At 72.5% G+C, this 54,858-nt stretch carries 55 protein-coding genes, 1 tRNA gene and 1 pseudogene; 24 read left to right on the top strand and 33 right to left on the bottom strand.

All coding sequences use genetic code 11. The annotated features are described in order from the left end of the window. Both ACIPK4_RS20165 and ACIPK4_RS20170 read left to right on the top strand, forming a co-directional pair. Positions 1-89: pseudogene (locus ACIPK4_RS20165) on the top strand (lytic transglycosylase domain-containing protein); the annotation flags it as partial. A 307-nt stretch (positions 90-396) separates the two neighbouring features. Beyond that, positions 397-897, top strand: a complete 501-nt coding sequence (locus ACIPK4_RS20170; protein ID WP_402314418.1) for a DUF4232 domain-containing protein — start codon at positions 397-399, stop codon at positions 895-897. Between the two features lie 23 nt (positions 898-920). On the opposite strand, the gene ACIPK4_RS20175 is transcribed toward ACIPK4_RS20170, so the two are convergent. The 13 genes from ACIPK4_RS20175 to ACIPK4_RS20235 form a co-directional block, all read right to left on the bottom strand. Continuing rightward, entirely contained in the window at positions 921-1,565 is a 645-nt protein-coding gene (locus ACIPK4_RS20175) for a hypothetical protein (RefSeq protein WP_402314420.1), read from the bottom strand. Between the two features lie 12 nt (positions 1,566-1,577). After that, positions 1,578-2,738, bottom strand: a complete 1,161-nt coding sequence (locus tag ACIPK4_RS20180; protein ID WP_402314423.1) for an LLM class flavin-dependent oxidoreductase — start codon at positions 2,736-2,738, stop codon at positions 1,578-1,580. An 11-nt stretch (positions 2,739-2,749) separates the two neighbouring features. After that, a complete protein-coding gene (locus ACIPK4_RS20185; RefSeq protein ID WP_402314426.1) occupies positions 2,750-3,796 on the bottom strand; it encodes an LLM class flavin-dependent oxidoreductase in 1,047 nt (348 codons plus the stop codon). Continuing rightward, a complete protein-coding gene (locus tag ACIPK4_RS20190) occupies positions 3,793-5,172 on the bottom strand; it encodes an NtaA/DmoA family FMN-dependent monooxygenase (protein ID WP_402314429.1) in 1,380 nt (459 codons plus the stop codon). Before ACIPK4_RS20190 ends, ACIPK4_RS20185 begins: the two co-directional genes overlap by 4 nt. Before the next feature lie 60 nt (positions 5,173-5,232). Further along, positions 5,233-6,450 carry an LLM class flavin-dependent oxidoreductase gene (locus ACIPK4_RS20195; RefSeq protein WP_402314432.1) on the bottom strand — a complete coding sequence of 406 codons (1,218 nt, stop codon included), beginning with the start codon at positions 6,448-6,450 and terminating at the stop codon, positions 5,233-5,235. Positions 6,451-6,579: 129 nt separating this feature from the next. Further along, positions 6,580-7,392, bottom strand: a complete 813-nt coding sequence (locus tag ACIPK4_RS20200; protein ID WP_402314435.1) for a GNAT family N-acetyltransferase — start codon at positions 7,390-7,392, stop codon at positions 6,580-6,582. A gap of 5 nt (positions 7,393-7,397) precedes the next feature. Further along, the gene (locus ACIPK4_RS20205; RefSeq protein WP_402314438.1) at positions 7,398-8,417 is read right to left on the bottom strand and encodes a transporter substrate-binding domain-containing protein; all 1,020 of its coding nucleotides are present in this window, start codon (positions 8,415-8,417) and stop codon (positions 7,398-7,400) included. Between the two features lie 62 nt (positions 8,418-8,479). After that, positions 8,480-9,283 (bottom strand): amino acid ABC transporter ATP-binding protein, encoded by an 804-nt coding sequence (locus tag ACIPK4_RS20210; RefSeq protein ID WP_402314441.1) that lies wholly within the window; start codon positions 9,281-9,283, stop codon positions 8,480-8,482. Continuing rightward, positions 9,280-10,242, bottom strand: coding sequence for an amino acid ABC transporter permease (locus ACIPK4_RS20215; protein WP_402314443.1), 963 nt, complete (start codon positions 10,240-10,242; stop codon positions 9,280-9,282). The genes ACIPK4_RS20210 and ACIPK4_RS20215 overlap by 4 nt, the downstream gene beginning before the upstream one ends. Before the next feature lie 132 nt (positions 10,243-10,374). Continuing rightward, complete coding sequence (locus ACIPK4_RS20220; RefSeq protein ID WP_402314445.1) at positions 10,375-11,484, bottom strand: aryl-sulfate sulfotransferase; 1,110 nt, start codon at positions 11,482-11,484, stop codon at positions 10,375-10,377. A gap of 30 nt (positions 11,485-11,514) precedes the next feature. Further along, a complete protein-coding gene (locus ACIPK4_RS20225; protein WP_402314447.1) occupies positions 11,515-12,516 on the bottom strand; it encodes an ABC transporter substrate-binding protein in 1,002 nt (333 codons plus the stop codon). 59 nt (positions 12,517-12,575) lie between these two features. Further along, the gene (locus ACIPK4_RS20230) at positions 12,576-13,298 is read right to left on the bottom strand and encodes an ABC transporter ATP-binding protein (RefSeq protein WP_402314449.1); all 723 of its coding nucleotides are present in this window, start codon (positions 13,296-13,298) and stop codon (positions 12,576-12,578) included. Further along, positions 13,295-14,074, bottom strand: coding sequence for an ABC transporter permease (locus ACIPK4_RS20235; RefSeq protein ID WP_402314452.1), 780 nt, complete (start codon positions 14,072-14,074; stop codon positions 13,295-13,297). The genes ACIPK4_RS20230 and ACIPK4_RS20235 overlap by 4 nt, the downstream gene beginning before the upstream one ends. A gap of 137 nt (positions 14,075-14,211) precedes the next feature. On the opposite strand from ACIPK4_RS20235, the gene ACIPK4_RS20240 reads away from it, so the two are divergent. After that, positions 14,212-14,781: a helix-turn-helix domain-containing protein gene (locus ACIPK4_RS20240; RefSeq protein WP_376196195.1), complete on the top strand. Its 570-nt coding sequence runs from the start codon at positions 14,212-14,214 to the stop codon at positions 14,779-14,781. Between the two features lie 28 nt (positions 14,782-14,809). Here the strand turns inward: ACIPK4_RS20240 and ACIPK4_RS20245 are convergent, their stop codons facing one another. Beyond that, positions 14,810-15,697, bottom strand: a complete 888-nt coding sequence (locus ACIPK4_RS20245) for a DUF4436 family protein (RefSeq protein ID WP_402314454.1) — start codon at positions 15,695-15,697, stop codon at positions 14,810-14,812. Between the two features lie 302 nt (positions 15,698-15,999). Here ACIPK4_RS20245 and ACIPK4_RS20250 point away from each other — a divergent pair, with 302 nt between their 5' ends. The 7 genes from ACIPK4_RS20250 (at position 16,000) to ACIPK4_RS20280 (ending at position 24,264) form a co-directional block, all read left to right on the top strand. Continuing rightward, positions 16,000-16,671, top strand: coding sequence for a DUF4232 domain-containing protein (locus tag ACIPK4_RS20250; RefSeq protein ID WP_402314456.1), 672 nt, complete (start codon positions 16,000-16,002; stop codon positions 16,669-16,671). Between the two features lie 142 nt (positions 16,672-16,813). Then, the gene (locus ACIPK4_RS20255; RefSeq protein WP_402314458.1) at positions 16,814-17,938 is read left to right on the top strand and encodes an FUSC family protein; all 1,125 of its coding nucleotides are present in this window, start codon (positions 16,814-16,816) and stop codon (positions 17,936-17,938) included. Positions 17,939-18,074: 136 nt separating this feature from the next. Next, positions 18,075-18,989 (top strand): cyclase family protein, encoded by a 915-nt coding sequence (locus ACIPK4_RS20260; protein WP_402315181.1) that lies wholly within the window; start codon positions 18,075-18,077, stop codon positions 18,987-18,989. A 118-nt stretch (positions 18,990-19,107) separates the two neighbouring features. Further along, on the top strand, positions 19,108-20,688 hold the full coding sequence (locus tag ACIPK4_RS20265) for a GMC oxidoreductase (protein ID WP_402314460.1): 1,581 nt from the start codon (positions 19,108-19,110) through the stop codon (positions 20,686-20,688). Between the two features lie 212 nt (positions 20,689-20,900). Then, on the top strand, positions 20,901-21,695 hold the full coding sequence (locus ACIPK4_RS20270; protein WP_054225430.1) for an SDR family oxidoreductase: 795 nt from the start codon (positions 20,901-20,903) through the stop codon (positions 21,693-21,695). Positions 21,696-21,727: 32 nt separating this feature from the next. Next, positions 21,728-23,218: a cytochrome ubiquinol oxidase subunit I gene (locus ACIPK4_RS20275; RefSeq protein WP_402314462.1), complete on the top strand. Its 1,491-nt coding sequence runs from the start codon at positions 21,728-21,730 to the stop codon at positions 23,216-23,218. Then, complete coding sequence (locus ACIPK4_RS20280; protein ID WP_402314464.1) at positions 23,215-24,264, top strand: cytochrome d ubiquinol oxidase subunit II; 1,050 nt, start codon at positions 23,215-23,217, stop codon at positions 24,262-24,264. The genes ACIPK4_RS20275 and ACIPK4_RS20280 overlap by 4 nt, the downstream gene beginning before the upstream one ends. Before the next feature lie 19 nt (positions 24,265-24,283). Here ACIPK4_RS20280 and ACIPK4_RS20285 read toward each other — a convergent pair whose 3' ends face one another. After that, a complete protein-coding gene (locus tag ACIPK4_RS20285; RefSeq protein WP_402314466.1) occupies positions 24,284-26,128 on the bottom strand; it encodes a glycoside hydrolase family 15 protein in 1,845 nt (614 codons plus the stop codon). A 176-nt stretch (positions 26,129-26,304) separates the two neighbouring features. Next, positions 26,305-26,721: a hypothetical protein gene (locus ACIPK4_RS20290; RefSeq protein WP_402314468.1), complete on the bottom strand. Its 417-nt coding sequence runs from the start codon at positions 26,719-26,721 to the stop codon at positions 26,305-26,307. 201 nt (positions 26,722-26,922) lie between these two features. Here ACIPK4_RS20290 and ACIPK4_RS20295 point away from each other — a divergent pair, with 201 nt between their 5' ends. Beyond that, positions 26,923-28,149 carry a cytochrome P450 gene (locus ACIPK4_RS20295; RefSeq protein WP_402314470.1) on the top strand — a complete coding sequence of 409 codons (1,227 nt, stop codon included), beginning with the start codon at positions 26,923-26,925 and terminating at the stop codon, positions 28,147-28,149. A 29-nt stretch (positions 28,150-28,178) separates the two neighbouring features. Here ACIPK4_RS20295 and ACIPK4_RS20300 read toward each other — a convergent pair. The 3 genes from ACIPK4_RS20300 to ACIPK4_RS20310 form a co-directional block, all read right to left on the bottom strand. Continuing rightward, positions 28,179-28,253, bottom strand: a tRNA-Trp gene (locus ACIPK4_RS20300). 43 nt (positions 28,254-28,296) lie between these two features. Continuing rightward, the gene (locus ACIPK4_RS20305) at positions 28,297-29,511 is read right to left on the bottom strand and encodes a GNAT family N-acetyltransferase (RefSeq protein ID WP_402314472.1); all 1,215 of its coding nucleotides are present in this window, start codon (positions 29,509-29,511) and stop codon (positions 28,297-28,299) included. 224 nt (positions 29,512-29,735) lie between these two features. Continuing rightward, positions 29,736-29,951, bottom strand: coding sequence for a hypothetical protein (locus ACIPK4_RS20310; RefSeq protein ID WP_402314474.1), 216 nt, complete (start codon positions 29,949-29,951; stop codon positions 29,736-29,738). 377 nt (positions 29,952-30,328) lie between these two features. On the opposite strand from ACIPK4_RS20310, the gene ACIPK4_RS20315 reads away from it, so the two are divergent. Then, entirely contained in the window at positions 30,329-31,357 is a 1,029-nt protein-coding gene (locus ACIPK4_RS20315) for a MerR family transcriptional regulator (RefSeq protein ID WP_402314476.1), read from the top strand. Positions 31,358-31,884: 527 nt separating this feature from the next. Here the strand turns inward: ACIPK4_RS20315 and ACIPK4_RS20320 are convergent. Next, positions 31,885-32,478, bottom strand: a complete 594-nt coding sequence (locus ACIPK4_RS20320; RefSeq protein WP_402314478.1) for a TetR/AcrR family transcriptional regulator — start codon at positions 32,476-32,478, stop codon at positions 31,885-31,887. A 76-nt stretch (positions 32,479-32,554) separates the two neighbouring features. Between ACIPK4_RS20320 and ACIPK4_RS20325 the strand changes: the two genes are divergently transcribed. Next, positions 32,555-33,022, top strand: a complete 468-nt coding sequence (locus ACIPK4_RS20325) for a cupin domain-containing protein (RefSeq protein ID WP_402314480.1) — start codon at positions 32,555-32,557, stop codon at positions 33,020-33,022. Positions 33,023-33,047: 25 nt separating this feature from the next. On the opposite strand, the gene ACIPK4_RS20330 is transcribed toward ACIPK4_RS20325, so the two are convergent. From ACIPK4_RS20330 to ACIPK4_RS20345, 4 genes are all read right to left on the bottom strand, one after another. Then, complete coding sequence (locus ACIPK4_RS20330) at positions 33,048-33,914, bottom strand: NmrA family NAD(P)-binding protein (RefSeq protein ID WP_402314482.1); 867 nt, start codon at positions 33,912-33,914, stop codon at positions 33,048-33,050. Continuing rightward, complete coding sequence (locus ACIPK4_RS20335) at positions 33,911-34,399, bottom strand: hypothetical protein (RefSeq protein WP_402314484.1); 489 nt, start codon at positions 34,397-34,399, stop codon at positions 33,911-33,913. The genes ACIPK4_RS20330 and ACIPK4_RS20335 overlap by 4 nt, the downstream gene beginning before the upstream one ends. Positions 34,400-34,495: 96 nt before the next feature. Beyond that, complete coding sequence (locus ACIPK4_RS20340) at positions 34,496-35,017, bottom strand: MarR family winged helix-turn-helix transcriptional regulator (protein WP_402314486.1); 522 nt, start codon at positions 35,015-35,017, stop codon at positions 34,496-34,498. Positions 35,018-35,252: 235 nt separating this feature from the next. After that, complete coding sequence (locus ACIPK4_RS20345; RefSeq protein ID WP_402314488.1) at positions 35,253-36,131, bottom strand: EamA family transporter; 879 nt, start codon at positions 36,129-36,131, stop codon at positions 35,253-35,255. Between the two features lie 52 nt (positions 36,132-36,183). Between ACIPK4_RS20345 and ACIPK4_RS20350 the strand changes: the two genes are divergently transcribed. After that, the gene (locus ACIPK4_RS20350) at positions 36,184-37,032 is read left to right on the top strand and encodes a MurR/RpiR family transcriptional regulator (RefSeq protein WP_402314490.1); all 849 of its coding nucleotides are present in this window, start codon (positions 36,184-36,186) and stop codon (positions 37,030-37,032) included. A gap of 66 nt (positions 37,033-37,098) precedes the next feature. Here the strand turns inward: ACIPK4_RS20350 and ACIPK4_RS20355 are convergent, their stop codons facing one another. Next, on the bottom strand, positions 37,099-37,716 hold the full coding sequence (locus ACIPK4_RS20355) for a TetR/AcrR family transcriptional regulator (RefSeq protein WP_402314492.1): 618 nt from the start codon (positions 37,714-37,716) through the stop codon (positions 37,099-37,101). A 132-nt stretch (positions 37,717-37,848) separates the two neighbouring features. Between ACIPK4_RS20355 and ACIPK4_RS20360 the strand changes: the two genes are divergently transcribed. Beyond that, positions 37,849-39,291 (top strand): amidase, encoded by a 1,443-nt coding sequence (locus ACIPK4_RS20360; RefSeq protein ID WP_402314494.1) that lies wholly within the window; start codon positions 37,849-37,851, stop codon positions 39,289-39,291. Between the two features lie 13 nt (positions 39,292-39,304). On the opposite strand, the gene ACIPK4_RS20365 is transcribed toward ACIPK4_RS20360, so the two are convergent. Beyond that, positions 39,305-41,755: a SpoIIE family protein phosphatase gene (locus ACIPK4_RS20365; protein ID WP_402314496.1), complete on the bottom strand. Its 2,451-nt coding sequence runs from the start codon at positions 41,753-41,755 to the stop codon at positions 39,305-39,307. 439 nt (positions 41,756-42,194) lie between these two features. Between ACIPK4_RS20365 and ACIPK4_RS20370 the strand changes: the two genes are divergently transcribed. Then, positions 42,195-42,695: a DUF5709 domain-containing protein gene (locus tag ACIPK4_RS20370; protein WP_402314498.1), complete on the top strand. Its 501-nt coding sequence runs from the start codon at positions 42,195-42,197 to the stop codon at positions 42,693-42,695. Between the two features lie 150 nt (positions 42,696-42,845). On the opposite strand, the gene ACIPK4_RS20375 is transcribed toward ACIPK4_RS20370, so the two are convergent. Continuing rightward, on the bottom strand, positions 42,846-43,370 hold the full coding sequence (locus ACIPK4_RS20375; RefSeq protein ID WP_402314500.1) for an RrF2 family transcriptional regulator: 525 nt from the start codon (positions 43,368-43,370) through the stop codon (positions 42,846-42,848). 86 nt (positions 43,371-43,456) lie between these two features. Between ACIPK4_RS20375 and ACIPK4_RS20380 the strand changes: the two genes are divergently transcribed. The 3 genes from ACIPK4_RS20380 to ACIPK4_RS20390 all read left to right on the top strand — a co-directional run bounded on the left by ACIPK4_RS20380 (position 43,457) and on the right by ACIPK4_RS20390 (position 46,121). After that, positions 43,457-44,200: an SDR family oxidoreductase gene (locus tag ACIPK4_RS20380; protein ID WP_402314502.1), complete on the top strand. Its 744-nt coding sequence runs from the start codon at positions 43,457-43,459 to the stop codon at positions 44,198-44,200. Between the two features lie 145 nt (positions 44,201-44,345). Next, positions 44,346-45,206 carry an SAM-dependent methyltransferase gene (locus tag ACIPK4_RS20385; protein WP_402314504.1) on the top strand — a complete coding sequence of 287 codons (861 nt, stop codon included), beginning with the start codon at positions 44,346-44,348 and terminating at the stop codon, positions 45,204-45,206. Between the two features lie 165 nt (positions 45,207-45,371). Beyond that, positions 45,372-46,121: a hypothetical protein gene (locus tag ACIPK4_RS20390; protein ID WP_402314506.1), complete on the top strand. Its 750-nt coding sequence runs from the start codon at positions 45,372-45,374 to the stop codon at positions 46,119-46,121. A gap of 250 nt (positions 46,122-46,371) precedes the next feature. On the opposite strand, the gene ACIPK4_RS20395 is transcribed toward ACIPK4_RS20390, so the two are convergent. Then, a complete protein-coding gene (locus tag ACIPK4_RS20395) occupies positions 46,372-46,929 on the bottom strand; it encodes a TetR/AcrR family transcriptional regulator (RefSeq protein WP_402314508.1) in 558 nt (185 codons plus the stop codon). 71 nt (positions 46,930-47,000) lie between these two features. Here ACIPK4_RS20395 and ACIPK4_RS20400 point away from each other — a divergent pair, with 71 nt between their 5' ends. Further along, positions 47,001-48,221: an FAD-dependent monooxygenase gene (locus ACIPK4_RS20400; RefSeq protein ID WP_402314510.1), complete on the top strand. Its 1,221-nt coding sequence runs from the start codon at positions 47,001-47,003 to the stop codon at positions 48,219-48,221. Here the strand turns inward: ACIPK4_RS20400 and ACIPK4_RS20405 are convergent. Beyond that, positions 48,200-48,709, bottom strand: coding sequence for a hypothetical protein (locus tag ACIPK4_RS20405; protein WP_402314511.1), 510 nt, complete (start codon positions 48,707-48,709; stop codon positions 48,200-48,202). The genes ACIPK4_RS20400 and ACIPK4_RS20405 overlap by 22 nt on opposite strands. Positions 48,710-49,086: 377 nt before the next feature. Between ACIPK4_RS20405 and ACIPK4_RS20410 the strand changes: the two genes are divergently transcribed. Beyond that, complete coding sequence (locus tag ACIPK4_RS20410; protein ID WP_402314513.1) at positions 49,087-49,545, top strand: SHOCT domain-containing protein; 459 nt, start codon at positions 49,087-49,089, stop codon at positions 49,543-49,545. Positions 49,546-49,602: 57 nt separating this feature from the next. Here ACIPK4_RS20410 and ACIPK4_RS20415 read toward each other — a convergent pair whose 3' ends face one another. After that, positions 49,603-50,052: a hypothetical protein gene (locus tag ACIPK4_RS20415; protein ID WP_402314515.1), complete on the bottom strand. Its 450-nt coding sequence runs from the start codon at positions 50,050-50,052 to the stop codon at positions 49,603-49,605. A gap of 149 nt (positions 50,053-50,201) precedes the next feature. Between ACIPK4_RS20415 and ACIPK4_RS20420 the strand changes: the two genes are divergently transcribed. From ACIPK4_RS20420 to ACIPK4_RS20430, 3 genes are all read left to right on the top strand, one after another. Continuing rightward, entirely contained in the window at positions 50,202-51,464 is a 1,263-nt protein-coding gene (locus tag ACIPK4_RS20420) for a sensor histidine kinase (protein WP_402314517.1), read from the top strand. Beyond that, positions 51,455-52,102 (top strand): response regulator, encoded by a 648-nt coding sequence (locus ACIPK4_RS20425; RefSeq protein WP_376196224.1) that lies wholly within the window; start codon positions 51,455-51,457, stop codon positions 52,100-52,102. The genes ACIPK4_RS20420 and ACIPK4_RS20425 overlap by 10 nt, the downstream gene beginning before the upstream one ends. A gap of 240 nt (positions 52,103-52,342) precedes the next feature. Further along, positions 52,343-52,798, top strand: a complete 456-nt coding sequence (locus ACIPK4_RS20430) for a TspO/MBR family protein (RefSeq protein ID WP_402314519.1) — start codon at positions 52,343-52,345, stop codon at positions 52,796-52,798. 105 nt (positions 52,799-52,903) lie between these two features. Here the strand turns inward: ACIPK4_RS20430 and ACIPK4_RS20435 are convergent, their stop codons facing one another. The 3 genes from ACIPK4_RS20435 to ACIPK4_RS20445 form a co-directional block, all read right to left on the bottom strand. Further along, a complete protein-coding gene (locus ACIPK4_RS20435) occupies positions 52,904-53,380 on the bottom strand; it encodes a CAP domain-containing protein (RefSeq protein ID WP_402314521.1) in 477 nt (158 codons plus the stop codon). Positions 53,381-53,569: 189 nt separating this feature from the next. Beyond that, positions 53,570-53,878 (bottom strand): alpha/beta hydrolase, encoded by a 309-nt coding sequence (locus ACIPK4_RS20440; RefSeq protein ID WP_402314523.1) that lies wholly within the window; start codon positions 53,876-53,878, stop codon positions 53,570-53,572. 151 nt (positions 53,879-54,029) lie between these two features. Beyond that, positions 54,030-54,641 (bottom strand): ricin-type beta-trefoil lectin domain protein, encoded by a 612-nt coding sequence (locus ACIPK4_RS20445; RefSeq protein ID WP_402314525.1) that lies wholly within the window; start codon positions 54,639-54,641, stop codon positions 54,030-54,032. Between the last annotated feature and the right edge of the window lie 217 nt (positions 54,642-54,858).

The following is a 54,858-nucleotide window of genomic DNA, read 5'->3' on the forward strand; positions in this document are numbered from 1 at the left end:
AGATCAAGTGGGGCCTGGACTACATGAACTCCCGCTACGGCAGCCCGGTCGGCGCCTGGAACTTCTGGCAGGCCAACCACTGGTACTAAGCCACCCTCCCGGTGGGAACAGTACGAACAGACGCTCGGCCGAGGTTCTCCGGCCGGGCGTTCTGCGTTGGCGCACCGCCGCCACGCTCGAAAGGCCGCGGAGAGCGCCAGTCGCTAGAATGGTCCCATCAGGCCCGCACCGTGCAGTCGCAGGAGTGCACCGCCACCGCCCCTTCAGGCATCCGTGGATGCGTGCAGCTGCGTGTCCGTGAGCGTGCGAGCCGCTCTCCCCGCAGACGGCGCGGACATCGAGCTGCATGCCGTCCGTACCGGGACAACCCCCTTCGCTGGCACAGGAGTCGGCACCATGACCAACGTCCTGACCCGGGCGGCGACCATCGCTGCCGCCATGCTCTTCGCCACCACGGGCGCCGCAGTGGGCGCCACCCAGGCATCCGCCCTGCCGAACGCGACCCCGACCTGCCACGTCGCCGACCTGAACCTGGCCATCGGCAGCCCGGAGGGCGCGGCCGGGTCCCTCTACTACCCCATCCAGTTCACCAACACCTCGACGCACACCTGCGCGTTGCGGGGATACCCCGGCGTCAGCGTCGTGGACGTGCGCCACCGCCAGATCGGGACCTCCGCGATCCGCACGGGCGAACCGGTGAACACCGTCACCCTTCAGCCCGGCGACAGCGTGAGCGCCATCCTCAGGACCAACAGCGCGGGCGTGGCGCGGGGCTGTCGGCCCACGTCGACGTACGTGAATGTCTACCCGCCGAACAGTTTCCAGGCCGTGCAGATCCCCTATCACCTGCGGGTGTGCGGGGCCTTCGAGATCAGCCCGGTGGATGTGGGCGACTGAGCACCGCGGTCAGGAACGCCCGCTCAGGGAACGTCGCGTTCGACGGTGGAGAGCACCCGCACCAGTGAAGGCGACGCTGGAGCCGACGCGAAGCCGAAGCGCACGGGCGGGAGGACGGGGGCCAGTGGGCCGAGGTCGCTCCCGCCGAAGGAGGCCCGGGCCGTGACGATCGGCCACAGGTCACCGGCCGCGTACCACTGACGGCATCCGGGGCGCGAACTGCCCCGGGTCCGTACGCCGGTCAGCACGCGGGCGGGCCCATCGGCCAAGGCCGCCCACAGCGGAAGCCGGGCGAGCGGCCGGGGAACGGCCCGCAGGGCCAGGCCGAGGGCTCGCCGACGCCCGACCCGGAAACACAGTTCGAGGGGTCCCGCCGCGACCTCCCACACGCCGTCGCGACGGTGCACGCCCACCGGAGCCTTCAGCACCTCGTCGAAGTGGTAGACCCCACCGACGTACTCCGCCACCCCGGCGGTGGGCGCCAGCAGGGTGCGCCATCCGTCGGCGCGCTCCAGCATCACGTCACTGAACGGCCCGAACGGTGACCGGGGCCAGTGGCCCACGACCACGCGCGTGCCGGAGCGCGTCCCGACGGCGGCGATCCAGCCGTCGAACGTCAGCCGTTCGGATCCCACACCCCACGCGTACCCCGTGACACGGCCGGGCATGCCGGCCGCCGGTCAGCCGCGGCGTTGCCACTCCTGAGCCAGCAGGCGGTACGAGCGCACCCGGTCCGCGTGCCGGTGGGTGATCGTCGTGATCAGCAGCTCGTCGGCGCCCGTCGCCTCCTGCAGGCGCTCCAGGTGGTCGGAGACGGTGCGGGCCGAGCCCACGAACTGCGTTTCCACCCGGTCCGCCACCAGTTCGTCGTCCTCCTCCGACCAGGGCAGGGCGCGCGCCTCGGCGGGCGTGGGATAGGGGATCGCGCCCTCCGCCGTGCGGATGCTGCGCACCCAGGGCGCGTACCCGGTGGCCAGCTCGCGGGCCGTCGCGTCGTCCTCGGCGACCACCACGTCCGCGGAGACCGTCACGTAGGGCCGGTCCAGTTCCGCGGACGGCTTGAAGGCCGCCCGGTATCCTTCGGCGGCTTCCAGCACCGTGGCCGGGCTGACGTGGTAATTCGCCGCGAAACGCAGCCCGTTGCGACCAGCGGTCTCCGCGCTCACCCCGCCGCTGCTGCCCAGGACCCACACCTGCACGTCGGCCCCCTCCCCGGGAACGGCGTGCGCCTCCACACCCTCCGGGGTGCGGTACTCGCCGCGCAGCAGCGCGAGGACGTCGTCGACCTGCTCGGAGTAGTCCTGCGGCTGTGCGCCCGGCAGGCTGAGCAGCTTCTGCTGGAGCGCCACCCGCGGGTGGCCCAGCAGGTGGGCGAAGGAGAACCGGTCCGGGATGCGCAGCCCGTTCGGGGTGTACCCGCCGACGACCGGGGTGGCCTGGACCGGCGGCGGCGCGGGCTCGTCCGCTCCCTCGCCCGTGGTCGGCCGCCGCCGTGCCGGCGGGCCCGCCGAGCGGCCCAGGCCCAGGTCCAGGCGGCCGGGGTGCAGTGCGTCGATCAGGCCGAACTCCTCCACCGTCGACAGCGCGGTGCGGTGCCCGAGCTGCACGGCGCCGGAGCCGATCCGGATCGTGCTGGTGGCGGACGCGGTCAGGGCCAGGACCACCGCCGGGGAGGTCCCGGCGACGCCCGGGTTGAGGTGGTGCTCGGCGAACCAGTAGCGGGCGTAGCCGAACTCCTCGGTACGGCGGGCCAGGTCGATGCTGTTCTTGAGGGCCTCGGCGGCGGTTGAGCCGGACGCGACCGGGACGAGGTCGAGGACCCCGAGGGGGATTCCGGACATGGCCTGGCTCCTTACAGGTCGGGGAAGGACGGGTCGGGTATCTCCCGGCGCAGCACCGGGGCGATCTCCGACTGGAAGAGTTCGAGGGAGGCGCGGTGCTCCGCCTCCGGGAGCCCGCCCGCCTCGGCCTGCAGGTGCAGGACGGTGTGGCCGAACTCCGCGTGGTAGCGCTGGACCTTCTCGATCACCTGCTGGGGGCTGCCGATCAGCGCCGAGCTGCGCTCGACGAAGTCCTCCAGGGTCGCGAAGACCGGCTCCACGCCCTGCGCGCGGTGCGCCGCCAGGTAGCGGGCGAAGGCCGGCCGGTACGCGGCCACGGCCTGCTGGGACGTGCGCGCCGCGTGGTAACCGGCCGTGCCCGCGCCGACGACGGCGTGCGCCGGGTCGTGACCGTGGTGTTCCCAGCGCTCCCGGTAGTACCGGACGAGTTCCGCGTACGGGCCGATGGGATGGGTGACGTTCGCCGAGAACAGTGGGTCCCCGTAGCGCGCCGCCAGGTCCACCGACTCCCGGCTCGTCGCGCTGCCGTGCCAGACGCGCAGCGTGCGCTGGTACGGACGCGGCAGCACCTCCGCGCCGGTGAGCGCCGGGCGGAAGCGCGGTTCGGCGGTCACCTTGTCCTCGCGCCAGATCCGCCGGAACAGCTCGTAGCTCTCGGAGTTGCGCTCCCACTGGTCCTCGGGCGTCACGTGGAACAGCTCGCGCTGCGCCGTGCCGTTCCCCTTGCCGATCATGAGCTCCAGGCGGCCGTCGGTGAGGTGGTCCAGGGTCGCGTAGTCCTCGTACGCCCGCACCGGGTCCAGCAGGCTCAGCGTGGTGACGGCCGTGAACAGCCGGATCCGGCTCGTCAGGGCGGCGATGTGGGCGAGCACCACCGGTGGGGAGGACGACAGGAAGGGCCGTTCGTGGCGCTCACCGACGCCGAACCCGTCGAAGCCGAGCTCCTCCGCGCGCAGCGCGCTCGCGACGACCTCGCGGAACCGCTGCCGGGTGGGGGGTGCGGCACCCGTCACCGGGTCCGCGTTGTCGGTGATCAGGGTGATGGCGAGGAACTTCACGAGGCCGCCGCCTGCCGGCCGGCGTTTGCCCGGGGCACGGCGAGGCCCAGGTGGTCGCGCAGGGTGGTGCCTTCGTACTCGCTGCGGAAGACCCCGCGTTCCTGGAGCAGTGGGATGACGGTGTCGGCGAAGGCGTCGAGACCGCCCGGGGTGATGTGCGGGACCAGGATGAAGCCGTCGGCCGCGTCCGCCTGCACCAGCGTGTTGATCTGCCCGGCGACGGTCGCGGCCGAACCGACGAAGGTCTGGCCGGAGGTGGTGGCGATGACCAGCTCCCGGATCGAGAGGTTCTTGGCCTCGGCGAGCGCGCGCCACTGCCGGGCGGTCTCCAGGGGGTCGCGGAACTGGCGCACGCTGGCGCGGCCGAGCGCGATGGTGTTCTCGCCGGTCCGGGGGTCGACGTCGGGCAGGGGGCCGTCGGGGTCGTAGCCGGACAGGTCCCGGTTCCACACGTGTTCGAGGTACTTGATCGCGGTCTGACCGCTGACCTGGAGGCGGCGCACCTCGTGGGCGGCCTCGCGGGCTTCGGCGTCGGTGTCGCCGAGGATGAACGTGGCCGCGGGCAGGATCTTCAACTGGTCCTCGGTGCGACCGTACTTCGCGAGGCGGCGTTTGACGTCGGCGTAGAACGCCCGGCCCTCGTCGAGGGTCCCGTAGCGGCCGAAGATCGCGTCGGCGTCGGAGGCGGCGAACTCGCGGCCCTCGTCCGAGTCGCCCGCCTGGAAGATCACCGGGCGCCCCTGCGGGCTGCGCGGCACGTTGAAGCGGCCCTCGATGTCGAACTGCGGGCCCTTGTGGGCGAAGGCCCCGGCCCGCGCGTCGCGCAGGAAGGTGCCGGACCCGGCGTCGGCGACGATCTCGCTGCCGTCCCAGGAGTCGAACAGCTCGTGCGCGGTGGCCAGGAACTCCTTCGCGCGGCTGTAGCGCTCCTCGCGCGGCAGGAAGCCTCCCCGCCGGAAGTTCTCGCCGGTGAACGCGTCCCAGGAGGTGACCACGTTCCAGGCGGCCCGGCCGTCCGACAGGTGGTCCAGGGAGGCGAACTGGCGGGCCACCTCGTACGGCTCGTTGAAGGTGGAGTTGATGGTGCCGGTCAGTCCGAGGCGGTCGGTGACGGCCGCGAGGGCCGCCAGCACGGTGAAGGTGTCGGGCCGGCCGACGACGTCCAAGTCGTAGATCTGCCCGCCCTGTTCGCGCAGCCGCAGTCCTTCGGCGAGGAACAGGAAGTCGAACTTCGCGCGCTCCGCGGTCCGGGCGAAGTGGACGAAGGAGTCGAAGTCGATGTGGCTGCCCGCCGCCGGGTCGCTCCAGACGGTGGTGTTGTTGACGCCCGGGAAGTGGGCCGCGAGGTGGATCTGTTTGAGCGGCTTGGTGGCCATGGTTCGTCCTTCCGGAGGCGGGGCGGGGCGGGGTGAGGTGCCGTGGAGTGAGGGCGGGCGTCAGGCGGCCGGGGGAGTGGCCGCGGCGTAACGGTTGGCGGGCCGGCCGAGTCCCAGCAGGCCGCGCAGGGTGTCCGCCGCGTACTCCCGCCGGAACAGGCCCCGCCGCTGGAGCTCCGGAACCAGGGCGCGGGTGATGGCGGGCAGGTCGTGGGCGATGACCGCGGGCCGCAGCAGGAAGCCCGACAGGCCGGCTTCCCGGCGCTCCCGGAGCAGCTCGGCCAACTGCCCCGGAGTGCCGGTGAACACGGCCTCGTCGCCGTCGTACGGTTCGCCCGCGAGCTCGTCGAGGCGGCCGCGGCGGTCGGCCGCCGCTCCGGGGGCCTCGTCGAGGAACACGGTCAGTTCCCCGAAGAGGTGCAGCGGCCGCTCGGCGAGCCCCGCCGAGGCGCGGAGCCCGCGGACGGCGGTGACGGCCGCCCGCGCCTGTTCGGTGTCGCGGGTGACGAGCCGGCCGATGTCGGCGGACCGGGCGATGAGCCCGTACGCCGCGCTGTCGGAGGCGCGCGCGCTCACGACCGGCTGGCCCTGGGGCGGGCGCGGTGTGATCGAGGGGCCGCGGACGCTGAAGTGGCGGCCCTCGAAGTCGATGTGGTGCAGTTTGTCGCGGTCCACGAACCGGCCACTGGCCACGTCGCGGATCTCTGCGTCGTCCTCCCAGCTGTCCCACAGCCGCCGGACCACCTCGACGTGGTCGGCGGCCTCCTCGTGCAGCTCGTCCTCCGGGAGCGGCTCGGGTCGACGGCCGAAGTGCCTTTCCTCGTAAGGGAGTCCGGAGACCTGTACGTGCAGCCCGGCGCGACCGCGGCTGACGTGGTCGAGGGTGGCCACCGCCTTGGAGACGTGGAAGGGCTCGGTATGGGTGGTGGTCACGGCCCCCACGAGCCCGATGCGGCGGGTCAGCGGCGCCACACGGGCGGCGGTGAGGACCGCGTCGAGCCGGCCGCGGACGCGGTCCGTGCGTTCGTCGTGGCCGGTGGGGGAGGAGGACTGGAGGGCGAGCCCGTCCTCGAAGGCGGCGAAGTCGAGCAGCCCGGCCTCGGCCTCCGCGACGAGGCCGGCCCAGTAGCGGGCGGTGAACAGCTCGGCGGGCCGGGCACCCGGCTCGCGCCAGGCGGCCGGGTGTCCGCCCGCGCCGTCCAGCGAGACGGCGAGGTGCAAGGGTGCGGATGCGGACGAGGACGCACCAGAATCGGGACGGAAATCGGAAACGGGCATGCTGATTACGCCTTCCTGATCGGCGTGCGGAAAAGAAGAAGCCGATGCGGGGTGGGCGAATTCAACCCGTCATCACATTCTCCCGAAAAACGCTACGCCGGGCAGCGGTGCCATTCAATGGCGGGAGTATTAAGAGAACTTGGCGGTCGTGTTGCCCGGCCCGCCGGGCGCCCGGACGGCCATGAAGGAGGGGCGTCGGCGCAGGGTGAAGCCGATCGACTCGTAGAGCCGGATCGCGCCGGTGTTGCTCGCGGCCGTGTGCAGGAAGGGGGTTTCGCCCCGCGCCCGGATGCCCGCCGCCACGGCGCGGACCAGCCGAGTCGCCAGGCCCCGCCCCCGGTGCCCGGGGTGGGTGCAGACCGCGCTGATCTCGGTCCAGCCGGGCGGCCGCAGCCGCTCGCCCGCCATCGCGATCAGTCGGCCGTGATGGCGGATGCCGAGGTACGTGCCCAGCTCCACGGTGCGGGGCAGGAACGGCCCGGGCTTCGTCAGCGCGATCAGCGCGAGGATCTCCGGAACGTCCGCCGGGCCCAGCTTGACCGCCTCCGGCGCGGCCTCGGCGTGCAGCGCGGTGTCGACGAGCTGGACCCCGGGGATCGCTCCCACGGTCTCCCACCCCTCGGGCGGGCTCAGCACCCCCGCGAGCGGAGCGGTCCCGCCCTCCCCGACCAGTGCCCGCAGGTCGGCCCAGCAGCGGGGGTCGGAAGGGTCCGCGAGCGCGGCCCAGGGGGAGACGTCCGGGTGGTAGCGGGCGGCGCGAGCGGTCCCGGGCCCGCCCCCGCCCGGGTGCTCGGCGAACGCGGCGTGCGCGCCCCGGAGCGAGGCCCAGGCGGGGTTGTCGAGGACGTGCGGGCTGTCCGGGCCGGTGGCGGCGGCGGGGTCGACGGCGGTGCCGGTTGCGGTACGGCTTCCGGTGCCGGTACCGCCATCGGCGTTGCCCACGGCGCTCACGAGTTGCTGAGCGGCAGGCCGGGCGGGTTCACCTCGGAGGTGGTGACGGCCTCGTTGGAGAGGTTCCAGGTCTCCAGCAGCTTCCCGTACTGGCCCTGCTTGATCAGGTGGTTGATCACCTCGGCCACCGGCTTCGCCAGTCCGCTGTCCTTCTTGGCGGTCGCCGCGATCAGCCCCTGGAGCGACTCGCCCGCGCCCGAGAAGGAACCGGCGTTGCGGGTGGGAGTGCTGGTGCTCGCGGTCTGGGTGATGTGGTAGGCGATCGACGGGTTGGGACCGAAGTTGGCGTCGATCTTCTTGCCGCTCAGCGCGAGCGCGACGCTGTTGGCGTCGGGGAAGTACTTGACCGTGACGTCCTTGCCCTCGGCCCGGAGCTTCTTCTGCCACTCCAGCAGGATCTTCTCCTGGTTGGTGCCGGCGCTGACCGAAATGGTCCGGCCCGCGAGGTTGCGATAGTCGCCCCCGAAGTTCCAGGGGTCGTCCTTGAGCACCTCGAAGGCCAGGTTGTCCTGCCGGTAGGAGGCGAACTCGTACTTCTTCTTCCGCTCCTCCGTGACCGTGACGTTGGTGAACGCCACGTCGACCTTGCCGCTGTCGATGCCGAGGAAGAGGTTCTCCCAGGTGGAGTTCTTCACGACCGGCTTGAGGCCGAGCGTCGCGGCCACCAGCCGGCCGAGGTCCGGCTCCGCCCCGGTCAGTGTCTTCTGGTCGGTGCCGACGTACGCCAGCGGCGGGAACCCGGCGGGCAGCGCGCCGACCCCGATGACGAGCTCGCCGCGGTCGCGGACCGCCGCCGGCAGCTGGGCCCGCAGCGACTCGACGACCGGAGCGCTCAGTTCGGCTTCCTTGGCGGCGCCGTTGGAGACCGCTCCGACGGTGACCTTGCCGGACGACGCAGATCCGCTCGCCTCGGCGTCGCCGCCGCACGCGGTCAGGCCGCAGGCGAGGGCGACGGTGGCGGTCGCGGCGCCGATGCCGCGGACGAGTCTCAGACGCAGGGGGGACGGGCGCAGCATGGTGATGGTGCCTTTCCGGTCGGGGGGGACAGAAGGAGACGTGTGCAGCGGCGGGCGCGGGCTCAAAGGACCCTGCTGAGGAACTCACGGGTGCGGGGGTGCGCGGGACGGTCCAGGACCTGCCCGGGCGGCCCCTGTTCCACGATCCGGCCGTCGTGCAGGAAGACGACCTCGTCGGCCACCTCGCGGGCGAAGCCGATCTCGTGCGTGACGATGACCAGCGTCGTGCCGCCGGTGGCCAGGTCCTTGATGACCGACAGCACCTCGCCCACCAGCTCGGGGTCGAGCGCGGAGGTGGGCTCGTCGAAGAGGATGACCCCGGGCCGCAGAGCGAGCGCCCTGGCGATGGCCACCCGCTGCTGCTGGCCGCCCGAAAGCTGCCGCGGGTACGCGCCGGTCCGCTCGCCGAGCCCGACCCGCTCCAGCAGCTCGCGGGCCAGCGCCTGTGCCTCGGCGCGGCGCATCCGGCCGGTGGCCACCGGGGCGGCGGCGACGTTGTCGAGCACGGTCAGGTGGGGGAAGAGGTTGAAGTTCTGGAACACGAAGCCGATCCGGCCGCGCTGCGCGAGGATCGCCCGCTCGCTCAGCTCCTTCAGCCGGGTCCCGTGCCGCTGTACGCCGATCAGCTCGCCGCCGACGCTGACGTACCCGGCCTCCGGCTTCTCCAGGTGGTTCACGACCCGCAGCAGTGTGGACTTGCCGGAGCCCGAGCGGCCCAGGACCACGGTGACCGTGCCCGGCCGTACCTTCAGGCTCACCCCGTCCAGGACGCGCCGGCCGGCGAAGGACTTGTGCACGTCGTGGACCTCGATCGCGGCCGGCGCGGGTGCGTGCGCGCCGGCCGGCGCGGTGGCGGTGGCGGTCATGGCGCCGTCTCCTTCCGGTGGCGGCTGCGCAGCTCGCCCAGGCCCGCACGGGCCCGCTGCAGGGGGGTGGGCGCGAGGGTGCGCAGGGCGCCGCGGGAGTAGTGCCGCTCGACGTGGTATTGCACCGCGGAGAGGACGCTGGTGAGGAGCACGTACCAGACGGTCGCCACCAGCAGCAGCGGCACCACGTCCCCCGGATAGGTGCTGCCGAGGCCCTGGACCGTGCCGAACAGGTCGAGCAGGGAGACGTAGAAGACCAGCGAGGTGGCCTTGACCAGCCCGATCAGCAGGTTCACGTAGGAGGGGACGATCGAGCGCAGCGCCTGCGGGAAGACGATCCGGGTGAACTGGTAGCGCCTGGGCAGGCCCAGCGCGGCCGCGGCCTCGTGCTGGCCCTGGTCGACGGAGAGCAGTCCGGCCCGCACGACCTCGGCCGCGTACGCCGCCTCGACCGCGCTCAGTCCCACGACGGCCACGACCATGTCCGTGGCCAGCCGGGACTCGTTGAAGGTGAAGAACGCCGGACCGAACGGCACCCCGATGCTCAGCGTGGGGTAGAGCGCGCTGAGGTTGTAGAGGAAGAGCAGGACGACGATCAGCGGGACCGAGCGCAGCAGCCACACGTACGTCCAGCTCACCGAACGCAGCACCGGGTTGCCGGAGAGCCGCCCGAGGGCGAGCAGCACCCCGCCCGCCAGCCCCAGGAGCGCGCTGTACGCAGCCACCTGGAGGGTGATCCACAGCCCCTCCAGCACGACCGGCCGCAGGAACCAGTACGCGAACCGGTCCCACTGGTAGAAGGGGTTGGTCAGCAGCCCGTGGCTGGCCTGGGCGACCAGGACGAGCACGAGGGCGCCGCCGATCCACCGGCCCGGCCGGTGCAGCGGGAGCACCCGCTCGGCCGGACCCGGAGGTTCGGGCGGGCCGGCGGGTGCGGCGCGGACAATCGATTCACTCAAGGACACGAGAGCAGCTTCGATAAGGCCGAGAATCGATGTCAACGGTCCGGATATCGATAGCCACACAAGCGTGTGCGCTTTTCATACCCCGTACACAAAACGCCTTCCGCTGAAATGAACGGGAGCGTGCGTTCACAGCCAGGGAATCTCGTGGGCGGCGTAACGGTAGGCCCGGAAGACGGAGTTCTGCGCCCCCGCGGAGGACTCCAGTCCCACGCCGTCGCCGAAGGAGCGGAACTGCGGGACCACGAACTCCCACACCACCTCCCCGCCCGGCGTCACCTCGAAGAGCCGTCCGAAGGAACCCTCGGCGATGAAGGTGTTGCCGTTCGCCAGGCGCTGCGCGCTGGACATGTAGGGGCTGTAGAAGTTCTGCGGCGGGTTGTCCTCGTACGACCACACCTCCTCGCCCGTGCGCGGGTCGAGCTCCAGCACCCGCGAGTACGGCACGGACGTGGTGTCGCGGTAGGTGCCGTTGTCGAAGACCAGGACGGTGCCTCCGGGCAGCTCATGGGGGTGGTGCTGCTGCGCCAGTACGTCGGGGCCGATCAGCCACTGCACGGAACCCTCGGTGCGGTCGATCGACACGGTGGTAGAGGCGCTGCGGAAGCCCACCACGACCGAGCCGTCGGCCCGCTCGTTCACGGTGTTGGCCATCGGCCAGTGGTTGCGGGCGAAATGACGGTTCAGCACCACCTTCTCCGGGTCGAGGTGCTCGATCGCGGCCCACCGCCACACCACCTCGCCGTCCCAGGTCAGCTCGTAGACGACGTCCCCGTAGACCACCCCGCCGGGGGCCTCCGAGCCGGGGATGCCGCCCCGGATCCGGGCCGCGTCGGCAGGGTCGAGGGGCTCGACGACCGCGATGAGGAGGTTGCCGTTGCGCAGCACCGTGGCGTCGTGGTGGTGGAAGGGGTGCCGGGCCTCGCGCAGGACCGTGGAGTCCGGGGCGAGCTCCTGGAAGATGCCGCCGTGGTAGACGTCCCAGATCGGGAAGAGGGTCGGACCGCTCGTGTCCTTCGCCGCGTAGAAGAGGTTGCCGTTCGGCAGGATCTGCGCCTGACGACCGGGCGGATGGGGGGAGTTCCAGGTGTGCGCGGGCCGGCCCTCGATGTCGACGAGGTGGATCTCCCCGGCGCCGGTGATCGGCGTGTAGAGCGTGTAGCCGCCGTGGCTGCGCTCGGGGTCGTGGGCGATCAGGCCGACCCCGCGGCGGCGCAGGGTGTTCTGGTCGACGGTCATGGTCATCTCCTCAAGGGGAAGGGGGGTGGGTCAGTGGGCGGTCACGGCGGCCGGGTCGGCGGCCGTCAGCGGGGCGGGATCCAGGTAACGCAGCAGCGCGGCGCGGTCCGCGGCGCCCTGCAGCCCCTGGGCGGCCTTGGCCCAGGCGGCCTCCTCCTCCAGCTGGGCGAGCAGCTCGGGGGAGAGGGTGGCGCCGTAGGAGTAGCGGGGCTGGAAGGCGTCTACGTACCCGGACTGCAGTGCCCCTCTGGACTGGGCGAGGACGGCCCGGCGGGCCCCGGCCGGATCGGCGGCGAGGTCGCGCTGGGCTCGCAGGAGGGTGCGAACCACCGCGGCGGTGGTCTTCTCGTCCGCCGACGGGCCGGCGATCAGCAGGGTCCTGGCGGTGTAGCCGGTGAAGGGCACCTCCGCGTACCGCTCGCCGAGGGCGGTGCGCGCCGCGTCGTAGAAGCTGGGGAAGGTGACCCCGGCGTCGACGTCGCCCCGGGCCAGGGCCGGTGTCACCTGGTTCGGCGCGAGGTTGACCACCGTCACGTCACCCGCCGCCAGGCCGGCCGACGCCAGCATGCGCGACAGCGCGTACTCCACGTTGGTGCCCTGCGGGACGCCGATCTTGCGGCCCTTCAGCGCGGCGAATCCGGTGACGCCCCGGTCGGCGCGGGTGAGCAGACGCCAGTCGGTGAACCGGGACAGGTCGGCGACGATCCGCAGGTCGCGGCCGCCCAGCGCGGCCGTCACCGCGGGCAGGTCGCCCACGACGCCGAGCTGCGCCTGGCCGCCGAGCACGGCGTTGAGGGCGTCGCGGCCGGTGGGCTGGGTGGTGACGGAGGCGGCGATGCCCTCTGCGGCCCACAGGCCGCGCTCCTGGGCGAGGTAGACGGGTGCGCCGCCGAGGTGGTCGCTGGAGGCGATGGTGACGGACGGGCGTCCGCCGCCGGCGGTCCGGCCGGCGGGTGCGCCGGAGCAGGCCGTGGTGACGGCGGCGAGCAGGGCGGCCAGGAGTACGGCGGCCACCGCGCGGGGTCTGGACATGGCAGAGCGGTCCTTCCGGGAGGGGGATGGGTGGGGCGGGACGGGGGAACGGAGGGTCATCAGGCGGGCGGGGCGTGGAGGTGACGGGCGATCAGGGCGCGCAGATCGGGGTCCGGCGGGCCGTCGGGCACGACGTGGTCGGCCAGCACCCGGCCAGGGGTCCCGCCGAGGACGACGACGCGCTGGGCCAGGGCCAGGGCCTCGTCGATGTCATGCGTCACGAACAGCACGGTGGTGCCGCGGCGCTGCCACAACTGGCGCAGCAGAGCCTGCATACGCGTCCGGGTGAGGGTGTCGAGAGCCCCGAACGGCTCGTCCATCAGCAGGACTTCGGGTTCGGCGGCCAAGGCGCGGGCCAGGGCGACGCGCTGCTGCATGCCACCTGACAGCTGGGCCGGATACTTCTCGGCGCCCTCCGCGAGACCGACCTCGGCGAGCGCCGCCAGCGCGCGCCGACGGCGCTCCGCGCGGGGCAGACCGAGCCGCTTGAGCGCGAACTCGACGTTGCCGCGGGCCGTGCGCCAGGGGAACAGCGCGTAGTGCTGGAAGACCACACCCCGGTCCGGGCCCGGTCCGCGCACCGGCCCGGCACCCGCCGTGACCCCGCCGCCCGCCGGTGTCACGAACCCGGCGACCGCCCCCAGCACGGTGGACTTGCCGCAGCCGCTGGGGCCCAGCAGGGCCGTGAACGATCCCGCGGGCAGGTCCAGGTCGACGGGATCCAGCACGGGCGTGCCCCCGTACGCGACGGACAGCCGGTCCAGCGTCACCCGCCTGCTCATGACGAGCTCCAGTGCACGAACCGGCGGCCGATCCCGGCCAGTACGAGATCCACGGCCACACCGAGCAGGCCGAGCACGAGCAGGCCCGCGAACATCCGGTCCACGCGCAGGAACTGGCCGTCCACCTGCAGCCGGTACGCCAGCCCGCGGTCGGCGCCGCCCAGTTCGGCCGCCACCAGGGCGAGCAGCGCCACCGAGGCGCCGTAGCGCAGGGCCGCGAGCACGGCCGGAGCGGCGGCCGGCAGGAGCACCTCGGTGAACCGCCGGTGCAGCGGCGCCCCCAGCGTGCGGGCCGCCCGCAGGTGGGAGACGGGCACCCGGGAGACCCCGTCGTGTACGTACAGCCAGACCGCGAGCAGCACGGCGTAGGCGATGAGCAGACGCTTCGCGGTCTCACCGATGCCGAACCACGCCGTCGCCAGCGGCACCAGGGCGATCGCCGGGATGGGCCGGAGGAAGGAGACGAGCGGGGTGACGGCGGCGGACAGCCTCGGCAGGTAGCCGGTGGCGAAGCCGAGCGCGCTCCCGATCGCGGCGCCCAGCGCGAAGCCCTGCCCCGCACGGGTCAGGCTGGCGGCGACGTCGGAGGCGAGCAGGCCGCTGCGGGCGCTGTCGGCGAGTGCGGCGGCGGTCTCGGCGGGCGTGGGCAGCAGTCCCGGGGCCACCGCGCCGGACCAGGCGGTCAGGGACCAGAGGGCGAGCACCGCGCCGGCCGCGGCGAGGGCGGGGCCGATCCGGCCGCGGGCCCGGCCTGCCGGTGAGGGGGTGGAGTGCACGGAGCGGCTCCTCGTTCGTTCGGGTGGTTCATAAGTGAGGTCAATAATTGACCACGCTTATGAAGGGCGTGTTTCAGCAGTGCGAAACGTTCCGGGGCCACCCGGCCCACCTTCCGGCATGCGGTACGTTCACCAGCGTGTCTCGTCCCGAACCCACACCCGAAGCGATCGAGGTCGGACGGGTGATACGCGCCTGCCGCAAGCAGCGCGGAGTATCCATGGCCGTACTGGCCACCCGCTCGGGCCTCTCCCAGCCCTTCCTCAGCCAACTCGAACGCGGACTCGCCACGCCCAGCCTCAGCTCCATCTACCGGATCGCCGAGGCCCTGGACGTCACCCCCGGCACCTTCCTCAGGCCGCCGGGCCGCCCCGGTACGGTCAGCCACGAGGCCGACCCGCAGGTGATCCGGGTGGACGAGGGCGCCGGACAGGTCGCGCACGTGCTCATCCCCGGCGGGCGCAGCGGGGTGATGGAGGCGTACGAGCACCACTTCGAGCCGGACCGCGGCGAACGCGGCTGGTTCCAGCATCCCGGCGAGGACTTCCTTTACGTCCTGGAGGGCGAGATCGTCCTGGAGGTCGAGGGCGAGGAGCCGCTGACGCTGCGCGCCGGCCAGAGCGCCCACCACCGCGGCGAACTCCCGCACCGCTGCCGCCTGCCGGGCCCCACGCCCGCGCGCACCCTGCTGGTCATCGCGAACGCCTGAGGGCCCACCAGGGATTACGGGACAGCCCTCAGGTGCGGGGGGCGTCGTCCTCCCGCAGGGCGGTGCGGACGCCGGTGATGACCACGGCGATCAGGCAGAGGGCGATGATCGTCTCGGCCCACAGGAAGGCGAACCAGTCCAGGACGCAGCCGATCGGGGGAGTGCCGGGGGCGGTGTTGCGGAACGCAGCCAGCGCGAACAGGGTGGCGGCCATCCAGGCGAGGGCGGGCCAGACGAGGCCCTGGCTGCGGGTCGTCAGGTACCAGGTCCCGATGAGCACGGCCGCCGCCAGTGCCCACATCACGAGCATCATGAAGACCGCGAAGACGACCAGGCTGCCCGATCGGGACAGCGCCAGTGCCAGAACGGCCTCCTGCCGGTCGGGACCGGGCGTCGCGGCGACCGAGAAGAGGGTGTCGCTGTTGGAGAACAGCATGCGCACGGGCACCTGTTTGCCGCCCAGCAGGGCCCGGAACCCGATGCCGGTCTCGTAGGTGTCGAACGGGTAGTCGCTGACCGATCCGCCCGTGATCGCGACCTGTACGTCTCTGGTCGCGATCCGCTCGTGTGCCTTGAACTCCAGGTCTTCGAGGGTCGCCGCCGAGGTCTGGAGGCTGAGGTCGGCCACCGGGGCGCTCTCCTCCTGCTCGCCGACGGTCCCGAGCGGAACGGCGCGGACCCGCAGCACCAGCTCTCGTGCGGCGGCGTCGACGCGTTGGACGGAGGCCTCCACGTCCACCCGGTCCGGGGCCGTGGACCCGATGGTGTGGACGGTGTCGATCGCCTGCCGTTCGGTGTACTGCAGCCACGACCCCACGGCCACCGCCACCACGATCAGCACCCCGATGGGAAGCAGGACCGGCAGGAGCGAGGCTCCGGAGCGGCGGGGGCGGGGCGGGTTCCAGGGTGGGGCCATGGTGACTCCGACGAGGTGAGGAGGGCGGCCTTCTCCGCAGCGCGGGGCGGTGGCCGCACTGCGATCCTCGTCGACCGGGCCGGTGATCCACCGGATCCCGGGCGGGCGTGTCGGGTGGACCACCATGGACGGGCGGGGGCGGAAGTTGCCGTTGTGATCATGTCACCGGTCCGTGACAGCGCTGTCCTGGAACGAAGACGCCGGTGTCCCCCGGCCAACGGCTCCCGCATAGTGATCAAGACAGCGCCGAGGAGCGGACAGCACCGCTTCGACCGCAACCATCGTGCACCCAAGGGGATTTCATGTCCGGCAACCGTCGCAAGGCCTTCCTCGTCTCCGCGACCCTCGCGTGCGGGGCCCTGCTGATGACGGCATGCCAGGACACGGACGCCACCACATCCGCAGGCACGGGCGCGGGCGCCGCGCACGGTTCTCCGTCCGCCACTGCGACCGGCAACGCGGCCTCCCCGTCCGGCTCGCCGGCCCCGGGCGCCGCCAAGGGGACCAAGGGCGGGGCCGCCAGCTCCGGTGCCGGCTCCGGTGCCGGCACGGGCGACGGCGGGCGGAAGCCGGTCGGGCAGGTCTGCGGCGCCAACGACATCTCCTGGAGCACCAAGTCCGAGACCCAGGGCGGTGGATACATCCTGATCACCGCCAAGGCGAAGCCGGGTGTCACCTGCGTCCTGCCGGGCGCGCTGCCCACCGTGGCGTTCGGTTCCGACGGCACCGAGGCCGGCCCCGCAGAGCAGTCCGCCGGCCAGCAGATCACGCTGAGCGGCAACACCGCCGCCTACGCCGGGGTGAACCCGAAGACCACGGCCGCCAACGGCGGCAAGGAGCTGGACAGCATCATCGTCGCCGTCGGAGACAACGACCCCAACCCGGTCTCCCTGCCCGTCGGCACCATCACCGTCGACAAGCCGGTCGTCACCAACTGGCACACCTCCCCGAAGGACGCCGTCCCCCTCCACTGAGCCGTCCGGGGCTTACGGGGCTTCCGGTGCTTCCGGACGCGCGCCGCCGAGTTGATTGCAGAGGGCACCGACCACACGCGAATCTCGATGTGCAACCGCTAAGGCCGCTGAACGGTCCTCGAAAAAGCCTACGATGTCCGGCATGTCCGGTCTGGTTGCCGTCCCGTACGTACCTCCCCCCGTGGGGCGGCTGCGGTCTGCCGCACGCCTGGTCCTGTGTGCGGCGGTGTCCTGGTACCTGTGCCTGTGGTGGGGCACGACCACGACGCCCGTGCCGGCCGCGCTCCCGGCGGTGCTGATCCTGCGCGAGGACGTGTACGCCTGGCCGCGGCTCGGGTGGGAGCGCCTCGCCGGGGTGGTGGTGGGCGTCCTGCTGAGCACGGTCCTGCTGCACCGGGTGCCGGACTCGGCGTGGTCGTTCCCGCTCGTACTGCTCTGCGGTTGCACCGGCATGTACCTGATGGGGCGGCCCGGCGCCCCCAACCAGCAGGTGCTGATCAGCGCGCTCATGGTGTACGCCACCGCGGTTCCCGGATATCCGCTGGCGCGGCTGGAGGAGAGCCTCGTCGGCGTCGCGGTGGTCGTCCTGCTCGGGCCCTTCGTGTGGCCTCCCGACCCGTACCGGTTCGCCGCTGCGGGGATGGACGCCTACCGGGCCGGCGTACGGGAGCAGCTCGCCGGGATCACCGGTGGGCTGGAGCGGGGCGTACCCGTCGGCGACCTGGCCGAACCGCCGGAACGGGCGCGGCTGTGGCTGCTCCCGCAGGCCTCCCGGGACGCGTTCGACCGGGCGGCGACCGGCCGCCGCCTGCCGCACCGGCGGGGCGGCCGGCCACCGGAGGGGCTCGACGGACGCATGACGCTCGCGGCCCGGACCGCACCGGCCCTGCAGTACTTCACCCAGGAGCTGTACGCACGCGCCCGCGGCGGCAGCTCCGGCGCGCCCCCGGCACCCGGTGTGCACGGCCCGCCCGACCCGGCCCTGTGCGCCCTGGCGCCGCTGGTGCGGGCCACGGCGGACGCCCTGGACGCCGCGCTGCTCGGCACGGACTTCGCGGAGCGCCTCGACCGGGCCCGCGCCCTCGACCTCGCCCACCGTGCGGCTCACCCCGGCCGCGGCGACGTGGTGCTGCGGGCGGGCCTCCACCTGACCCATGAAGCCCTTGCCGACCTCCTCCGAGGCCGCGGAGCCCCGGACCGCCGCCCCCGGGACCCCGGGGGCGGTCCCGCCGCAGATGACCGTCCGGCGCAGCCACCGCCGGTGTGAACGGCGGGGGAGGGCGCCGCCGCCGGGATGCGCAGGACGCGGCGGCGACGGACAGTGGAGGCGGAGCCTTCGGCAGACCAGGAGGACCCGCGTGACGGACGACGCCCCGACACCCCGCCCCTCGGCTTCGCCGTTCATGACGGAGGCGGCCTTCCGTTCGCTGCACGCCGAGCTGTGCCGACGGGCACCCGGCGGCCCGGAGCGCCGACGCGGAACCCTCGCGCACCTGACCCCCGCACGCGTGGCCGCAGCCGCGGCCGAGGTGCGCCACGGGCGGACCGTGTCGCTGGCCGCCCCCATCGAGACGCAGCCGGCTCCGGACGATCCGCAGCCCGCCGTATACCGGCTGACCGCGCCGACCGGGCCGGAGACCGGAACCCCGGGGGTGCACTTCGCCCTCGACCGGTTCGCGATGAACGTGCACGGGGACGCCCACAGCCATCTCGACGCGCTGTGCCACGTCGTGTTCGACGGCGAGCTCCACGGTGGCATCCCGGAGAGCCGCCTGGCGGCGGGCGGCGCCCACGGAGTCACCCTCGACCTGGTGCGCGAGGGGATCGTCGGTTCCGGGGTCCTGGTGGACATCCCGCTGCTGCGCGGGGTCCCCTGGCTCGAACCCGGTGACTTCGTGAGTGCCGACGACCTCACGGCGGCCGAGGAGGCCCAGGGCGTCCGGATCGGGCCCGGTGACCTGCTGCTCGTACGGGTCGGACACCGCCGCCGGCGCAGGGAGACCGGCGCGTGGGACGCGGCGCACGCCCGGGCGGGCCTGCATCCGGCGTGCATGCGGTTGCTGGCCGAGCGGCAGGTCGCGGTCCTCGGCTCTGACGGCAACAACGACACGGCCCCGAGCCCGGTGCCCGGCATCCCCTTCCCCGTGCACGTCCTCGCGCTGCACGCCCTGGGCATGCACCTGATGGACTACCTGGACCTGGACGAGCTGGCCCGCGCGTGCGCGGAGCTCGGGCGCCGGCGGTTCCTGTGCACGGTGGCACCGCTCCGGCTGCCGGGGGCCACCGGTTCCCCGGTGAACCCGATCGCCGTTCTGTGACATGTGCCCTCACGACGGCACGTGCCGAGCGTCCCCGGGTGCCGCTCCTGCGGGTGACGTATACGTTCGAAGGGGGGCCCTGCCGCGACCCGAGGACGACCCGAGGACGGTGATCCGGGTGAACGACGCTCCGCACTACGACGTCATCGTCATCGGAACGGGGGCGGGGGGCGGCACACTGGCCCACCGGCTCGCCCCGTCCGGAAAACGCGTGCTGATCCTCGAACGAGGCGGCTTCCTCCCGCGCGAGCGCGACAACTGGGACTCCACGGCCGTGTTCGTCAAAGGCAAGTACCGCGCACCCGAGTTCTGGTTCGACCGGCACGGCCGCGAGTTCCCGCCCGAGGTCAACTACTACGTCGGCGGCAACACCAAGTTCTACGGCGCGGCGCTGTTCCGGCTGCGCCCGGAGGACTTCGGGGAGCTGCGCCACCACGACGGGATCTCTCCGGCCTGGCCCATCCGTTACGAGGACCTGGAGCCGTACTACACCCAGGCGGAGCACCTCTACCGCGTCCACGGAAGGCACGGCGAGGACCCGTCCGAAGGCCCGGTGAGCGCCCAGTACGCCCATCCGCCCGTGGAACACGAGCCGCGGATCCAGCAGTTGAGCGACGACCTGGAGAAGCAGGGCCTGCACCCGTTCCACCTGCCCATCGGAGTCGACCTGGACCAGGACGGGGCCGGCCGCGCGCTCCCGTCCAGCGTGTGCATCCGCTGCAACCGGGTCGACGGCTTCCCGTGCCTGGTGCGCGGCAAGTCGGACGCCCAGGTGATCTGCGTGGAACCCGCGCTGCAGCACCCGGGAGTCGAGCTGGTCACCCACGCCCACGTGCTGCGGCTCGAAACCGATCCGACGGGACGCACGGTCAGCTCGGTCGTCGCCCGCCTGGACGGCGGCGAGGAGGCCCGGTACTCGGCCGACCTGGTCGTCGTGGCCTGCGGAGCGGTCAACTCGGCGGCGCTGCTGCTCGCTTCGGCGAACGACCGTCATCCGCAGGGCCTCGCGAACAGTTCGGACGTCGTCGGACGGTTCTACATGCGCCACAACAACCTGGCCCTGATGGCCGTGTCCCGGGAACCGAACGACACGCAGTTCCAGAAGACCCTCGCCCTGCACGACTGGTACCTGGGCGCGGACGACTGGGACTACCCCCTCGGCGGGATCCAGATGCTCGGCAAGTCGGACGCCGAGCAGATCCACGGCGAGGCCCCGCGCTGGGCCGGAGCGGTGACCCCCGACATGCCCTTCGAGGTCATGGCCCACCATGCGGTGGACTTCTGGCTGTGCGGCGAGGACCTCCCGCTGCCCGACAACCGCGTCACCCTCGACGGTGACGGCCGCATCCACCTCGCGCTGGACGAGACCCACAACACGGCCGGGCTGAAGCGGTTGCGGCACAAGCTCCAGAGCATGCTGGGGCGCCTCGGCATGCACGAGCACCACCTGCTGGACCACAGCCTCTACCTGCACAAGGGCATGCCCATCGGCGCCACCGCGCACCAGGCAGGCACCGTACGGTTCGGCACCGACCCGGCCGCATCGGCCCTGGACCTGAACTGCAAGGCGCACGACCTGGACAACCTGTACGTCGTCGACACGAGCTTCTTCCCGAGCATCGGCGCGGTCAACCCGTCCCTGACGGCCATCGCGAACGCCCTGAGGGTCGGCGACCACCTCCTCCAGCGGTTGGGCTGACGCGCCGCGCGAGAACCGCCGACCGGGCGAAGATCCTGGTCCGGGTGGCGCAACGCGCATCGCGGCGGGCCGCCGCGGCCCCGGACGCAATGGTTGGGTGACGCCGGACCCGCCAGGGCGCCGCCACCCGGGCTGCGCGGAATGGCGTGCGGAGGAGGCAGTCCGTCGTGAGTTCCACCGAGGGCGTACCGCAGGGTGTGATCCCCGCGCACTTGCTCCGGGGCCAGAAGGCACTGGTGACGGGTGCGAACTCCGGAATCGGCAAGGCCACGGCCATCGGCATGGGCCGGGCCGGGGCGGACGTGGTCGTGAACTACGTGGCCGGACGTGAGGAGGCCGAGAAGGTCGTCGAGGAGATCGCCTCCTTCGGGGTGCGCGCTGCGGCGTACGAGGCGGACGTGTCCGACGAGGGCCAGGTCGTCGCCATGATGGACCGCATGGTCGAGGAGTTCGGGACCATCGACATCCTCGTCGCCAACGCCGGACTCCAACGGGACGCCGCCTTCACCGAGATGACCCTCGCCCAGTGGCAGAAGGTCATCGACGTCAACCTGACCGGCCAGTTCCTGTGCGCCCGGGAGGCGACGAAGGAGTTCCTGCGGCGCGGGGTCGTCCCGGACGTCTCCGCCTCCGCCGGCAAGATCATCTGCATGAGCTCGGTGCACCAGATCATCCCCTGGGCCGGGCACGTGAACTACGCCTCCTCCAAGGGCGGGGTGCAGATGATGATGGAGACCCTGGCCCAGGAGCTCGCCCCGCAGAAGATCCGGGTCAACGCGATCGCCCCCGGCGCGATCCGGACGCCCATCAACCGCAGTGCCTGGGACACCGAGCAGGCCGAACGGGACCTGCTGAAACTGATCCCGTACGGCCGGGTCGGTGAACCGCAGGACATCGCCCACGCGGCCGTCGGCCTCGCCTCCGACCTCATGGACTACGTCGTCGGCGCCACGCTCTACGTGGACGGCGGAATGACCCTCTTCCCGGGCTTCGCCACCGGCGGCTGACCTCCACCCGCGTCGGCCCCGGGGAGGGACGCATGCACACCACGCTCCACCTGCTGGCCGAGGCGCCGCCGCCTCAGATGCTGCCGGCCCGGTCGCTCATGGCCTTCACCCTCGCCTCGCACATCATCCTGGTTCCCCTGGGCGTGGCGCTGCCGCTGATCACCCTGATCATGCACGGCTACGGGCTGCGGCGCGGCGACGCGACCGCCCTGCTGCTGGCACGCCGCTGGTCGGCGGTGATGGCGGTGCAGTTCGCGATCGGCGTCGTCACGGGCACCGTCCTGTCCTTCGAGTTCGGCCTGCTGTGGCCGGGCATGATGGGGCGTTGGGGCGACGTGTTCGGGATCGGCTTCGGCGTCGAGGCGTGGGCCTTCTTCCTGGAGGCCGTCCTCATCGCCATCTACCTGTACGGCTGGCGCCGGCTGCCCGCCCGTACCCACTTCCTGCTCGGAATTCCCCTGCCCGTGACGGCCCTGCTGGGCGCCTTCGGCATCCTGGCGGCCAACTCCTGGATGAACACCCCGCAGGGCTTCTCCCTGGACTCCGCGGGCAACCCGGTCGACGTGGACGTCTGGAAGGCGATCTTCACGCCGATGTTCGGGCCGCAGTACTGGCACTTCGTCGTGGCCATGCTGCTCACCGCCGGATACGTCGTGGCCGGCGTCTACGCCGTCGGCTGGCTGCGCGGCCGCCGCGACCGCTACCACCGGCTCGGCTTCACCGTTCCGTTCACGGTCGCGGCGGTGTTCACCCCCGTCCAGTTCGTGCTGGGCGACGCCATCGCCCGGGCGGTGTTCCGCAAGCAGCCGGTGAAGTTCGCGGCGACGGAGATCGTCTGGAAGACCGACACACACGTCCCGGAATACCTCTTCGGCCGCCTCCACCCCGACGGGACCATCTCCGGCGGCATCAGGATCCCGCAACTCGACTCCATCCTGGCCGGCTTCAGCCCCGAGACGCAGGTGCGCGGACTGTCGTCCGTCGCGGCGGACGACCGGCCCAACGCGACCCAGGCCACCATCGCCCACTGGGCCTTCGACATCATGGTCGGCATCGGCTCGGTGCTCGCGCTGCTCGCCGTCTGGTACGCGTTCGTCTGGATGCGGCGCCGCCGGCTGCCCGCCTCGCCCTGGTTCTACCGCAGTGCCGCCTGCGCCGGAGTGGCCAGCGTCGTCGCCGTCGAATGCGGCTGGATCACCACAGAGGTGGGCCGCCAGCCCTGGATCGTCTACGGGAACATGCGGGTCGCCGAGGCCGTGACCGCGGCCCGCGCCACCTCCCTGTGGACCATGTTCGCACTGGTCGTCGTCGTGTACGTCTTCATCTTCGGCTCGTTCCTGGCCGTGCTCCTGAAGATGCGCACCCGATGGCGCCTGGACGACGAACGAAGCGCTGCGGCAGGCACGATGGAGACACCGGAGACCGACACCCCCTACGGCCCCCGCTCCGCCGTCCCGGCCGTCGACGCCCCGGCTGCCGGGCGCGGCGGCGGTCCGGCACCGACCGAGGACGGCGCGCCGTGACCGCCGCCGGGCTGGTCGCCGCCGTACTGTTCCTCGCGGTGGCCGCCTACACCTGCGCCGGCGGCACCGACTACGGAGCGGGCTTCTGGGACCTGACCGCTGGCGGCGCGGAACGGGGCAGGCGCCCCCGGTGGCTCATCGACCACGCCATGGCCCCCGTCTGGGAGGTCAACAACGTCTGGCTCATCTTCGTCCTGGTCATCATGTGGACCGGGTTCCCGGTGTTCTTCCAGGCCGTGTTCTCCTCGATGTGGCTGCCGCTGGCCCTGGCCGCCATCGGCATCGTGCTGCGCGGCGCCGGGTTCGCCCTGCGCAAACCGACCCGCAGGATCGCCGGGCGGCGCCTCTACGGCGCCGTGTTCGCGGTCTCCTCGCTCCTGACCCCGTTCTTCCTCGGTGCCGCCGCCGGCGGGATCGCCTCGGGGCGCGTGGCACCGGGCACCGAGCCGTCGGCGCACGCCTGGTCCAACCCGACCTCCGTCCTCTTCGGCCTGCTGGCCGTCGTCGGCACGGCGATGCTCGGTGCGGTGTTCCTGGCCGCGGACGCCGTCCGCTACGAAGCCCCCGACCTGCACTCCTATTTCCGGCGGCGGGCTCTCGCCGCCCTCGGTGCCTTCGCCCTGCTGGGCGCGGTCACGCTGATCGTCACCCACGAAGACGCCCCCTACCTGTGGCACGGCCTCACCCACGGCGCAGGCCTCGTCTTCGTCATCGTGGCCGTGCTCGCCACCGCCGTCACCGCCTGGCTGCTGCTGCGCACCTCCGGCGCCTGGTCCCGGCCGGCGGCCGTCGTCCTCATGGCCTCCGCCGTGATCGCGTGGGGCATGGCGCAGCGCCCGTACCTCATCCCCGGCAAGCTGACGGTGGCCGAGGCGGCGGGGGCCCCCAGCACCCTGCACTGGCTGATCGTCGTGACCCTCGTGGCAGCGGTCCTGGTCTTCCCCGCCGTGGCCTTCCTGTACCGGCTCGACACCCGCGGTGAACTGGAACCCCTCACCGACACCGACCTGCGGCGGGGAGGTCCCGGTCCGGAGGGCGGCGGCTGACGGGCCCGCGGAGCACTCCCTAGCCGGGCGACGAACCCCGGTTCAGGGCCGCGTCGAGGGTGATCGCCGCATCGATGAGGGCGAGGTGGGTGAACGCCTGCGGGAAGTTGCCGAGCTGGCGTCCGGTCAGGGCGATCTCCTCGGAGTACAGGCCCAGGTGGTTGGCGTACCCCAGCATCTTCTCCAGGACCAGCCGGGCCTGGTCGATCCGTCCGGCGCGGCCGAGTGCGTCCACGTACATGAAGGTGCACAGCGAGAAGGTGCCCTCGGAGCCGCGCAGGCCGTCCGGCGACGCCTCGGGGTTGTAGCGGTACACCAGGCTGTCCGTGACCAGCTCCTGCTCCATCGCGTCGAGGGTCGAGGCCCACATCGGGTCCTGGGGGGTGAGGAAGCCGACGGTGGGCATGCGCAGGAGGGACGAGTCGAGGACGTCGCTGCCGTAGTGCTGGACGAACGCGCCGCGGTCCTCGTTCCATCCCTTCGCCATGACCTGCTCGAAGATCCGGTCCCGCGTGGCGCTCCAGCGCTGTGCCGGTGCGGGGCGGCCGCTGATGTCGGCGAGCCGCAGCGCGCGGTCGAACGCCACCCAGGACATCACCCGACCGTAGGTGAAGTCCTGCGCCCCGCCGCGGGTCTCCCACAGGCCCTCGTCGGCCGTGTCCCAGTGGTCGGCCAGCCACTCCAGCATGTGGATCATGCCGGACCATCCGCGGTACCCGAGATGGATGCCGTGCCGGTGCGCGAAGGCGACGCTGTCCAGCGCCTCGCCGTAGATGTCCATCTGGAGCTGGTTGGCCGCCCCGTTGCCGATGCGGACCGGTGACGAGCGTTCGTAGCCCTCCCAGTGGTCCAGGCTCTCCTCCTTCAGGTCGGAGGAGCCGTCGACCGCGTACATGATGTTCAGCGGCCCGGAATCGCCCTCGCCGCCCGCGCGTTCGTTGATGCGGTCGCCGAGCCACCTGATGAACGCCTTCGCCTCGTCCGTGAACCCCATGCCCAGCAGGGCGTACACGGAGAACGAGGCGTCCCGCACCCACGTGTAGCGGTAGTCCCAGTTGCGCTCGCCGCCGAGCTGCTCGGGCAGGCCGGTGGTGGGGGCGGCGACCACGGCCCCGGTGGGGGCGTAGGTCATCAGCTTCAGGGTCACCGCGGAGCGCTCGACCGCCTCGCGCCAGCGGCCGGTGTAGCGGGACGCGCTCAGCCAGGACCGCCAGAAGCCGATGGTGGCCTGGAAGATCTCCTCGTACTCGGAGAGGCGGATCTGCCGGGGCGGCCCGTCGGCGGCGGACTCCAGGACCAGCCCGCGCTGCTGCCCCGCCTGCAGGCTCAGGGTGAGGCGCAGGTCGCTGTCGCCCCTGAGCATGTGGACCAGCCGCTCGTCGTCCGGTTCCCGGATGGTGTGCAGGGTGAGGCTCATGCCGTCGGAGGTGAACACGGCCCCGTTCTCCGTGGCGTGCATCTCGTGCGACTTGCGTCCGTAGTCGAACCGGGGCGCGATGTCGACTTCGAAGGTCATGCTGCCGCGCACGCAGCGGACCATCCGGACCAGACGGTGCCGGTCGGTGACCGTGGTGCCGGTCAGGGGCATGAAGTCGACCACTTCGCCGGCTCCGGCCTCGGTCATGAAACGGGTCACCAGGACCGCGGTGTCGGGCAGGTACAACTGCTTGGTCGCGTAGGTGGCGTGGACGGGTCTGACCGTGCAGTGGCCGCCCTTGCCCTTGTCGAGCAGGGCTCCGAACACGCTGGGCGAATCGAAGCGCGGACAGCAGAACCAGTCGATCGCTCCGTCGGTCGTCACCAGCGCCGCGGTCTGCAGGTCACCTATCAGACCGTGGTTCTCGATCAGCGGGTACTCGTCCATCAAGGCGTCCCTTCCGGCATGCTCGCCGCCCGGGTGTCTCTCGGCCCCCGGAACCAGCGTATGACGCGCCCGCGACCCCGTCCCGCCGAGTGCGCACCCCGCGTCCGTACGCCGTCGGGACGGCCTCGGGGAACGCGGTCGCCGGCAGGGCGACACGGCTGGGCAGGGCGGTACGGCTACACGGGACCAGGGGTCGAACATGCGCTCGACGTGGCCCGGGCGCGTCCGGCGACCGCCGCCTCGAGGAAGGCCCAGCCGTCCACCTTCGCTTCCCGCCGCTCCTGCGGATCCCACCCGCGGGCCAGTGCCGTGTCGAGCAGGACCCGTACGGTCCCCGGCTCGTGCAGGTTCAGAGCGCCGACGCCGACCGCACCCACCTCTCCCGATCCCGTGGTGAAACCCGAGACGTACCGGCCGGGACCCTCGTCGAAGACGAAACGGAGCATGCCGCCGGTGCCCGACGGGAGGCGGCGCAGCAAGAGGGTCTTGCGGCAGCCGCCGTCCTCCAGCACGCGGTGGCCGTGACGGACGGTCCACAGGTAGGTGAGGCCGTCCGCGACGAGCCGGCGGGCCTTCTTCGGGGAGCGGGGCATGCGGCCGACCCTACGCGGCGCCGCGCGGCGGCCCCACGCGTTCCCCGCCCCGAGAGGCGGTACGTGCGGAGGGGAACTCCCCCCAGGGCTTGCGCGGGCCGTGCCGACGTCCCGGCGCGGTCTTCCGGTCGGGCCGCGGGCCGGGCAGGATTCCCGGTGCACCGGGAGCTCCCGGGCGCCGACCGCGAGACGGAGGCCCGTGTGTCAGCAGGGCACGAGCCAGCGCTGCGCGACGCGTTCTACCGCGACCCCTACCCCGTCTACGCCCGCGCCCGCCGCGCCGAGGGGCTGACGTGGCTACCGGAGGTCGAGGCCTGGCTGGTCGCGCGGGAGGCCGACGTACGGGAAGTCCTGCGGCGCGCGGAGGACTTCTCCTCCGCGAACGCGCTGCTGCCGGACGTCACGCTCTCGGAGGCGGCGCTCGGCGTCCTCCCGCGCGGGTTCGGGCCGCGGCCGACCGTGGTGTCCTCGGACGGCACCGCCCACCACCGCTACCGGGCCCCGTTGAACCGGGGCCTGTCCTCCGGCCGGATCGCGGCACTGATGCCGTACGCGCGCGAGACGGCACGGGAGTTGGTCGACGCCCTCGGCACGGGCGGGTCCGCCGAGCTGGTGGAGGCGTACGCCCGAAGGCTGCCGGGACTGGTCATCGGCAGGCTCATCGGCCTGGATCCGGCCGACGTCCCCGCCGCTGTGTACGGCGGCTACCGCGCGGAGGAGTTGCTCTTCCGCCCCCTGTCACCGCCCGCGCAGGCGGCCGCCGCGGAGGACGTCGTGGCGCTCCAGCACCTGCTGGACGGCTACGTCCGCGACCGCCGGTCCCACCCCCGCGAGGACCTGTGCTCGGACCTCGTAACCGCCTTGGCCCCCGGGGAGGGCGAGTTGACCCTCGAACAGCGTCACGAGCTGGTGGCCAACCTGCAGAACCTGCTGATCGCCGGACTCCTGACGACGAGCGCGCTGCTCTCCACCGCCCTGCTGCACCTGCTCACCGACCGGGAGCAGTGGCTCCTGCTGTGCTCCGACCCGACGCTGATCGGCGCCGCGGTGGAGGAGTGCGCCCGCTTCGACCCGCCCATCCAGGGCTTCCGCAGGGTCACGACCCGGCCCGTGACCCTGGGCGGGACGAAACTGCCGGCCGGGGCCACCGTGCTCGTGGCCTACGCCTCCGCCAACCGCGACGAGCACCGCCACGCGCGGGCCGACCGGTTCGACATCCGCCGGCCCGAGGACCGGCGCCACCTCGCCTTCGGCCACGGGCCGCACAACTGCCCGGGATCCCGCCTGGCACGGGCTCAACTCCGTCTGACACTGGAGCTGTTCTCGCAGACCCTGCCCGGTGTGCGGCTGGACCCGGACCGCCCGCCGCCGTCCATGCGCCCCACCCTCATCCACCGTTCCCCCGAAGCGCTGCACGTGACCTGGTGAGCACCGCGCCGCAGGCGCGCGAGAGGGGCCGGGGCCGGCCGGAGTCGAACCGGCGTCCTCGCGATTTTGGAGACCGCGCGCGTCGACCTCTGCGCTACGGCCCCGACCGGCCCCATCCTAAAGTCCCGCAGCTCCCGGCGGGCGCGGTCAGAACCAGTGCAGGCAGTGCGGGGGGCGCTCGCCGCGGAAGAGGGCATCGGCGAGGGCGACCGCGGCCGGGCGGTGGGCCCGGACGTGCCCGGCCCGTACGAGCGTGCTCGGCCGCGTGCCGCCGAGGTAGACCGAGGCCAGGTCACTGACGTCCAGGGACAGGTCGGGCTCGCGTCCCGTCGGGACGCACTCGGCCCTGCCGTCCCGGACGCTCAGCAGATACCGGCCGTGCTCGCCGAGGAAGGGGTCGTCGACGTCGAGGACGAGCTCGCCGTCCGTGAACCAGCCACGCGAGGCCAGCGCACGCGGCACGTCCAGCAGCCGCACCCACAAGCCGTCGGTGTCATGGCTCACCTGGCCGGCGCGGTAATCCGCCAGCTGCCAGCGCAGCGGGTGTTCGGGCGGGAGGTTCTTGAACACGATCTGCTCGACCAGGTCGTGCCCGAGCACGAATCGGGTCAGGGCCGTCGAGGTGGCGTCGGCGTCGGCGACGCTCTCGTCGACCGTCAGGGTGCGGGACTCGACCGAGTAGCAGGCGTACCCGTCCGGGACGCCGTCGGCGTCCCGGTGGACGGCGACGTAACGCGGTGCCCGGGAGACCGGGGGCTGCCCCGCGCCCAAGGCCCACCACCGGTGCGGCCGGGAGAGCGCGCCCGGCTGTGCTCGGCGGTACCGGTCGTAGACCTCCTCCAGGACCTCGCCGCACGCGGCACGCGGCAGCAGTTCGACCGACCCGGTGTCCGGGCCGTTCCCTCCGGCCGCCCGCGGGTGGACGAGGGCGGCCCGCAGACGCGGCACCGTCAGCCGCTGCGCGTGGGTGGCCGGCCCGTAGCCGAACCTGCGGTAGATCAGGGCCTCGGAGGCCAGCAGGACGGATACGGATTCGCCCCGGGCCCGCAGCTCGCCGAGCTGACGCCGCATCATGGAGCCGAGCACACCCCGGCGCCGGTGTGACGGCAGGACGCCGACCGCGGTCACCCCGGCGACCGGTACGAGGTCACCGTCGGGGAGGGTGAGTTCGAAGGAGTACGCACCACAGGTGCCGACCGGTCTCCCGTCGGCCGTGACGGCGAGCAGGCCGCGGTCCATTTCGAGCGCCGCCCACCAGACTCCGCCGCCGTCGACCGGGGTTTCAGGGAACAGCGCGAAAGCGGCATGGAGGGTGTCGACGAAGACCTCGCGGTCCTGGTCGGTCGTGGAACGGATCTCCATGGCTGTCGCTGCCCTCCGTGGACGCCGGCACCACGCCGTGCGGTGCCAGGCCACCATGCAGCGCCGACCCGTGCCCGGGTCAACCGAATAACCGGTCATCCGCGTGAGCCTTCGTCCCACCGGTCACCGCGTGAGTCTTCGCCCCGGCCGCGTGGAACGGCCCGCCGCACCGGAAAGGGTGGGGCGGGCCGGCGTGACCTCGGCCGCCGAGTGACCGGCTGCCGTCAAGTGACCGGCTGCGTGCTCCCGTCAGGCAGCGCGCAGTAGTAGCCGGCGTAGGGGCGTGCCTGGACCTGCCCGCCGGCGTCCGTGCACTCCTGTCGGGTCATGTTCGGAGAAGTGGCGGCCTGAGCGCTGACGGCACCGATGGCGCCGACGGCGCCCGTGCCCGCAAGGGTTGCCGCGGCCAGGGCGAGGCCGAGCATTCTTCGCATGCGCATGACTTCCTCCTATCAAGGCGCCCCGTTCGGCCTGGGGAGGGGGAGGACACGTCTCAGGCCGACGGGGGCCCTACCTCCAGCATGGGCGATGTGCAGGAGGCCCGCGAGGCGAATCAGCTCCTGCCCGATGACACCCGGTCCCGGGCCCCTCACACTGCGCCACCCGTCTGCCGTGGGCATCAACTTGCCTTGGTCGCCTGCAAGTTGCCGGGAACACGCCGGTGCGCGTCTGCGTGGCCGGTCACAGCGGCGGCAGCCGCCACGGCGACTGGTACCGCAGCGACGAGACCAGGTCCTGAGCCCGGGCGAATGCGCGATCGGGGAGTGCGGAGCGCATCATGTCCCTCGGCACAACCAGCCGGGAGGAGTGACGAGACGTGCGGATCGGTGACGTGGCACGACGGTCCGGGGTCAGCGCCCGCATGCTCAGGCACTACGAATCGCTGGGCCTGGTACGCCCGGAGGGGCGTACCGGGGCCGGCTATCGCGAGTACTCCGGCGAGGACATCCGGCGGATCTTCCACATCGAGAGCCTCCGGTCACTGGGGCTTTCGCTGCGCGAAGTCGGCTCTGCGCTCGACGATCCCGGCTTCAAACCCTCGGAACTCGTCGACGACCTCATCCGGCAGACCCGGGAACGCATCGAGGCCGAGACGGCCCTGCTCACGCGCCTGAACCGGATCAGTGCCGCGGAACCCGCCGCCTGGGAAGACGTCCTCCAGAGCGTCGCACTCCTCCGGGGCCTGAAGTCGGAGAGCGCCGGCAAGCGCCAGCGCGCGGCCCTGTCCTCGGCCGCCGAGGGCCCCGTACCGGTGGAAGCCCTGGTCGAGGCAGCACTGAGCGAGTCGGACCCGAACGTCGCCGGGGCCCTCCGCTGGGCTCTGGCCCGGAAACCGGGTGGCGCGGGTGCGGTCCTGCTGGCCGAGGGCCTCCGCTCTCCGGTGCCCGAGGTCCGCCTGCGGGCCGTCCGGGCCATCGCCGAGATGGACGGTTGCGAAGCCACCGCACTGCTGCACGAGGCCCTCGCGCACGCCGACATCGCGGTCCGCAGGCACGCGGCCCTCGCCCTCGGGGCACGAGGAGCGGCCGACGCGGCCGACGCGGCCGAGACGCTCATGGACATGATCGTCGAGGGGGCGAACGACGTCGATGCGGCCGATGCGCTGGGCGTGCTCGCAAGCAGTCCCGCCTCGGCGGACCGGATCGCCGCCGGGCTCGTGCACCGCCTCGCCCGCGCCGCCTCGGCCCCCGCCGTACGCCGGCGGCTCGCACAGGCACTCGCGGACGTCCCGGGTGCCGTGGCGGAACGTGCCCTGGCGGACCTGTCCCACGACGAGGACCGTGCCGTTGCGCTCACCGCGGTGTACGTCCTCGGGATGCGCAACCCACGTGAGGCCGCATCGTGACGACGGGCCCCACGAGATCTTGGTGACTCCGGCACCGCCAGGGTGTCGAGGTCGGCGGCGGCTTCGACCCGCCGGGGGTTGCCGAGACGGACGAGGGCGTCGTGGGCGGCCGTCAGGGCTTCGCGTGCCATGTCGTGGCGGCGAGGTGGCGCAGGACGATGCCTTGCCGAGGTCGTGCCGGGCGGGTGCGCGCCAGGCGGGCATCGGGGCCGCCTCGAAGCGGGTCAGTGCGTAGCGCACCGGTGCTTCGGACGCGCTCCACCGGCCGGGGCCGCCAGGGCGTTGCCGTTGTGCCGACGGGCCGACGCCAGGCAGCGGCCCATCAGCCCGTGCGGCTCGCCGGGGATGCCGGCGCGGCGGGGCACCTCCCTGCGCCGGTGGATGGCCGGGGTGCCTCGGTGGCGCGGCCGGTCTGGCGCATCACTGGCCGGCATGTGGGGCCCCGCCGCAGGCCGAGCGGTGCGCACCGGCGTGCGTACCGCTCGCATGCGTCGGCGGAGCCGGTCGGCCCGGGAGGGTTTCGCAGGTCACGGGACGGGGTCGTCCTCCCGTGGCAGCAGGCCCCCGAAGGTGAGGTCGAGGAAACGGCGCCAGTCACCGCTGCCGGTCCGGATGACCGCGGACATCCCGCCGACGACCATGTACACATCCGCGACGGTGAGGTCGAGCCGCAGGGTGCCGGCGGTCCGTCCCTGCTCGATCAGCGCCGCGACGGCCGATTCGAGGAGCCCGAGCATCTCCCCGCGGGGCGCCGACGTGCCGACTGCGGTCGCCACGGCGACGGTCAGGCCCGGGCTGTCGGCCAGGAGCCCGCCGACGTGTCGCAGGTACCGGGCGAGCCCCTGTCCCGCCTCGGGCTCGCGCAGGCAGTCGGTCAGCGCGTGCTGGAGGATCCCGGCGAACCGCTGCTGCGCCGCCGCTTCCACGAGCGCCTGCTTCGACGGGAAATGCCGGTACAGCGTGCCGACGCCCACCCCGGCGGCCAAGGCCACCTCGGGCATCTGCACGTCCTCACCGCGTTCCTCGAACAGGGCGCAGGCCGCCGCCAGTACGAGCGCGCGGTTGCGCTCCGCGTCGGCACGCGGCTTGCGGCCACTGCCGGATGTCGAGGGCGTTGACAAGCCGACCACTCCTCCGCACCATTGAAACGGAATCGGATTCCGGTTCATATTGTGCCATGCGAGGAGGGTCGGCGTCATGCCCGAAGAGGACCGCTTCATCCTGCTGGAACCCGGGGCCGCCCGCCCGGGCCGCGTACCCCTGCCACCCGCCTTCGCCGTGAAGGCGACCACGGCCGACACCGAGGGCCGGCTGTCACTCCTGGAGGTGACGCTGGCGAAGGACATCCCGCGCCACACCCACCACCGGGCCGACGAATGCATCTACGTCCTCGAAGGCGTCCTCGACATCGAGTTCGACGACCGGACCCACCCGGCGCCCAGGGGCACCTTCGCCCTGCTCCCCAGAGGCGTCCCGCACGCCCTGCGGCGCGCCTCGGACCCGCCCCCTCGGGTCCTGCAGATCTCCACCCCGGGCGGCTGGGAGCGGTACGTCGAGGATCTGTTCGCGGCGGGCCCCACCGTCCTCACGGCGGGCGACCTGGACCCCGCGAAGATCAACCCCGTGGCGGCCCGCCACCACATCACCTATGAGACCGGGCCCTGAGGGACAGCCCTTGAGCCGGCCGGTGTCAGCGGAACCGGTGCAGGTTCTCGCGGAGGAAGGCCTCCAGCGTGCGCGGGGCGCGCCCGGTCAGGCGGAGGAACGTGTCGTCGGGCGCCTCCCCGCGGGTCACCGCCAGCTGCTGGATCTCCACCACGTGCGTGGCCAGCCACTCCGGCATCCCGGCCCGGCCGATCAGGTGGGCGTGCAGTCCGGACGGGCCGAGGTCCAGGTAGCGGATCGGCCTGGCGAGCAACTCGCCCAGCAGCTCGGTGAGTTCCTGGTGGCTGTAGGCCCGCCCGCCGGTGAGGGGGTACGTGCCGCCCGCCGGCCCGGGGTCGGTGAGGACCGCAGCCGCGGCGTCACCGATGTCCCGGGCGTCCACGTAGTTGCACCGCGCCCGGCCCATCGCGCCGTGCACCACTCCGGCGGTGGCGATGCCGGGCGCCAGGAGCAGCAGCTTCTGCATGAAGGCGTACGGCCGCAGCACGGTCGTGGTGACGCCCGAGGACCGCAGCCGCTCCTCGATCAGATGGTGGCCACGGGAGACGGCGACGGGGGAGTCGGGTTCGGCGGCGGGCGCGGAGACCTTCACGATGTGCCCCACGCCGCAGTCGACGGCCGCCTCGACGGCGTTCAGTTCGTACCGGACCTGGTGCGGCCCGTTGGCCATGGTGAGGAAGAGCTGGTGCGCGCCGCGGAAAGCCGTCCGCAGGGAGTCCGGGTCGGCGGCGTCGGCCGGCAGGATCGCGGTCCGGGCGAGCGTGTGCTCGTCGAGCGCGGCGGCCAGCCGGCCGGGATCGCGGCTCAGGGAACGGGTCGGTACGCCGAGGGCGGCGAGGCTGCGCAGGGTGGCGCCGCCGGTGGCGCCACCGGCGCCCATGATGACGATCACGAGGTCTGTCCTTCGGGTCGGGGTGTGGCGGGGAGCTGGTGCTGCGGTGTGCGGGCGGGGCGGCTGCCGCGCCCGCGCCATGTGGTGACGGTCGCCGCGATCGCCGAGGAGAGCGACAGGTCGACCGGCAGCCGGCGTGGCCACGGGCTGTCGGCGAGGCTCGGCACCTGCGGCAGCCAGTGGGCGGCGGCGAGGCCGGCCGCCAGGCCGAGCGCCGCGGCGGCCAGGCCCACGGCGGCGGCCGCGAGCGCGCGCGGGATCCGGGTGCGCGCGGGGCGGTGTCGCAGTGCGGCGCCGAGGACGGCGGCCACCAGGGCGGAGGTGCCGCCGATGGTGGTGAGCGCCGCCACCACCAGCTGTGGCTGCCGGGTGACCGCCCCGCCGAGACCGGCTGTCACGGCGGGCATGGCGTAGGCGGCCAGGACTTCCCGCCACAGGGCGAAGGGCGGGGGCGCCGCGGACGCCCCGGGGTCCTTCTTGCGCATGGATGATCCTCTCCGGGTCATTGATTAGGTGCCTAACTATTGGGGTGTAAGGGAGGCGGGCCGTGGGTGGCCCGCCTTGGTGGGGTCGGTCGTCCGTCAGTTGTCGGTGAGGGCGTCCATCCCTTGGACCACCCGGCCCAGCAGGTCGAGGAAGGTGGTGCGTTCCTCGGGGGAGAGTCCGCCGACCAGCGCCTCCATCCGGGCGAAGTGCTCCGGCGCCAGGTCGCGCAGCTTGTCGGCGCCGCGTGCGGTGAGGATCACCACGTTGCCGCGCCCGTCCTCGGTGGACGGCCTGCGCGCCACCAGGCCCTCCCGTACCAGTCCGTCGACCAGGCCCGTCACGGTCGCGCGGGAGACGCCGAGGCTCGCCGCGAGCTGCGAAGGCGACTTCTCGCCGCCGTGGTCCTCCAGGTCGGCCAGCAGTCGGTAACGGCCGGTGGAGAGGCCGAAGCGGCCGAAGTGGACCTCGCCGGCCTGACCGATCCGGGCGCCGGCCGCCATGAGCCGCGTGGCGACCAGGATCGCCTGAGGGTCTGCCGTCAGGCCGTAGCGGGCGATCTGGCGGCGGGCCTGGTCGAGGGTGGGGGCGGCGAGGCCGGCCCCGGGGTGCTGGGTCACGGAAGTAATATGGTGCCTAATCAGTCTCCGGGTCAAGCGTTCTGTCCGGTGTCCGTGTTCCGCCTGTTCGCCGTCCCACTCGTCCTCGGCCTTCCCGGCGCCACCGCATGACCGCCGGCGCGGCTGCTCCCACGGGCCCCCGGCCCGACCGGCCACTCATCTGCCGCGGAGCAGGCGTCGACCCCCGCGTCCCGGTCCGGCACCCCGATCACGGATGCGGCCCGCACCCCCGCTCTCACGCGCCGCCGGTGAGCTGGAGCACCGCGATGCCCGTCAGGACGGTGAAGCTGGCGGCGAGGCGCCGGTGGCCGAGGCGTTCGCGGAACGCCACCGCGCCGATCAGGGCGCCGAAGACGATGCTGGTCTCCCGCAGTGCGGCGATGGTGGCGAGGTCTCCGCGGGACTGTGCCCATACGACGAGGCCGTACGCCAGGAGCGAGAGCAGTCCGCCGGCCAGGCCTCGGCCGCACAGCGGGCGCACCGCGGTGAGCAGGGCGGGACCGCGGCGGGCCCAGGCGATCAGCGGGAGGACGAGCCCCTGGCAGAGGAAGAGCCAGGCGATGTAGCCGAAGACGCTGCCGGAGACGCGGACGCCGCTGCCGTCGACGAGGGTGTAGGAGGCGATCATCACGCCGGTGCCGACCGCGGCTGCCAGCGCCGGCAGCTGGGCCCGGCCGGGGAGTCCGTCGGCGAGGGCGAGACCGGCCAGGCCGCAGGAGACCACCGCGATGCCGAGGGCTTGGCCGCCGGGCAGCGAGTGGCCGAGGAGGGTCGTGGAGACCAGGGCCACCACCACGGGTGAGGTGCCCCGGGCGGTGGGGTACATCTGGCCGAAGTCGCCGAGCTGGTAGGCGCGCAGCAGCAGGAGTTGGTATGCGACCTGCAGCGCGGCCGAGGCGGCGATGTACGGCCAGGCCGCCGGCGCGGGCAGCGGCGCGAGACAGACGAGGACGGCTCCGCAGCCGGCGGAGGCCAGGCTGATGAGGGTGAAGCCGGCCAGTTTGTCGCGCAGGCCGTGTGTGAGGCCGTTCCAGACCGCGTGCAGTACCGCCGAGGCGAGGACGACGGCGGGCACGGCGGCCGCGCCCGTCAAGGACGGCAGGTTTACGGGCACGTTCGCTCCCCACGGCTCGCTGTGGAATGGAATTCCTTGGTAGCATAACTTCATGGAAATTGATTCCACGGTGAGGGGTGGTCTCGCCGCTCACGTACGGGCCCACCTGTCCGGATTGCGTGAGACCGAGGCGCGCGTGGCACAGGTCGTCCTGGACAAGGGCGCCGAGCTGGTGCACCTGAGCGTCAGCGATGTCGCGGCGCTCGCCGGCACCGCTCCCTCAACGGTCGTACGGGCCTGCCAGCGACTGGGTTTCCGCGGCTACCAGGAGCTGAAGATCGCCGCCGCCCGGCAGGCGCCCGCCCAGGAGCCCTCCCGGGACCGGGATCCCGCCGCCCGCGCCCTGGCCGACACCGTCCGGGCCGCCCGGGAGGCGCTGGACGCAGTGGCGGCGACGGTGACGCCCGAGCGGCTGCGCTCGGCTGCGGGACTGATCGACGAGGCCGGTCGGGTGCTGGTGGTGGGCGCGGGCCTGTCCGGCGCGGTCGCGCTGGACACCGCGTACCGGCTGCGCGCGCTGGGCTGCGCGGTCGACGCGCCGGCCGACCCGCTGACGGCGCAGCTGGCCGCCTCGCAGCTGACATCCGCCGACGCCTGCCTGGCCATCAGTCACACGGGGGCCACGCGCAGCACCGTGGATGCCGCCCGGGGGGCGCGGCGGGCCGGGGCCCGGGTCCTCGCCCTCACGAGCTACGCCCGCTCGCCGCTGAGCGAGACCAGCGACTGCACCTTGGTCGCGGGCGGTCAGGACCTGGTGTTCGGGTTCGAGACCGTCGCCAGCCGGCTGGCCCACCTCACCGTGGTCGACGCCCTCACCCTCACCCTGCTGGGGCTGCGCGGGGCGCCGGCCGAGGCCGCGCTCCGACTGTCGGCCGACGTCACGGTCGACCACTCCTCCTGACCGTCACCCGCGGCGACGGGCGTCGACCACTCCTCCTGACCGCCACTCGCGGCGACGGGCGTCGGCTCAGCGCCCGCCGACCGCCCCGCCCCGGTCCAGGACGGCCTCGACCGCGGTGAGGAGCCGCTCGCCCACGCGGTCGACGCTCCCGTTCTGGGCGCTGACCTGAGCACCCTCCAAGAGGAAGGTGATCTCTGCAGCGGCCCCGTCGGGAGTCCGCGCATCGGCGCTGCTGCACATGTCCGTGAGCCGGCGCAGCTGGGTGGCCTTGTGCTCCTCGATCAGCCGGCGGGCCGGGTGTGCCCGGTCCGGCAGGCCCGCGATCGAGTTGACGAAGGGGCAGCCGCGCCGTGCGATGTCGGGCAGCCCCTCGGCGATGAACCGCGCCACCGCGAGGACCTGGGCCCGGCCGTCGCCGGGGTGCTCGGTCTCCGCAGCGTCGAAAGCGGCCGCGTAGCCCGCCGCGACGATCCTCAGCCACTCCTCGATCAGGGCGTCTTTGGTGGCGAAGTGCCGGTACAGGGCCATCTTGGTGGTCTTCGCCTGCTCGGCGATGGCCTGGACCCCGACCGCTCTGATGCCCTCGCGCAGGAAGAGTTCCTCGGCGGCGTCGAGGATGCGCTCGCGCGGGGGCAGGCGGGCCACTCGCGTGTCCCTGCCGGGCCTCGGGGGGCTGCTTGCCATCTCCGCCTCACTTCGTCGCCGTCACCGGCCTCTCGCGGCCCATGCTACGTTACCGACCGACCCCGAACGATACCGATCGGTATCGCATGGGACCGATCGGAACCACCTGCCGCGACCGTGAGGCTGAGCATTTTGGAACTGCACGAATACACCCGGTACGACGCCGTCGGTCTGGCCGCACTCGTCGCGCGAGGCGAGGTCACCGCCGCGGAACTCGCCGCCGCGGCCCAGGCCGCGATGGCCGCCGTCGATCCCCGCATCAACGCCGTCGTGGAGAACTGGCCGGCCGAGGACGCTCCGACCCCGGGCAGCACACCCCTCGCCGGCGTCCCGTTCCTCATCAAGGACCTGGCCGTGGCCATGAAGGGCAAGCGCGTCGAACTGGGCAGCCGCCTCGCCGCCGGTAACACGGCAACGGCCGACTCCCACCTCATGCGACGGTTCAGGCGGGCCGGCCTGGTGACGCTCGGCCGTACGGCGTCCCCCGAATTCGCCTACAGCACCACCACGGAACCGGTCCTCCACGGAGCGACCCGCAACCCCTGGGACCTCAACCGGACCGCGGGGGGTTCCAGCGGCGGGTCCGCCGCAGCCGTCGCCGCCGGCATCACCCCCTTGGCACACGCCACCGACGCGGCCGGTTCGATCCGCGTCCCCGCCGCCAGTACGGGGCTGTTCGGACTCAAACCCACCCGCGGTCGCATCTCCATGGGACCGGACGCCGACGAGGTCTTCAACGGTCTGGCCGTGCACGGCGGCCTCAGCCGGACCGTCCGGGACAGCGCGACGCTCCTCGACCTGATCCACGGTCCCGAAAGCGGCGATCCCTACTTCGCGGCACCTCCCCGACGCCCCTACGCCGAGGAGATCATCCGCGATCCCGGCCGGCTGCGCGTCGGACTGCTCACCACCCCCTGGAACGGGCGCCCCGTGGAGCCGGCGGTGCGGGAGGCCACCCTGGCCGCCGCCCGCCTGCTGGACTCCCTCGGCCACCGGGTCGAACCCACCGACGTGAACCTCGGGGTGGGCTGGGAGGAATTCGTCCTCGCCAACGCCCGGCTGTGGACGGCGAACCTGGTGACCTGGATCGACGGATTCGCCGAGGCGTTCGGCCGCCCCGTGGACGAGACGACCGTCGAGCCCGAGATGCTGGCGAGCTACACCTGGGGACGCCGGGTCAGCGGCGCCGAGTTCGTGCAGGCCCTCGACGTGCGCAACCGGGTCGCCCGGTCGATCGGCGCGCACTTCGACCGTCACGACGTCCTGCTCACCCCCACCCTCCCCGAACTCCCCTTGGCCATAGGCGCCTACGGGGAGGGCGCGGAGGGGACGGACGGCCGCGGCTGGCTGGAGCACCTGTTCCACCGGTCGCCCTTCACCGCCGCCTTCAACGTCGCCGGCACCCCCGCCATGTCGGTGCCGCTGGCGGCCGACCCGGCCACCGGCATGCCCATCGGCATCCAGTTCGCCGCCGGGTACGGGCGCGAGGACGTCCTGTTCCGCCTCGCCGGGCAACTGGAGCGGGCCGCTCCATGGGCGCACCGCACACCCCCCGTCCGGGCCGGCCAGGACTGAGGCCGCTGGGTCGCTACCCGCGCCCGTTCAGCCGCTCGCGCGGGTCCAGCGACACCTCGGCCCACACCTGCTTGCCGCTGCTGAGCGGCACCGCGCCCCACGACGCGGTCGTCGCCTCGACGATGAGGATCCCGCGGCCCCCGGTCGCCGACCAGTCCACGTCCCCGGGCTTGACCGGGCTGCGGGGCGAGGCGTCGTTCACCGAAATGCGCAGCCGGTCCGCCGACAGCGTCAGATCCAGCCGCACCTCTCCCTGCGTATGGGCGATCGCATTGGTGACCAGCTCGGAGACCACCAGCAGGGCGACGTCGAGTTCCGCCACCACACCCCACGAGCGCAGGGTCCGCGCGGCGAAACGACGCGCGTGGTGGACGGCGTTGGGGAGCCGCCACACGGTCCAGTACGTCCGCATCGGCCGGACACGGGTGCCGTCGTAGCGCATGAGCAGCAGCGCCACGTCGTCGTCCCGCCGGTTGACCCGCGCGACCAGTTCGTCGGCCATCATCCCCGGGTCGGCCGGGTCCGCCGCGGCCAGCACCTCGCACACCCGGCGCATGCCGTCCTCCAGGCGGACGTTCGACGATTCGACCATGCCGTCCGTGAGCAGGGCCAGCACGCTACCGGGGACCAGTCCGACCTCCGTCATGGGGAATTCGGTGTCCGTCACCACTCCCAGGGGAGGCCCTCCCTCGACCGCCAGCTCCTCGGCGCTGCCGTCCGGGTAACGCAGGATCGGCTGGAGGTGACCGGCACGGACGAACCAGGCGATGCCCTCCTCCATGTCCAGGTCCACGTACAGACAGGTGGCGAACAGGTCCGTCTCCATGCCGACGAGCAGCCGGTTGGCCCGGGCGATGACCACGTCGGGCGGGTGACGCTCCACCGCGTAGGCCCTCACGGCCGTCCGGATCTGGCCCATGATGGTCGCAGCTCCCGCGCTGTGCCCCTGCACGTCGCCGATGACCAGGGCCACGTGGCCGTCGCTGAGCGGGATGACGTCGTACCAGTCGCCGCCCACTTCGAGCCCCACGGTCGCGGGCAGGTAACGGGCCACGGCCACTCCGCCCGGCAGCGGGGGGAGCTTGCGTGGCAGCAGGCTGCGCTGGAGCATCGTGGCGAGTTCGTGACCGGCGTCCAGCGCGTGCGCGCGCGTCAGCGCCTGCCCCACCAGCGCCGCCGTGGCGGTCAGCAGCGACCGCTCCTCCGGTCCGAACCGGTGCTCACCGTCCCACCCCACGAGGCAGACGCCGACCATCCGTCCGTCCGCCGGCAGCGGCAGGACGGCGAGCCCGCCGGGCCCGATCCCGGCGAGGGCGGGTTCCAGGTCCGCTCCCGGCGGCCACAGGCTCACATGGCCCTCCCGGAGCGCGTTCTGCAGCGTCGGCAGGTCGTGCATCGAGGCGTCCGGCCACTCGGACCGCCACTCCGAACGCCACATGCCCGGCCAGGCGCGCGGCTCGGGAGGGTCGAGGACGGTCACCACGAGCCGGTCGGCCTCCAGCTCGGCGACCGCCACCCGGCTCGCCTCCAGCGGGGCGCGCAGGGAGGTGACGACGATCTGGCTGACGTCCCGGATGGTCGTCGCGCCGGCCAGCTTGGTGGACAGCCGCTGCACGATGGAGACGTCGTCCGCAGTGGGGCGCAGGTAGGAGGCGTCGGCCACCACGCCGAGGACCCGCACCGGGGTGCCGTCGTCGTCCATCATCACCCGGCACCGCAGGCCCAGCCAGCGCAGTTCACCACCCGGCCGGCGGATGCGGAACGCCAGCTGCTGCGGATCCGTCGTGAGCCTGTCCGGCTCCACGATGGCCATCAGTGCGGGGATGTCGTCCGGCACGGCTCGCGCGAGCAGCGCGTCCACGTGGCCGCCGAACTGGTCGGGCTCGATGCCCAGCAGCTCCAGCACGCGCGCGTGCGCCTCCATGCGGCCGGTGGCGAGGTCCAGGATGAACGCTCCGCCCCGCAGCGGCACCAGCGTGTGTCCCAGCACGGGGCGCGGCGCCGCCCGCCCGGGCGCGTGGGCGGCCACCGATTCCAGTCCGGCGGCCACCTGGTCGGCGTACAGCTCCAGCAGGTTCCGGCGGTCGTCGCTGAACCCGTCGGGGACCTCGCCGGCGACGATGAGGCAGCCCAGCTGCTTGGAGCCGTGCCCGAGCGGCAGGGCCCCGAGGGAGAATTTGGCAGGCGATGCCCTGACGGAGTCGTCCCGCACCCGGCCGGGGAAATAGTGCGGGTCCTCCTCGATGTAGGCGGCCAGTGCTTTCGGGTTGAGCCACAGCGGCCGGCCCGAGCGGTGGGCCTCGGCGGCCGGGGAGTGCCCGTCCACGGAGAGGACCGCCGGCAGGCCGTACAGCATGGCGCGGTTTCCGGTCACCTCGGCCAGATGGAGTTCCTTGCGGCCCTCGTTGAGTACGTAGACAGCGGCCAGCTCAGCCCCGCAGAACGCAAAGCGCTGCCTGGTCACGTTCTGTCATGCCCTTCTGCACGGCAGCCGCGGTCGACCGCCCTCCCTCCATGCTGTAGCGCATCGCAGGGTCGGCGCGAGTCAGGGCGTCGTCCGCCGGGGGCGGAGGAAAGGGCGCCGCGCCACCGCACCGGAGGGGCGTCTTGCCCGTACAGGTCGTCCTGCCATGGCCGTGCGGGTGCGGGGGTGCGTGCGCAGCGGAGGTGTGGCGTGACGCGACGTGCCCGCCGGAACGCGCGGGACCGGGTCCGGGCGCCGTATTCGGCAGGCATGACATCGTCGATCAGGGGGAGCCGCCAGATATGATCAGAAACATCCGGTAAGTGACCCGGACCCTGATCCTCGGGACCCTGATCCTCGTGTGACACCAGGACCCGAAGCGGGCGGCGGTGCCTTCCCGGCCTACGCCATAGTCCTGGCCTTTGATCTGGGAGGCGCCATGAGCAGCATCGAATCGCACGGCGACGAGGTCTACCAACCGCACGAGGGCGACGAACCGGCCGAGGCGCGGCCCGACCTGGACAACGCCTTGGACGAACCCGGCCTCGACGAGATGCTCGACACCGGGTACTCGCCGCCCGAGCGGCCGCTGGCGGTCAACGACTCCGCCACCACCGCGGAGGGCCGTCTCGTCGGTGAGACCCTCGACCAGCGTCTGGCCCGCGAGCTGCCCGAGCCCGATCCGGACGAGCCGGCGTGGGAGGAGCTGGCCGACGAGAACGCCGAAGACCCGCAGGCCGGTTCCGTACGGGCCGGACGGCTGGCGCCCGAGGACGAGGCGGGGCCCACGCGCCACGTCTCGGTCGTGGCCCACGACGTGGGCGTCAACGGCGGGGCGGCATCGGCGGAGGAGGCGGCCATGCACATCATCGAGGAACCCGACGAGACCGAGCCCGACACCGAGGGCTCCGGTTACGACGGCGCCGCCGGCGGCGAGTGAGGGCGAGGTCGTCCGACGGACTCGCGTCCGATCGTCGGTGACGAGGGCGTCGGCCGCCGTCAACTCGGCGAGTTTCCCTGGTCCCAGCCGGGCGAAGCCCGAGATCACCAGCTCAGGGTGCGTACCGAACCGTCGAGCGGCGGCCCCCGCTCACCGCGCGGCGCCGGTCCCTCCCTCCGTATGGGCACCGCCCGAACCGGTGGCCGGGTTCAGCCAGGCGCCGACGGCCGGGAGCGCCCCGGGCCCGCTGTCCCGCTCCACCGAGCCGACCAGGTCGGCGATGGTCACGCCCTGCAGGGACGCCCGCCAGGCCGCATCGGCGGCCCCCATCACGCGTGCGATCCCGCACGGCTTCGTGCACTCCTCCGGCGGGGTCCCGAGCGGCCCGCGCTGGCGGATCTCCGTGCACACGAAGGCCGGATTCGCGCCGTCGACGGCCTGCACCACATCCAGCACCGTGATCTCGGACGCGGCCCTGGTCAGGGCGTATCCGCCCGTCTTGCCCTGGACGGACGTCACGAGGCCCGCGCGGGACAGCGCCTGCATCTGCTTGGCGAGGTAGCTGGGGGAGACGTCGTGCAGCAGCGCCAGCCGGGCCGCCGGGACGGGCTCGGTCGCCGCGGTCAGCACCACGCAGCAGTGCAGCGCCCACTCGACGCCACCTGACAACTTCACGCGCCCTCCCGTTTGACTCGGACCCAGACTATCCGAGTATCATCTCGGACAAGAGTTATCCGAGTTTGATGGAGAGGGGTACGGCCATGAAGATCACCGTCATCGGCGGCACCGGACTGATCGGTTCCCAGCTCGTGTCCAGGCTCCGCGAGGCCGGACACGATGTGGTCGCCGCGTCCCTCTCGACCGGGGTCGACCTGCTCACCGGCGCGGGGCTCGACCGGGCACTCGAAGGCGCCGACACGGTCGTCAACGTGACGAACTCGCCCACGTTCGACGAAGCCTCCCCGGAGTTCTTCCGCACCACCATGGGAAACCTGCTGGCGGCGGGCGAACGCGCGGGCGTCCGGCACCAGGCCATCCTCTCCATCGTCGGGGTCGACCGGGTGCCGCAGCTCGACTACTACCGCGCGAAAACGCTCCAGGAAGAACTGCTGCGCAAGGGCCCCACCCCGTACTCCATCGTGCGCGCCACCCAGTTCTTCGAGTTCATGGACGCGGTCATCTCCTGGACCGCCGACGACAGTGCCGTCCGGCTGCCGGCCACGCCCGTGCAGCCGATGGCGGCGGCCGACGTGGTGGCGGCGCTGGCCGACGTCGCCACCGCCCCCGCGCTGAGCGGCACCCTCGACGTCGCGGGTCCCGAGGTCTTCCCGCTGGACGAGCTCGGCCGTCTCACGCTGACCGCCCGCAAGGACGGGCGCACGGTCGTCACCGACGCGCAGGCGGGCATGTTCGCGGCCGTGGTGGGCGACGTCCTCATCGCCGGCGACGGGGCACGCCTGGCCCCCACCCGCTACGAGGACTGGCTCGATGGCCACACCCGGTGATCCCGGCGACCGTCGGCGGGTGGGCGGTTGCGCCTGAGCCCGCAGACGGCCATCTGCAGCAGTCGGGAGCGGGGAGTTGGGAGTCGGGAGAGTCGGGAGTCAGGCATCAGGAGTCGGCCGGGCCGCGTCGGGGAATCGACCGACCATGACCGAGAAGAGCACGGACGCCGAACATGTTCCCGATCATGAGGCCTCCACTCGCCGCTACTACGAGACCGGCGATGTCGACGCCTTCTACGAGGCCGTCTGGGGCGGTGAGGACATCCACATCGGCGTGTACGCCCGTGCGGAGGAGGCGATCGCCGAAGCCTCCCGCCGTACGGTGCGCCAGGCCGCGGACCGCGTTGCGGATCTGCTCGGCCCGGACGCCGTGGTACTCGACCTCGGTGCGGGGTACGGCGGCTCGTCCCGGGCGCTCGCCGAGCGCTTCGGCTGCCGGGTGGTGGCCCTGGACCTCAGTGCGGAGCACAACCGTCGCCACCGCGCGTCCAATGCGCTGCGCGGGCTGGATCACCTGATCGAGGTCGAGACCGGCTCCCTGAGCAACCTCCCCTACGCATCGGGGCGATTCGACGTGGTCTGGTCGCTGGAGGTGCTCTGCCACGTGGAGGACCGGGGCGGCGCACTGCAGGAGGCGGTGCGCGTACTCAAACCGGGCGGCGCCCTGGTGTTCTCCGACATCATGGCCGCCGGGACGACCCCGGTCGAGGCAGTGCGGCCGGCCCTGTCCCGCCTGGGGGTGCAGGCGCTGGCCACGCCCTCGTTTTACCAGGGGCACCTGTCACGCCTCGGTCTGAAGGCCGATTTCGAGGACGGCACCGAGCATCTGCGCACCCACTACGCCCGCCTCGACGAAGAGGTGCGGCGCCGAGCCGACGAACTGCGCGAGGTGATCAGCCCCGCCTACCTCGACGACCTGCTGGACAACCTCCCGCTCTGGGCGGACATCACCCGTCGTCAGCTGCTGCGCTGGGGTCTCTTCCACGCCCGTCGCACGGCGGTGTGAGCGAATCGGGGAGGGGCGGGGATGGGGCTTGCCCGCGAGGTTGATCGTTTTCCCAGTATGACTGTTCCCCCCGTGCGGGTGGACGTCACCCGCCGGGTCCCGGTCGCGTCCGGGCCCGCCCCTATAACGAGACCCGTCACATTGATCGACTGATGGGTCTTCACCATGCTGCAGTCCGCTCTGCGGGTGCTCGCCGCTCTCTCCCTCGTGTCCGCCGCGGTCGCCCCGGCATCGGCCGCCGTCGCCCCGGCCGTCCTCCCGCACTCCACTTCCGTTTCGGCACCGGCCGTACGTCCGGCGCCGCGGGCCGCCGACGACGGTCTGACCACCCCCTGTGGACCGACGGTCGAGTACCGGGCCTGGGACTGGTGGCTTACGACGACCAACCCGTCCATCGCCCGCCCCGTCGCCTCCGCAGCCGCGGCAGAGCGCTGGCAGTGGCGTACCGACGTGAACACCCTGTGGCGTGGCGACACCCGGGAAACCGTTGAGGAGATCTTCCAGACCGGGTTCACGCCCCGGGGCGACCAGGTGACCCCGCTCGCCGAGTACATCGTCAAGGGCGGCGGCCAGAACAGCGCCCATCTCAGCACCAGTTGCGAAAAGTGGGTCGCCCAGAAGTTCGCCACCTACGGCACCGCGAAGACGGGCTGGGTCTACGAGATCTACGCCCCCGGCGGCATCGACGTGAACGCCACCGCCCGTCTGAACGACTACAACTCGCCCTACCTCTGGAACAAGGAGATCGACTTCCCCGGCGGGGTCAAGGGCCGCTACATCAAGGGCGCCTGCAAGTACCGTCTCACCTACACGGACCCGGTGACCAAGGTCAGCACCTTCGAGGAACTCGGCTGCAAGGACAACGCCGACTTCGCGCCCTACAACACGGACGCCGCCCTGACGGCAGCCCACTGACCCGACCGGCAGATTGCTGCGCCCGCACGGCGGCAGGACCCGCGATGCGCCTCTTGGAAGAACCCCGAGAGGCGCATCCCGCACAACGGGCGGATAACCGCGGCGTCTTGGGGCATGTCTGGCGCACGAACCGGGCCACCTCAGATCCCCGCGGGTGGGCCACTTGCCCGCTGGTTCGCCCGGTGGACCAGGCCCTGTCGTCAAACTCCCGTCGTCGCCCGGAGGGCAGACGGCAGTTTGACGACAGGGCCTAGCGCAGGGCGGCCGCGGTCAGGCCTTCGAGGGCCGCGCGCGGTACTTCGCCGCCGCTCACGAGCCCATCGAAGACCAAGCCGTCGATGCAGGTCAGCAGGATGTGGGTGCGGTTGTCGACATCCGGCACGCCGCGTTCGGCGAGGAACAGCCGGACGGCCTCACGGCCGGCGTTCTCGCGGGGGACGAGGATCGCGCGCAGTTCGGGGTCGCGAACGCTCTCGACGGCGCAGGCGTAGCGGGCGAGCGAGCGGCGGCGGCCCTCTCCGGTCAACCGCTGCCGGGTGAGCATGACCATGGCGTCCACCAGTTCCTCGACCGAGCGCAGCGGCGGAAGCGCCTCGGCCATCATGTGCAGCTCCGCCTGGTCGCGTTCAACGAGGCGGGTGACGAGTCCGGTGAGCAGCGCGGCCCGGGTCCGGAAGTAGGCCGAAGTGGTGCCGGGCGGCAGGGCCGCCCTCCGGTCGACCGCACGGTGCGTCAGGCCGCGGATCCCTTCGTCGGCGAGTACGTCGAGAGCCGCGTCCGCGAGGAGGGTGCGCCGATCCGAAGCCATGGTCCCTTTCTACACCTGTAGTGCTTCCGATACCCTCCTTCTTCTACAGGTGTAGAACGCGGGGGTGTGGCATGGCAGGCACGGCAGTGGTCGTCGGCGGGGGCATCGGCGGGCTGGCCGCCGCGATCGGCCTGCGCCGCGTCGGCTGGGAGGTCACGGTCGTCGAGCGCTCGTCCACGCTCGAGGACGCGGGGGCGGGCATCTCCCTGGCCGCCAATGGACTGCGGGCCCTGGACGAACTGGGCGTCGGCGACGCGGTGAGGGGGGCGGCGCGGGGCCAGTACACCGGAGGCACCCGCACACCGGACGGTGCTTGGCTGACCCGGATGGACGGCGCGGCGCTGGAGCAGGCGGTGGGCACGCCGATCACGGGCATCCCCCGCGCCACCCTGCACCGGCTGCTGCGCGAGGCCCTGCCCGCGGCGGCGCTGTTGACCGGCTCGGACGTCCGTTCCGTCCGGCAGATCGCCCCGCGGGCGGTTCACGTCGCCTGCGCAGACACGGTTCTGGACTCTGACCTGGTGGTGGCGGCCGACGGCATCGGCAGCAAGGTGCGCAGCCTGCTCTTCCCGGCCCATCCGGGCCCGGTCTACAGCGGGTCGGCCGTGCTGCGCGCCATCACCGAGCAGGCGGTCGACCTGCGCACCGACTTCGAGCTGACGTGGGGGCACGGGGCCGAGTTCGGGCACATCGCGTTCCCTGACGGACGTGCCGAGTGGCACGCCGTCCTCGACCTGCCCGCCGGAACCCGGTTCGCCGACCCGATCGCCGAACTGCGGCGACGGTTTCGCACCTGGCATGAACCGATACCCGCCCTGCTCGACGCGACCCGGCCCACCGCCGTGCTGCAACACGACGTGCACGAACTTCGAACGCCGCTGCCCTGGTACACCGTCGGCCGGATCGCACTGCTCGGGGACGCGGCACACGCGATGACCCCCAACCTCGGCCAGGGCGCGTGCCAAGCGCTGGAGGACGCGGTCACCTTGGCCGCCGCACTCGCCGCCGAGCCCACCGTCGATGCCGCGCTCACCCTCTACGACGCCGAGCGCCGCCCGCGCAGCCAGGCAGTCGCCCGGGCCGCTCGGCAAGCCGGGCGGATGGGCCACCGGCTCTCGCACCCACTGGCCGTCGCCGTGCGGAACACGGTGATGCGGCTGACACCCTCACGCGCCGCAACGCGCATGATCCTTCGGCACCACGACTGGACCCCACCCCAACTGAACGGATGCGCACCGCGCCCCGGGAACGAGCGGTCCGGGTCGTCGGGTCAGCAGCCGCCACAGTTGTAGAACGTCACGTCCCAGTGGCTGCCCTCGTCGGCGTAGACGTTGCCGGCGCCGGACTTCCACTGCGGTGCGCCGTCGCCGCGCAGGCCGATGTAGCTGAACGTGCTCTTGATGTAGTTCCCGAGGCAGGTGTACTTGCCGAAGTCGAGTTTGTAGCCGTTCCAGTGCGAGTAGGTGCCGCTCGCGTGACCGGCCTCGGTGCCCCCGGTGATGTTCAGGGCGCAGCCACTGGCGCTCTTGAGGGTCTGGGCGCCTTGCGCGGTGGCGAGGTTGAGCTGCTCGAAGGACGTGCAGGTCGAGTTGTTGCGGTCCGAGCAGCCGCCGGACGACGACCAGGTGATGGCGGAGTTGCGGAACATCGAGGTCGCGGTGGCATGGCTGATCTTGGTGGCCGCGTGCGCGGCGGTGGCGCCGCCGAGGACGCCGACTCCGGGCGCGAGCAGCGCGCCGAGGACGAGGGTGAGCGCGGTGAGGACGGAGCGGAGCTTCATCGGGGTTGCCTCCTGCTGGTGGCCGTGACGGACGGGACGGCGGTGCGGGGAGAGCAAGGGCCTGCTGGGGGAGCAGGGAAATAGTGTCGGAGATCTACGCGCGTCCGCCAGAGGGCGGCAGGCGCTTTCTCACCGGCGGGCCGGCGCGCCCGAGAGCCCACGGCGGCCGTCGTCGCCACGGCGAACCGACACGGGCCGGCCGGCCAGGCTCCGGTGGTGCCCGGGGGATTCCCGGGTGCAGCATGGTTCCAGGAGGATCGGACGTCTTCACAGCCGGGCGAGGAAGAGGCCGATTCCTGTGGGTACGTGCTCCCCTCCGGGGTGCGCGACCACCTGCTGCGAGCCCCTAGCCCCCTGCAAGCGACGGGAGACCGGCCATGCAGACGCACCTCGCCTACGACTACCCGCTGATGGGCGCGTTCTGGACGATGCTGTGGTTCTTCATGTGGGTCATATGGATCTTCCTGCTCTTCAGAGTCGTCATCGACGTGTTCCGTGACGACTCCCTGAGCGGGTGGGGCAAGGCGGGCTGGACGCTCTTCGTCATCGTGCTGCCCTTCCTCGGGGTCTTCGTGTATCTGCTGGTCCGTGGCAAGGACATGGGGCGCCGCGAGACGGAAAATGCCATGCAGCAGCACAAGGCGTTCGAGTCCTACGTCAGGGAGACTGCGGGCGGCGACCGGCCGAGCAGCGCCGACGAAATCGCCAAGCTCTCCGAACTGCACGCCCGCGGAATCATCACCCAGCAGGAATTCGAACAGGCGAAGGCTCTGGCCCTGGCCGGTGTGGGCCGGGCAACCAGTACGCCCTCGTCCACCACGTCCGGTATGACCTGACCAACCAACCAACCACCCGCACCCGCACCGCGCGGGTGACGGCCGCCGAGCTCCGCGTCAGCGCGTCTGCGGACACGCCGCTCGCACGGCCGTGCCCCGTATCGTGAAGGCGATGCGGATGACCGGGAGCACGCAGAGCGCCTGCACCGCCGCGTACCACCACGGGCAGACCCCCGGGATCAGATCGACGCCGACGATCGCGATCGGGAGGACGACCGAGATACCGCGCAGGCGCTCGAAGGCGCGTCGGGAGCCCCGGGAGGCGGAGACGGTCAGGCGGTGGAGCAGCACCGCGGTAAGGGGGAGCAGGATCGCGCGGACCCACATGAACGGGTTCACCATGTGCCCCGTGGCCGCGACCGCGATGACCGCCAGGAGGGCGGCGGCGGTGAGTGTGCCGTAGACCTTGACGCTGACCCGGATCGCGGCGAAGGCGACCCGGGCGCTTTCGGTGGTCGTGGAAGGCGTGGAAGGCGTGGAAGGTGTGGTGTTCGCGTCGGTTTCCATGGCAATGACGCTACGGAGCGGCCGTCTGACGCGGTATCGGCCTGGCCCCACAGGGTGGTGGGGCCAGCCCCACTCCCCGGCAGAACCGGGACGTTGCGGGTTCCGGGCGGTGCACAGTGGGGGCGTCGAACGGGAGACGAGGGGGAGTCATGGGGCGGGCGGGGCGGGCTGGTTCGTGGGTGGTAGGGGCCGGGGTGGGGTTCGGGCGGGCGTGTGCCGCCACTGCCGTCTGCATGGCCGTGCCGGTGGTGTGGGCCGCCGCCGTGGGGCTGGGGGTGTGGTGCGGGGCGCAGCACCCGTGGTCGTGGATCGGGCCCGCCGTGATCGTGTGCGCGGGCACGCTCGCCTCGGCGCAGACCGTGTGCCGGGCGGTCCGGTTCCTCGTCGCGCGGTGGACTGGCACGGACATCCCCGCAGGGCGCCGGGAGCCCGGGCCGGTGATGCAGCTGTCCACCGGGTACTGGTGGAACGGCTTCAGCTACGAACGCAGCCGCCGGGACGCCGTCATGGACCAGCGGATGCGGCTCTGGTGGAGCGACCCCGCCACCTGGCGCGACCTGCGGTTCGCCGTCATCGCCCCGCTCACCGCGGGAGTGGTGTCCGCTCTCCCGCCGGCCACGCTGGCCGTCGCCGCCATCGGGCTCACCCGGCACGGAAACCTCGCGCGCCTCGCCGGGGCGTGCGCCCTGGCCCTGGCCGTCGGCTGCGCCCCGTACGCCTGGCGGTCCCTCCGTCCGGTGGCCGTACGCTTCCTGCGGCCCTCGCCCGCGATGGCGCTGGCGGAACGCGTGGACGAACTGACCTCCCAGCGCGCGGACGCCACCGTCGCACAGGCCGCCGAGATCCGCCGTATCGAGCGGGACCTCCACGACGGCGCCCAGGCACGCCTCGTCGCACTCGGGCTCTCGCTCGCCACCGCCGAGGCGCTGATGGACCGGGACCCCGAGCAGGCCAAGGCGCTGATGCGGGAGGCGCGGGCCGGCGCCGCCGCCTCACTGACCGAACTCCGCGAACTGATCAGGGGCATCAGCCCGCCCGTCCTCAGTGAGCGCGGCCTCGTCGACGCCGTCCGCGCTCTGGCGCTGGACGTCCCCCTCGACGTGGCCGTCAGAGCAGGTGGCCCACTGCGTCTGGACCCGCCGATCGAGTCCGCCCTCTACTTCGGCGTCGCCGAGCTCCTCACCAACGCGGTCAAGCACGCCGGGGCGGCCCGGGCGCACGTCGTGCTCGTACGGGACGACACGGGCATCGTCGTGGAGGTCGAGGACGACGGCCGGGGCGGGGCCGGCATCCGGGCCGGCGGCGGGCTCGCCGGACTGCGCAGCCGCCTGGCCGTCTTCGACGGCACGCTCGCGGTCACCAGTCCCCAGGGCGGCCCGACCCGTGTCAGGATGGCCGTGCCATGCGCATAGCCGTAGCCGAAGACCTGTACCTCCTGCGCGACGGGATGGTCCGCCTGATCGAGGCGTTCGGGCATGAGGTGGTGGCCACGGCCGCCACCGGGCCCGAGACGCTCGAAGCACTGCGGACGCACCGCCCGGACGTGTCCGTCATCGACGTCCGCATGCCTCCGACCCAGTCGGACGAGGGCCTGCGCGCGGCCCTCACCGCCCGCGCCGAGATCCCCGGCCTGCCCGTCCTGATCCTCTCCCAGCACGTGGAGCAGCTGTACGCCCGCGAACTGCTCGCCGACGGCTCCGGCGGCGTCGGCTACCTGCTCAAGGAGAGCGTGTTCGACGCCGACCAGTTCATCGGCTCGCTGGAGCGCGTCGCGGCTGGCGGCACCGCCATGGACCCGGCCGTGATCGCGAAGCTGCTCGCGGGCAGCGCCCCCGACCGGGGCCTGGGGCGGCTCACCGAGCGTGAGTACTCCGTGCTGGGCCTGATGGCCGAGGGCCTGTCCAACCAAGCCATCGCGCGCCGCCTCTTCCTCAGCGAGGGCGCCATCAGCAAGTACACGACCTCCCTGTTCGGCAAGCTCGGCGTCACGGACGACGACGACACCAACCGCCGCGTCCGCGCGGTGCTCACCTACCTGAACAAGCCCTGACCGGTTCGAGACCCGGCGCCGCGCCGGCTCGTCCGGCACGGAACCGACATGGCGACGGCACGCTGTACGCGGACGGCCGCGCCGGGGCACAGCCCACGGTCCTCCGGCGATCGTCGGCGCAGTACATCCGTGCGGGCGCCGGATGCGGAAGTCCGTGTGTCCGTACGCCCCTGTTCCTTCGGAGTTCTGATGTCAGGACCGGTAGTACGCAGCACGCATGAACGCGATGGGCGGGCGTGGGTGTCCCTGGCGGGATTCCTGGTCGTCGCCTATGCGGTGGCGGCGGCAGGTGCGCTCGCCTCGTCCGATGCGCCCGCCGTGTACGCCGCCTTGGACCGACCCGCGTGGGCGCCGCCCGCGTGGCTCTTCGGCCCCGTCTGGACCGTCCTCTACGGCACCGTCGCCGTCTCGGCCTGGCTCGTGCGGCGGCATGCTGCGGGCCGGGCGGGGCGGCGGGCGCTGACGTGGTGGGGCGTCCAGCTGGCCTTCAATCTCGCCTGGACCCCGCTGTTCTTCGGTGCGCGCCAATACGGCCTCGCCCTGCTGGACATCGTTCTGCTGGCCACGGCCCTGCTCATCACGTTGCGGCTGTTCCACCGTGAGTGCCGGGTCGCCGCATTCCTCCTGGTGCCCTACCTGGCCTGGGTCTGCTTCGCGACGGCTCTCAACGCCGCCATCTGGCAGGCGAACGGCTGAATCCCAGTCCGCTGAGTCCTAGTCCGCTGAGGCCCAGTCCCCCCGTTCGGCGGCCCGTTCCGTGAGCCCGGTGCGGCCGGTCCGTGCCGGTGCGCGTCGGTCCGGTCAGGCGTAGCGGCAGACCGTGACACCGCTTGCAGCACCGCATCCCATCTTCGTGTAATTCTTCTGGACCATGTTCCAGTAGTGGCCCCAGTTCCTGTAGCCGGGGGAATTCGTGTCCCAGTCCGGGCCGGCCGCGTCATAGGCGGCCTTCTCGCCGGCCCACTGCGACACGGCCTGGGACGGTCCGACAGTGGACATGTTCTCGGCGCCGTTGTTGAAGCTGTTGTCGTGCGCGAGGCCCCCGCCGGGGTGCGACGCGGGGTTGTCGGCCCAGGACTGCGCGCCGGAGGCGAGAGCCGCGTCCCAGGCGATGGGCGGCGCGCCTTCCGTCTGACGTATCGCATTGGTGTCGTTCACGAGCGCCGTCTGGTCGGCCGGACTGACCTCGGCGGGAATGCCGGCCGAGACCGCGGCGGACGCCGTTGAGCCCGCCCCCACCACCAGTCCTCCGGCCATCAGCGTCGCCGCAAGGGTCATGGCGCGGCGGTGTACACGAGTAGGTCTTGTCATTGCGATTCCCTGGTCGCACGGAACAGCGGAGAGTGCCGGCGCGGTTCACGACCGTCGACCGTCATGGGAAGGGGTGGCACACGACCGGCACGCGCGACGGCGGCTGCGCCATCGGCAACACGGTGTTCTTCTCAGGGCGGCACATGGCCGCTTCCCCTACGGCCAGCGTAGGTCCGGGCCACGGGAGTGGCGACCGGGGTGGCGGGACCGGCACCGGCGGGCACGACCGCCTGTGGGATGCCGGCCGTCCCCGACGTCACTTCCGGGTGATCGTGAAGGGTTCCCACCTGACCCCGCCAGACAGCCGGTGTCGGGTGCGGTCGGGCGGGCGAGGAAGGACGCCAGCACCTTCTGGGCACAGGGCGCCTGCGGGACCACCCAGTGCCCGATCCCGGGCACCTGCACGGTGGTCGACCGGGACAGCGTGCGGGCCGCCTTCTGTGCCCAACTGGGCCCGGTCTTCATGCCGAACGCCCCGCGGCCGACGCGGCGATCTGGACGCCGTGCCGGGCGGAACGCACGCGAACCACGCGACGCGGGCGCCCGGCCGGTGTGCCGAGGCGCCCCCGGGCGGCGAGGGCAGCGCCGCCCGGGGGCGCCTACCGCGTGGCCGGAGTCAGTCGGCCCACACGTCCCACCACTGCTGCGACTGGAAGTTCTTCTGCCACAACTGGACGCGGGCACCGTTGCCCGTGACGTTCGCGTCACGGTCCAGGACGATGTTGCCGCCGCCGTAGAAGCGCGCGTTGTAGATGGCGCGGTCACCCGACGGGTGGGACCACTTCTGCTGAGGCGTGTTGTTGCAGTCCCAAATCTGCACCTTGGTGCCGTTGTTGCCGCCTCCGTTGAGGTCCGCGTCGAGGCACTTGCCGGGGAACCGGTAGCTTTCGAGCGCGCCGTTGTTCCAGAGGTACCAACGCTGCTGGGTGGTGCCGTTGCACTGCCAGATCTGGACGACCGTGCCGTTGCCGCCGCCGTTCGCGTCGACGTCCAGGCATTGGGTGGTGGGACGCCTGGCGAAGTCGTTCGTGATCCGGACGGGCTGGTCCAGTAATCGCTGCGGCGCCGGGGCCGCCAGCCCCTGCGGCTGAGCGGTCCAGAACACGGGGCGGGGTGCCGCCTGGACCTGGGCGGCGGTCCCGCCGGCAGCGCTGGCGGCGGCGGTGCCGGTCAGTGCGGTGGCGAAGGCGGTGGTGGCGACCGCGGTCCATCGTGTGATGCGGGGCATGACCTCTCCTGGCTCGTCAGGGCGTACAGGGGCCGTGCGGCGGCACACGGAAGCCGCGCCGGCGGTGTGCGGCCGGTGCGGGGCGGTGCCGGAGGTAGTGGACCACAGCGGGGCCCGCCCCCGGCAGAGCACCGATCAGGCCACGCCCCGCCACCCGCGGCCGGAACGGTCCGCGCGGGGGACCTGGGGGCCCGGAGACCTGGGGGCCCGCGGACCC

The sequence above is a fragment of the Streptomyces sp. NPDC086989 genome, assembly GCF_044745505.1.
Taxonomy (GTDB): Bacteria; Actinomycetota; Actinomycetes; order Streptomycetales; family Streptomycetaceae; genus Streptomyces.

What these genes read in the sequence shown, in the direction of transcription:
- ACIPK4_RS20445 (WP_402314525.1), bottom strand. Translation starts at nt 54,641, where the DNA reads ATGCCCCGCATCACACGATGGACCGCGGTCGCCACCACCGCCTTCGCC.
- ACIPK4_RS20245 (WP_402314454.1), bottom strand. Translation starts at nt 15,697, where the DNA reads ATGGCCCCACCCTGGAACCCGCCCCGCCCCCGCCGCTCCGGAGCCTCG.
- ACIPK4_RS20210 (WP_402314441.1), bottom strand. Translation starts at nt 9,283, where the DNA reads ATGACCGCCACCGCCACCGCGCCGGCCGGCGCGCACGCACCCGCGCCG.
- ACIPK4_RS20290 (WP_402314468.1), bottom strand. Translation starts at nt 26,721, where the DNA reads ATGCCCCGCTCCCCGAAGAAGGCCCGCCGGCTCGTCGCGGACGGCCTC.
- ACIPK4_RS20370 (WP_402314498.1), top strand. Translation starts at nt 42,195, where the DNA reads ATGAGCAGCATCGAATCGCACGGCGACGAGGTCTACCAACCGCACGAG.
- ACIPK4_RS20170 (WP_402314418.1), top strand. Translation starts at nt 397, where the DNA reads ATGACCAACGTCCTGACCCGGGCGGCGACCATCGCTGCCGCCATGCTC.
- ACIPK4_RS20250 (WP_402314456.1), top strand. Translation starts at nt 16,000, where the DNA reads ATGTCCGGCAACCGTCGCAAGGCCTTCCTCGTCTCCGCGACCCTCGCG.
- ACIPK4_RS20405 (WP_402314511.1), bottom strand. Translation starts at nt 48,709, where the DNA reads ATGAAGCTCCGCTCCGTCCTCACCGCGCTCACCCTCGTCCTCGGCGCG.
- ACIPK4_RS20335 (WP_402314484.1), bottom strand. Translation starts at nt 34,399, where the DNA reads ATGCGCAAGAAGGACCCCGGGGCGTCCGCGGCGCCCCCGCCCTTCGCC.
- ACIPK4_RS20190 (WP_402314429.1), bottom strand. Translation starts at nt 5,172, where the DNA reads ATGGCCACCAAGCCGCTCAAACAGATCCACCTCGCGGCCCACTTCCCG.
- ACIPK4_RS20230 (WP_402314449.1), bottom strand. Translation starts at nt 13,298, where the DNA reads ATGAGCAGGCGGGTGACGCTGGACCGGCTGTCCGTCGCGTACGGGGGC.
- ACIPK4_RS20305 (WP_402314472.1), bottom strand. Translation starts at nt 29,511, where the DNA reads ATGGAGATCCGTTCCACGACCGACCAGGACCGCGAGGTCTTCGTCGAC.
- ACIPK4_RS20175 (WP_402314420.1), bottom strand. Translation starts at nt 1,565, where the DNA reads ATGCCCGGCCGTGTCACGGGGTACGCGTGGGGTGTGGGATCCGAACGG.
- ACIPK4_RS20425 (WP_376196224.1), top strand. Translation starts at nt 51,455, where the DNA reads ATGCGCATAGCCGTAGCCGAAGACCTGTACCTCCTGCGCGACGGGATG.
- ACIPK4_RS20410 (WP_402314513.1), top strand. Translation starts at nt 49,087, where the DNA reads ATGCAGACGCACCTCGCCTACGACTACCCGCTGATGGGCGCGTTCTGG.
- ACIPK4_RS20310 (WP_402314474.1), bottom strand. Translation starts at nt 29,951, where the DNA reads ATGCGCATGCGAAGAATGCTCGGCCTCGCCCTGGCCGCGGCAACCCTT.
- ACIPK4_RS20415 (WP_402314515.1), bottom strand. Translation starts at nt 50,052, where the DNA reads ATGGAAACCGACGCGAACACCACACCTTCCACGCCTTCCACGCCTTCC.
- ACIPK4_RS20180 (WP_402314423.1), bottom strand. Translation starts at nt 2,738, where the DNA reads ATGTCCGGAATCCCCCTCGGGGTCCTCGACCTCGTCCCGGTCGCGTCC.
- ACIPK4_RS20390 (WP_402314506.1), top strand. Translation starts at nt 45,372, where the DNA reads ATGCTGCAGTCCGCTCTGCGGGTGCTCGCCGCTCTCTCCCTCGTGTCC.
- ACIPK4_RS20380 (WP_402314502.1), top strand. Translation starts at nt 43,457, where the DNA reads ATGAAGATCACCGTCATCGGCGGCACCGGACTGATCGGTTCCCAGCTC.
- ACIPK4_RS20420 (WP_402314517.1), top strand. Translation starts at nt 50,202, where the DNA reads ATGGGGCGGGCGGGGCGGGCTGGTTCGTGGGTGGTAGGGGCCGGGGTG.
- ACIPK4_RS20325 (WP_402314480.1), top strand. Translation starts at nt 32,555, where the DNA reads ATGCCCGAAGAGGACCGCTTCATCCTGCTGGAACCCGGGGCCGCCCGC.
- ACIPK4_RS20285 (WP_402314466.1), bottom strand. Translation starts at nt 26,128, where the DNA reads ATGGACGAGTACCCGCTGATCGAGAACCACGGTCTGATAGGTGACCTG.
- ACIPK4_RS20395 (WP_402314508.1), bottom strand. Translation starts at nt 46,929, where the DNA reads ATGGCTTCGGATCGGCGCACCCTCCTCGCGGACGCGGCTCTCGACGTA.
- ACIPK4_RS20275 (WP_402314462.1), top strand. Translation starts at nt 21,728, where the DNA reads ATGCACACCACGCTCCACCTGCTGGCCGAGGCGCCGCCGCCTCAGATG.
- ACIPK4_RS20205 (WP_402314438.1), bottom strand. Translation starts at nt 8,417, where the DNA reads ATGCTGCGCCCGTCCCCCCTGCGTCTGAGACTCGTCCGCGGCATCGGC.
- ACIPK4_RS20260 (WP_402315181.1), top strand. Translation starts at nt 18,075, where the DNA reads ATGACGGAGGCGGCCTTCCGTTCGCTGCACGCCGAGCTGTGCCGACGG.
- ACIPK4_RS20350 (WP_402314490.1), top strand. Translation starts at nt 36,184, where the DNA reads ATGGAAATTGATTCCACGGTGAGGGGTGGTCTCGCCGCTCACGTACGG.
- ACIPK4_RS20225 (WP_402314447.1), bottom strand. Translation starts at nt 12,516, where the DNA reads ATGTCCAGACCCCGCGCGGTGGCCGCCGTACTCCTGGCCGCCCTGCTC.
- ACIPK4_RS20255 (WP_402314458.1), top strand. Translation starts at nt 16,814, where the DNA reads ATGTCCGGTCTGGTTGCCGTCCCGTACGTACCTCCCCCCGTGGGGCGG.
- ACIPK4_RS20220 (WP_402314445.1), bottom strand. Translation starts at nt 11,484, where the DNA reads ATGACCGTCGACCAGAACACCCTGCGCCGCCGCGGGGTCGGCCTGATC.
- ACIPK4_RS20440 (WP_402314523.1), bottom strand. Translation starts at nt 53,878, where the DNA reads ATGAAGACCGGGCCCAGTTGGGCACAGAAGGCGGCCCGCACGCTGTCC.
- ACIPK4_RS20400 (WP_402314510.1), top strand. Translation starts at nt 47,001, where the DNA reads ATGGCAGGCACGGCAGTGGTCGTCGGCGGGGGCATCGGCGGGCTGGCC.
- ACIPK4_RS20435 (WP_402314521.1), bottom strand. Translation starts at nt 53,380, where the DNA reads ATGACCCTTGCGGCGACGCTGATGGCCGGAGGACTGGTGGTGGGGGCG.
- ACIPK4_RS20385 (WP_402314504.1), top strand. Translation starts at nt 44,346, where the DNA reads ATGACCGAGAAGAGCACGGACGCCGAACATGTTCCCGATCATGAGGCC.
- ACIPK4_RS20195 (WP_402314432.1), bottom strand. Translation starts at nt 6,450, where the DNA reads ATGCCCGTTTCCGATTTCCGTCCCGATTCTGGTGCGTCCTCGTCCGCA.
- ACIPK4_RS20355 (WP_402314492.1), bottom strand. Translation starts at nt 37,716, where the DNA reads ATGGCAAGCAGCCCCCCGAGGCCCGGCAGGGACACGCGAGTGGCCCGC.